The sequence below is a fragment of the Hymenobacter glaciei genome (genome assembly GCF_039539585.1).
Taxonomy (GTDB): Bacteria; Bacteroidota; Bacteroidia; order Cytophagales; family Hymenobacteraceae; genus Hymenobacter; species Hymenobacter glaciei.
Window position 1 is genome coordinate 1 of record NZ_BAABDK010000026.1, and the last position, 57671, is coordinate 57671.

At 62.0% G+C, this 57671-nt stretch carries 40 protein-coding genes and 1 pseudogene (1 of these 41 running past the window's edge); 24 read left to right on the top strand and 17 right to left on the bottom strand.

The genetic code is table 11. The features are described 5' to 3' along the window. Positions 1-60: 60 nt before the first annotated feature. Positions 61-408: a hypothetical protein gene (locus tag ABD837_RS16995; protein ID WP_345056852.1), complete on the bottom strand. Its 348-nt coding sequence runs from the start codon at positions 406-408 to the stop codon at positions 61-63. Positions 409-518: 110 nt separating this feature from the next. On the opposite strand from ABD837_RS16995, the gene ABD837_RS17000 reads away from it, so the two are divergent. After that, positions 519-1880, top strand: a complete 1362-nt coding sequence (locus ABD837_RS17000; RefSeq protein ID WP_345056854.1) for a sigma-54-dependent transcriptional regulator — start codon at positions 519-521, stop codon at positions 1878-1880. Positions 1881-1972: 92 nt separating this feature from the next. Here ABD837_RS17000 and ABD837_RS17005 read toward each other — a convergent pair whose 3' ends face one another. Next, positions 1973-5509: a PAS domain S-box protein gene (locus ABD837_RS17005; protein ID WP_345056856.1), complete on the bottom strand. Its 3537-nt coding sequence runs from the start codon at positions 5507-5509 to the stop codon at positions 1973-1975. A gap of 373 nt (positions 5510-5882) precedes the next feature. Between ABD837_RS17005 and ABD837_RS17010 the strand changes: the two genes are divergently transcribed. The 4 genes from ABD837_RS17010 (at position 5883) to ABD837_RS17025 (ending at position 13857) form a co-directional block, all read left to right on the top strand. Beyond that, positions 5883-7331: a sensor histidine kinase gene (locus ABD837_RS17010; protein ID WP_345056858.1), complete on the top strand. Its 1449-nt coding sequence runs from the start codon at positions 5883-5885 to the stop codon at positions 7329-7331. Positions 7332-7429: 98 nt separating this feature from the next. After that, positions 7430-8158 (top strand): hypothetical protein, encoded by a 729-nt coding sequence (locus ABD837_RS17015; RefSeq protein ID WP_345056860.1) that lies wholly within the window; start codon positions 7430-7432, stop codon positions 8156-8158. A gap of 175 nt (positions 8159-8333) precedes the next feature. Continuing rightward, positions 8334-11702: an AsmA family protein gene (locus ABD837_RS17020; protein ID WP_345056862.1), complete on the top strand. Its 3369-nt coding sequence runs from the start codon at positions 8334-8336 to the stop codon at positions 11700-11702. Between the two features lie 232 nt (positions 11703-11934). After that, positions 11935-13857, top strand: coding sequence for a CocE/NonD family hydrolase (locus tag ABD837_RS17025; protein WP_345056864.1), 1923 nt, complete (start codon positions 11935-11937; stop codon positions 13855-13857). Positions 13858-13997: 140 nt separating this feature from the next. On the opposite strand, the gene ABD837_RS17030 is transcribed toward ABD837_RS17025, so the two are convergent. The 3 genes from ABD837_RS17030 to ABD837_RS17040 form a co-directional block, all read right to left on the bottom strand. Then, complete coding sequence (locus ABD837_RS17030; RefSeq protein WP_345056866.1) at positions 13998-14651, bottom strand: HAD family hydrolase; 654 nt, start codon at positions 14649-14651, stop codon at positions 13998-14000. A 160-nt stretch (positions 14652-14811) separates the two neighbouring features. After that, positions 14812-17043, bottom strand: coding sequence for a PAS domain-containing protein (locus ABD837_RS17035; RefSeq protein WP_345056868.1), 2232 nt, complete (start codon positions 17041-17043; stop codon positions 14812-14814). Between the two features lie 458 nt (positions 17044-17501). Then, entirely contained in the window at positions 17502-18191 is a 690-nt protein-coding gene (locus tag ABD837_RS17040; RefSeq protein WP_345056871.1) for a hypothetical protein, read from the bottom strand. Between the two features lie 544 nt (positions 18192-18735). Here ABD837_RS17040 and ABD837_RS17045 point away from each other — a divergent pair. From ABD837_RS17045 to ABD837_RS17055, 3 genes are all read left to right on the top strand, one after another. Further along, a complete protein-coding gene (locus tag ABD837_RS17045; protein WP_345056873.1) occupies positions 18736-19191 on the top strand; it encodes a hypothetical protein in 456 nt (151 codons plus the stop codon). Positions 19192-19291: 100 nt separating this feature from the next. Then, the gene (locus ABD837_RS17050; RefSeq protein WP_345056875.1) at positions 19292-19570 is read left to right on the top strand and encodes a hypothetical protein; all 279 of its coding nucleotides are present in this window, start codon (positions 19292-19294) and stop codon (positions 19568-19570) included. A 313-nt stretch (positions 19571-19883) separates the two neighbouring features. Next, on the top strand, positions 19884-20162 hold the full coding sequence (locus ABD837_RS17055; RefSeq protein WP_345056877.1) for a DUF1294 domain-containing protein: 279 nt from the start codon (positions 19884-19886) through the stop codon (positions 20160-20162). Between the two features lie 688 nt (positions 20163-20850). Here ABD837_RS17055 and tnpA read toward each other — a convergent pair. Continuing rightward, positions 20851-21186, bottom strand: a pseudogene (gene tnpA / locus ABD837_RS17060) (IS200/IS605 family transposase); the annotation flags it as partial. Between the two features lie 212 nt (positions 21187-21398). Next, positions 21399-23288 carry a sensor histidine kinase gene (locus ABD837_RS17065; RefSeq protein WP_345056878.1) on the bottom strand — a complete coding sequence of 630 codons (1890 nt, stop codon included), beginning with the start codon at positions 23286-23288 and terminating at the stop codon, positions 21399-21401. Positions 23289-23543: 255 nt separating this feature from the next. Here ABD837_RS17065 and ABD837_RS17070 point away from each other — a divergent pair, with 255 nt between their 5' ends. Further along, the gene (locus tag ABD837_RS17070; RefSeq protein ID WP_345056879.1) at positions 23544-24176 is read left to right on the top strand and encodes an NUDIX hydrolase N-terminal domain-containing protein; all 633 of its coding nucleotides are present in this window, start codon (positions 23544-23546) and stop codon (positions 24174-24176) included. Between the two features lie 245 nt (positions 24177-24421). On the opposite strand, the gene ABD837_RS17075 is transcribed toward ABD837_RS17070, so the two are convergent. Further along, positions 24422-26563, bottom strand: coding sequence for a carboxy terminal-processing peptidase (locus ABD837_RS17075; protein ID WP_345056881.1), 2142 nt, complete (start codon positions 26561-26563; stop codon positions 24422-24424). 315 nt (positions 26564-26878) lie between these two features. On the opposite strand from ABD837_RS17075, the gene ABD837_RS17080 reads away from it, so the two are divergent. The 6 genes from ABD837_RS17080 (at position 26879) to ABD837_RS17105 (ending at position 34204) form a co-directional block, all read left to right on the top strand. After that, on the top strand, positions 26879-28297 hold the full coding sequence (locus tag ABD837_RS17080; RefSeq protein WP_345056883.1) for an alpha-amylase family glycosyl hydrolase: 1419 nt from the start codon (positions 26879-26881) through the stop codon (positions 28295-28297). 189 nt (positions 28298-28486) lie between these two features. Beyond that, positions 28487-29626 (top strand): redoxin domain-containing protein, encoded by a 1140-nt coding sequence (locus tag ABD837_RS17085; RefSeq protein WP_345056885.1) that lies wholly within the window; start codon positions 28487-28489, stop codon positions 29624-29626. Positions 29627-29791: 165 nt separating this feature from the next. Then, a complete protein-coding gene (locus ABD837_RS17090; RefSeq protein WP_345056887.1) occupies positions 29792-30271 on the top strand; it encodes a DinB family protein in 480 nt (159 codons plus the stop codon). A 288-nt stretch (positions 30272-30559) separates the two neighbouring features. Beyond that, complete coding sequence (locus ABD837_RS17095) at positions 30560-31900, top strand: alpha-amylase family glycosyl hydrolase (RefSeq protein ID WP_345056889.1); 1341 nt, start codon at positions 30560-30562, stop codon at positions 31898-31900. Between the two features lie 55 nt (positions 31901-31955). Next, the gene (locus tag ABD837_RS17100) at positions 31956-32921 is read left to right on the top strand and encodes an aldo/keto reductase (RefSeq protein WP_345056891.1); all 966 of its coding nucleotides are present in this window, start codon (positions 31956-31958) and stop codon (positions 32919-32921) included. A gap of 254 nt (positions 32922-33175) precedes the next feature. Further along, positions 33176-34204 carry an NADP-dependent oxidoreductase gene (locus ABD837_RS17105; protein WP_345056893.1) on the top strand — a complete coding sequence of 343 codons (1029 nt, stop codon included), beginning with the start codon at positions 33176-33178 and terminating at the stop codon, positions 34202-34204. Positions 34205-34323: 119 nt separating this feature from the next. Here ABD837_RS17105 and ABD837_RS17110 read toward each other — a convergent pair whose 3' ends face one another. Next, complete coding sequence (locus tag ABD837_RS17110) at positions 34324-35352, bottom strand: transglutaminase-like domain-containing protein (RefSeq protein ID WP_345056895.1); 1029 nt, start codon at positions 35350-35352, stop codon at positions 34324-34326. 310 nt (positions 35353-35662) lie between these two features. Between ABD837_RS17110 and ABD837_RS17115 the strand changes: the two genes are divergently transcribed. Continuing rightward, positions 35663-36379: a DUF421 domain-containing protein gene (locus tag ABD837_RS17115; protein ID WP_345056897.1), complete on the top strand. Its 717-nt coding sequence runs from the start codon at positions 35663-35665 to the stop codon at positions 36377-36379. Positions 36380-36401: 22 nt separating this feature from the next. On the opposite strand, the gene ABD837_RS17120 is transcribed toward ABD837_RS17115, so the two are convergent. Beyond that, the gene (locus ABD837_RS17120) at positions 36402-38486 is read right to left on the bottom strand and encodes an acylase (protein ID WP_345056899.1); all 2085 of its coding nucleotides are present in this window, start codon (positions 38484-38486) and stop codon (positions 36402-36404) included. 280 nt (positions 38487-38766) lie between these two features. On the opposite strand from ABD837_RS17120, the gene ABD837_RS17125 reads away from it, so the two are divergent. After that, positions 38767-39201 carry a DUF983 domain-containing protein gene (locus ABD837_RS17125; RefSeq protein WP_345056902.1) on the top strand — a complete coding sequence of 145 codons (435 nt, stop codon included), beginning with the start codon at positions 38767-38769 and terminating at the stop codon, positions 39199-39201. A 130-nt stretch (positions 39202-39331) separates the two neighbouring features. Beyond that, entirely contained in the window at positions 39332-40243 is a 912-nt protein-coding gene (locus ABD837_RS17130; RefSeq protein ID WP_345056904.1) for a WG repeat-containing protein, read from the top strand. Positions 40244-40297: 54 nt separating this feature from the next. On the opposite strand, the gene ABD837_RS17135 is transcribed toward ABD837_RS17130, so the two are convergent. The 3 genes from ABD837_RS17135 to ABD837_RS17145 all read right to left on the bottom strand — a co-directional run bounded on the left by ABD837_RS17135 (position 40298) and on the right by ABD837_RS17145 (position 43486). Further along, the gene (locus tag ABD837_RS17135; protein ID WP_345056906.1) at positions 40298-42292 is read right to left on the bottom strand and encodes a M1 family metallopeptidase; all 1995 of its coding nucleotides are present in this window, start codon (positions 42290-42292) and stop codon (positions 40298-40300) included. Between the two features lie 184 nt (positions 42293-42476). After that, positions 42477-42833 (bottom strand): hypothetical protein, encoded by a 357-nt coding sequence (locus ABD837_RS17140; protein WP_345056908.1) that lies wholly within the window; start codon positions 42831-42833, stop codon positions 42477-42479. Positions 42834-42847: 14 nt separating this feature from the next. Continuing rightward, positions 42848-43486, bottom strand: coding sequence for a hypothetical protein (locus ABD837_RS17145; RefSeq protein WP_345056910.1), 639 nt, complete (start codon positions 43484-43486; stop codon positions 42848-42850). Between the two features lie 58 nt (positions 43487-43544). Here ABD837_RS17145 and serA point away from each other — a divergent pair, with 58 nt between their 5' ends. Both serA and ABD837_RS17155 read left to right on the top strand, forming a co-directional pair. After that, entirely contained in the window at positions 43545-45446 is a 1902-nt protein-coding gene (serA, locus tag ABD837_RS17150; protein WP_345056912.1) for a phosphoglycerate dehydrogenase, read from the top strand. Between the two features lie 38 nt (positions 45447-45484). Continuing rightward, positions 45485-47389, top strand: a complete 1905-nt coding sequence (locus tag ABD837_RS17155) for a hypothetical protein (protein WP_345056914.1) — start codon at positions 45485-45487, stop codon at positions 47387-47389. A gap of 89 nt (positions 47390-47478) precedes the next feature. Here the strand turns inward: ABD837_RS17155 and ABD837_RS17160 are convergent, their stop codons facing one another. The 3 genes from ABD837_RS17160 to ABD837_RS17170 form a co-directional block, all read right to left on the bottom strand. After that, complete coding sequence (locus ABD837_RS17160; protein ID WP_345056917.1) at positions 47479-49323, bottom strand: T9SS type A sorting domain-containing protein; 1845 nt, start codon at positions 49321-49323, stop codon at positions 47479-47481. A 584-nt stretch (positions 49324-49907) separates the two neighbouring features. Continuing rightward, on the bottom strand, positions 49908-50594 hold the full coding sequence (locus tag ABD837_RS17165; protein ID WP_345056919.1) for a GNAT family N-acetyltransferase: 687 nt from the start codon (positions 50592-50594) through the stop codon (positions 49908-49910). Between the two features lie 248 nt (positions 50595-50842). Continuing rightward, positions 50843-52267, bottom strand: coding sequence for a D-alanyl-D-alanine carboxypeptidase/D-alanyl-D-alanine-endopeptidase (locus ABD837_RS17170; RefSeq protein WP_345056920.1), 1425 nt, complete (start codon positions 52265-52267; stop codon positions 50843-50845). 258 nt (positions 52268-52525) lie between these two features. Here ABD837_RS17170 and ABD837_RS17175 point away from each other — a divergent pair, with 258 nt between their 5' ends. Then, positions 52526-52792, top strand: coding sequence for a helix-turn-helix domain-containing protein (locus ABD837_RS17175; RefSeq protein WP_345056921.1), 267 nt, complete (start codon positions 52526-52528; stop codon positions 52790-52792). Beyond that, the gene (locus ABD837_RS17180) at positions 52731-53114 is read left to right on the top strand and encodes a hypothetical protein (RefSeq protein ID WP_345056923.1); all 384 of its coding nucleotides are present in this window, start codon (positions 52731-52733) and stop codon (positions 53112-53114) included. The genes ABD837_RS17175 and ABD837_RS17180 overlap by 62 nt, the downstream gene beginning before the upstream one ends. A gap of 61 nt (positions 53115-53175) precedes the next feature. Here ABD837_RS17180 and ABD837_RS17185 read toward each other — a convergent pair whose 3' ends face one another. Continuing rightward, on the bottom strand, positions 53176-54108 hold the full coding sequence (locus tag ABD837_RS17185) for a hypothetical protein (protein ID WP_345056926.1): 933 nt from the start codon (positions 54106-54108) through the stop codon (positions 53176-53178). Positions 54109-54696: 588 nt separating this feature from the next. On the opposite strand from ABD837_RS17185, the gene pyrG reads away from it, so the two are divergent. Both pyrG and yidC read left to right on the top strand, forming a co-directional pair. Further along, a complete protein-coding gene (pyrG, locus tag ABD837_RS17190) occupies positions 54697-56343 on the top strand; it encodes a CTP synthase (protein ID WP_345056928.1) in 1647 nt (548 codons plus the stop codon). Positions 56344-56553: 210 nt separating this feature from the next. Beyond that, positions 56554-57671: the 5' portion of a membrane protein insertase YidC gene (gene yidC, locus ABD837_RS17195; RefSeq protein WP_345056931.1), read on the top strand. It continues 688 nt past the right edge of the window; the window shows 1118 of its 1806 coding nt (coding positions 1-1118); its start codon is at positions 56554-56556; its stop codon lies beyond the right edge, outside the window.

The following is a 57671-nucleotide window of genomic DNA, read 5'->3' on the forward strand; positions in this document are numbered from 1 at the left end:
ATAAATCCAGCGTGCAGGCCATCGAAAAGCGTATTTAAATCGGAAAAATACTGCGTAACATCAGCTAATAACAATATCTGCTACAAACGAAGCAACTTGCTGTCGATTTATCTTTTGCCAGTTAGCCGATTCAGCAAAAGACACTGAAACATGAAGCGGCATTTGATACTGCTTTTCAAATTGCGTTTGTGCTTCATGCAATATTTTATCTTGGTCGCCTTCACGCCTGCTAACTGTTCCATCCATAATTAGAGCAGTTATTTCAATACCTATTTTTCTTCCGTTTACTTCCACTACTGCATCAGGCAATGGAGGCGCTGGTTGTGACACGGTGTAAGGCTGATTCTCTGCCAATACGGGCAGAAATCTTTCCAGCAAATACAGCTCTCGGCTCTGTTTATCGGGCATAAGGATTGAAATATAATGACAACCCTTCGCTGGTAAGCCGATACTTTTAGGTGCTGAAGCGCCCACAGTGGCCATTCAACCCTCAGCACTCAAAACTCAACCTTTCCCAAATGCCCACCGGTACCCTGCTCATCATCGACGACGAAGCGCGCTTGCGCCAGCTGCTGGCCCAGGTGCTGGAGCTCGAAGGCTACACCGTGCTGCAAGCCCCCGACGCCCACCGCGGCCTGGAACTGCTCCAGCAACACGCCGCCGACATCCTGCTCGTGCTCTCCGACGTGAAGCTGCCCGATGCCAACGGCGTCGACCTGCTGCCCCGCTTCAAAGCGGCAGCACCCGATGCCGAAGTGGTGCTGCTCACCGCCTTCGGCACCATCCCCGACGGCGTGAAGGCCATGAAGCTCGGCGCGTTCGACTACCTCACCAAGGGCGATTTTGAGCAGCAGCTGGTGGTGGTGGTCGACCGCGCCGCCGAAAAAGCCCGCCTCCGCCAGCGCGTCACGGAGTTGGAGCGCCGCGTGGGCCAGCAGTACCGCTTCGAGTCGATGATTGGCGACTCGCCCGAGTTGCGGCGCGTGCAGCAGCTGGCCCGCCAGGTTGCGCCCACCGACAGCACCGTGCTGCTCGAAGGCCCCACCGGCAGCGGCAAGGAGCTCTTTGCCCAGGCCATCCACCAGGCCAGCGGGCGGCAGGGCAAGGCCTTCGTGGCCGTCAATTGCAGCGCCTTCCCGAAGGATTTGCTCGAATCGGAGCTGTTTGGCTACAAAAAAGGCGCCTTCACCGGCGCGCTAGCCGACAAGAAGGGCCTGCTGGAAGAAGCCAACGGCGGCACCCTGTTTCTGGACGAAATCGGCGAGCTAGAGCTCAACGTGCAGGCCAAATTCCTGCGCGTGCTCGAAAGCCAGACCTTCACCAAGCTCGGCGACACCAAGCCCACCAAGGTCAACCTGCGCCTGGTAGCCGCCACCAACCGCAACCTCAAACTCGAAGCCGCCGAAGGCCGCTTCCGCCCCGATTTATACTACCGCCTCTCGGTCTTCACCATCCTCGTGCCGGCCCTCAAAGACCGGCCCGCCGATGTGCCGCCGCTGGCAAATTATTTCCTGCAGTACTTCGCCGCCCGCCTCAGCAAGCGCCTCCCCGGCCTCGCGCCCGAGGCCCTGGCCCTGCTGCAACGCTACCCCTGGCCCGGCAATGTCCGCGAGCTGAAAAACGTGCTGGAACGCGCGGCCATTCTCGCCCCGAATGGCGAAATGCTGGCAGCTGATTATCTGCCCGATGAATTCCACGCCCTGGGCCGGCCCGTGAAGCCCGGCGCTGATGCGGCCGATGAGAGCCTGCGGGCACTGGAAGCCCGACACATTGGCAAACTCATGGGCGAGCTGGAAGGCAACAAGCCGGAAGTAGCCAAGCGGCTGGGCATTGGGCTGACCACGCTTTATAGAAAGCTGGAGGAATACGGCTTGGGGTAGGGTGCGGGGCTTGCCCCCGCCCGGCGTTCGCGCCGGCTGGCTCGTATCTCAACGATTACCGTGCAATGACGGGCGAGGGCAAGCCCCGCACCCTACCTGTCGTTCGTCAGGTGCAGCAGGAGCTGGCAGAGGTCGGCTTCTTCGTAGGGTTTCACCAGGCAGGCATTCATGCCGGCGGCGATGTAGGCCAGGCGGTCGGTTTCGAAGGCGTTGGCGGTGAGGGCGATGATGGGAAGATTGGCGCGGCGCGCGTTGGTTAGGGCACGTACGGCGGCGGTCACTTCCATCCCGTTCAGGCCGGGCATGCGAATGTCGAGAATGGCCGCATCGAAGTCCTGCTCGCTGAGCTGAGCTAGCGCATCGGGCCCGTCGCCCACAGGGACTACTTCCACGCCCCAGTGTTCGAGCACCACGCGGGCAATCCACTGGTTCAGGTAGTTGTCTTCGGCCAGCAGCACGCGCAGGCCACGCAGGGCTTCAAAAGTGGGTGGCTCCTGCGGCGTGCTGCTAACGGCGGACTCGGCGGCCCGCGGCAGTTGCAGCTCGAACGAGAAGGTACTGCCCTGCTCCGGGGCGCTGCGCAGGGCCAGGGTGCCGCCCATCTGCTCTACCAATTGCTGGCTAATGGCCAGGCCCAGGCCCGTGCCACCAAAGCGATGACTGGTATCGGCGCTGGCTTGGGTAAATGCTTCGAAGATGTGGTTCTGCTCGGCAAGGGCAATGCCGATGCCGGTATCGGCCACCCAGAAGCGTAGGGTGAGGGCTTCGGGCGTTTCGGTCAACACTTCGGCCCCAAGCTCGATGCGGCCCTGCTCGGTGAACTTGATGGCGTTGGCCAGCAGGTTGAGCAGAATCTGGTGCAGGCGGTAGGCATCGCCCATCACTCGCAGCGGCTCGCTGGGCAAGGGCCGTACTTCCAGCACCAGGCCCTTGGCCGACGCCAGGGCCGCCACCGTCTGGCCCACGCCGCGCAGCAGCTCGGCCAGGTCGAAAGGCACGTTGTTGAGCGGCAGGTGATGGGCCGTGATTTTGGCCATGTCCAGCACGTCGTTCAGCAGGCTGAGCAGGTGCTGGCCAGCTTGCTGCATGGCGTGCAGGTATTCGGTTTGCTGGTCCGAGAGCGGGGTTTTGTGCAGCAGCGAGGCCATGCCCAGCACCCCGTTCAGCGGCGTGCGAATTTCGTGGCTCATGCGCGCCAGGAAGGTTTCCTTGGCCTGGGCGTTTTCTTCGGCCTCGCGCTTGGCCTGCTCCAGGGCGCGCTGGGCCAGCACGCCCTCCGTCACGTCGTAGCCCGACGCCACCACGTAGGGCGGGTAGCCTTCCTCCATCACCGGGTACGAGTAGCAGCGCAGGTAGCGCCGCTCGCCCGTGCGGGTGCACACGGTGAGCAGCTGGTCCTGCGAATGCTGGGCGGCCAGCGCAGCCAGCTGGGCCTCAAAAGCCGGAATGTGGTGGGGCGGCAGCACGTTGCCCAGCGAGTGCCCGACCAGCTCTGCCGCCGGCCAACCCAGCATTTGCTCCACGGCGGGGTTCACCGTCAGCACAATGCCCTGAAGGTCGTGGGTGCAAATGAGGGCCTGCGAGTAGTACACCAAGTCGTGGTACTGCTTTTCGCGGCGCTCCAACGCTTGGCGGGCGCGCTTCACCTCGGTTACATCGGTGCTGATGGTGAGCACCCCAACCTTGCCGTTGGCGCGCCGCAGCGCCTGCTTATACGTTTGATAATAAGCAATTTCTCCTGTGTAAAGCGTTAGGGGAATCTCGCGGATTTCCGGCTGACCGGTGCGCAGCACGTCCTCGCTGAAGACATGTAAGTTGGCCAGTTCCTGCAGCACAACCGCCGGTTTGGCTGCGGGCCCCGACAAATGGGCCGAGTCGGCGATGCGCTCATTAAACTCGCGGTTCGAGAAGGAGATGTTGCCTTCCGGCTCTACCAGGTACAGCACATTGGGCAAGGCATCCACAATCTGCCGAATGAAGGCCTCCTGCTCGCGCAGCATTTCCTGCACTTGGTGCTGCAGGTTTTCAGCCACGTAGCGGGCCGTAATGTCGATGCCCGAGCCCACCACCAGCCGCAATTCGCCGTCGGCCCCAAACACGGGCCGCAGGTGGCGCACCATCAGCTGCGCACGCCCCCGGTAGTCGGTGCGCGTTTCTTCCCAAGTTACGTCGGTGCGGGTACGCACGGCCAGGTCGAAATACTGCTCGCGCTGCTGGGCCAGCTCGGGGTGCTTGGACTGGCGCAGGGTAAAGTATTCAGCATTCGTCAGGCCGATAATCTGCTGGCGCGCATCTGGGTCGGATACCGCGGCCGGATTCACGAATCGGTAGCGGTGCCCGGCATCGAACACGGCCACGTCGAATGGCACCAGGTTAAGGATTGACTCGTAGAATTCCTGCTGCTGCGCCACGCGCTGCTCGGCCTTCTCGCGCTCGGTCAGGTCGATGGCCAGGCTGATGACCAAAGGCGTACCGGCCAGGCCCTGCACCGGCCGGTACCATACGGTGAAGTAGCGGTCGGTGCCGTCGGCCGCCGGAAAGGTTTCTTCCCACTGCACTTCGTGGCCGGTGCGCATTACCTCGGCAAAGGCGGCCGCGCGCTGTTGCGCAATGGCGGCGGGACGCTGGCGGCGGGCGCAGGTTTCGGCGCTGGTTTTGCCCAGCATCCAGGCCCGCAGTACCGGGTCGGGCTCGATAATGGAGTTGAGGAACAGGTAGCGGTGCTCGTCGTCGAACACGGCCACGGCAATGGGCACCTGCTCCAGTATATTCTCATAGAAGGCCCGCTGGCGCCCCAGCCACTCTTCGGCCAGCCGCCGGTCGGTGATGTTGCTGAAATACAGCGTGGCCCTGGGCTCGCCGGGCACGGGAGCCGCCGTGACGAGGTAGTACTGGCCGGCTACGGTCAGCTCCTGCGGGCCCGGCGCGGGGCCCTGCTGCACCGCCTCGGCCAGCGCCAGCAAGGGTGGTAGCACCTCGGCTTGGGCTGTGCGCAGGGCCTCCACCAATTGGGCAGCGGCGGGGTTGGCGTACAGCAGCTCGCCACTGATTGCCAGGCGCAGTATGGGATTGGGGTTCTGCTCGGGCACCGCCGCCAGCAGGCGTTGGCGTTGCTCGCGCCGGTGGGCCCGGGTTACGTCGCGGTAGCAGATGAGGCGGCCGGCGCCCGCCTCGTCGAGCACCAGGTAGTCCAGCACCACCCGGCGGCCATCGCGCAACGCAAAGGGTTCGTTCAGCACGGTTTTGCCGGCGGCGTGCAGCGCCCAGGCGCGCGTACGAAAGGCGGCAGGGTCGGCGAAGGAGGCCGAGATGGACAGCTGTGCTTCGGTGTAAGGCGGCCCATCTGCCGGCTCCAGGCCAAACAATCGCCAGAAATGCGGACTTACGTACTGAATCTGACCACTGTCATCTACCAGTACCACGCCCAGGCGCAGGTTGTGCACCACGGCGCCCAGCTGGGTGTGCAGGGCATGTAGCGGAGGGACCGGCGGCTGCTCTCGGGGCTGCTCCAGCGGAGCCAGCCGGGCCTTCAACTGGGCCAGCTCGGCTTCGGCCTGCTCGCGCCGGGCCTGCTCAGCTGCCAGCAGCTGGGCCCATTCGGCATCGGACAAGGGAGAAACAGCTGGCATGACCAAAGCGCGAGGTGAACCGAAAACGAAAACGCTATTTAAGCATCATCTGCTTGCTAAAGGGAGGCAACGGCAGGCTTTGGGGGCTGCGCAAAGTAAATAGAAGGGCCCAAAGCAAAAGCTGTAACACTGCTATTTTCATCGGTATTCCCCAGTAAAATTAATAATATCCTGTATTACAGAGTATTTTCTTTCAAAAATGAACAGGTTAGGTTACAACTGAGCCCAGCCCTGGGCCAGCAACCGCGTGTAATGCCCCCTGCGCCGGCGCGATTCAACCCGGCAGGTGCGGCCGCCTATTCGCCGCGCAATGCGGCATCGGGCGCTTACTTCGGGCCTGCAACCGGCCCAGGCCACCGGGTTTTCCTTCGCCATGTCTCTCAAACTCAATATTCGCCTGAGCGTGCTGCTGCTGTTGCTGCTGCTGCTGGGCCTGGGCGGCTACGCCTTTTTCACCATCCGCTTCCTCGAAGCCGGGGCCCACGGCATCGAGCAGGCTGATTTCGACACGGCCCGCCGCACGGTGCTGGGTTTTGTGGTGGCCGGCACCGCGCTGGGCGTGGCCCTGATGGTGCGCCTGCCGCGCATGGTGGTGCGCCCGCTGCGGCGTCTGTACGGCGACGTGGAGCGGGTGGCCGGCCCCGGCCCCGCCACCCGCGTGGCCGTGGGCCGGCGCGACGAAGTGGGCAGCATTGCCACCGCCGTGAACCGCGTGCTGAGCCAGGCCCAGGCCGAGCGCCGGGTGACGCTGGCCGAGCTCTTCACCGAACGCAACCGCATGCACAGCCTGGTAAGAAGCCTGGACGAGGGCCTGCTGCTGCTCGACGAGCAGCGCACCGTTGTGCTGGCCAACCCCGTGGCCTGCGACCTGCTGGGCATGTCCCTGGCCCAGTTACTGGGCCGGTCGGCCGATGCCGTGGCGGCTTCCAACGAGCTGCTGCGCGACCTGCTGGCCCCGCTCGAGGCGCACAACCTGGCCGGCGATGCCGTGCCCGACCCGGTGTTTACGTTTCCGCACAAGGGTGAGAACCCGCACTACCAGCTCAGCATCAGCCCGATTGCGGGCCGCGATGCTGCAGGGCGCGATGCGCCGGCGGGCCATATTTTCTGCCTGCGCAACGTGTCGGAATTCAAGAAGCTGGACGAGATGAAGTCGGCTTTCCTGGCCACGATTTCGCACGAGCTGAAAACGCCGCTGGCCAGCATCAAGCTCAGCCTGATGCTGTTGCAGCACGAGCGCACCTCCGACACCGAACGTCAGACGCTGGCCGCCGGCATCGGCGAGGAAACCCAGCGCCTGCTGAACATGGTGGGCCAGCTCATCGACGTGTCGCGCCTCGACGCCGGCGTCGGCATCAAGCTCGATGTGAAGCCCCTGCACCTGCCCGAGGTGGTGGGCTTCGCTACCCGCACGGTGCTGCCCCAGCTGCGCGACAAGCAGCTGCAGCTCGATTTACAGCTGCCCGACAACCTGCCCCTGGTGCTGGCCGACGTGGAAAAAACCACCTGGGTGCTCATCAACCTGCTTTCGAACGCAATTCGGTATTCGCCCACGGGCAGCCCGCTGGTGGTGCGGGCCGTGGCCTGGGGCGAAATGGTGCGCGTGAGCGTGGAAGACTGTGGCCCGGGCATTGCGCCGGAATTTCATAAGCGCATTTTCCAGCGGTTTGCGGGGGTGCCGGGGCAGGTAGGCAAAAGCGGCAGCTCGGGCCTGGGGCTCAGCATTGCACGCGAATTCATCGACGCGCAGGGCGGCAAGCTGTGGGTGGAAAGCCGGCCCGAATGCGGGAGCTGCTTCCTGTTTACGCTGCCGCGCGGGTAAGTTGGGGCACGGGTTTCCGGTTGTTTGGGGCCCGGGCGCGTACTGTTGAGCCCAACGGGGGCCGCCGGCCCATGCTCTTTTTCTTGTAACTGAATTTTATGACTGCCCCCACTCCCACCTTCACCGTCGAACGCCTCAGCTTTGCTACCCTCACCGAGCTGCCGCACTCCTGGCAGCCGGCCGACTACCGCGCCCTGCTCGTCCAGCTCAACTTCGACAACGCCGAAGCCCTGCCCGAAGCCGAGCTGAAGGAGATGTGCCAGATGGCCCTCACCGACCTGGAACCGCGCGAAGCGGCCGTGGCCGTCCTCACTTACCTGTTCCCGGAGGAGCTGACGGCTGGCCAGATTGAGAACCTGGCCCATCAAATACTGACCGAGCGCCTGTGGGAAGAAAACCCCGAGCTGCCGCTGCACCGCGGCTTCTACCAGGCTACCCAGCTGCTGCACGAGGCCTTCAACGGCACGTTTCCGAGCGTGAAGGCGGTGGAATTTCAGGTGAAATGCACGGCGGCCAGCCCCGCCGATTTGGAAGTTTTTGGGGCTGACGCGAACGATAGCGCCCTGGCCGCCGCGCCGCTGCTGCGCCTGCTGGCCGTGGGCCTCCCCGACAATGCGCTGCTGAACCGGCTGTATTCGGACCATTTAGCGGGCGATGCATTCGCCGAAGCCACCTCTATTCTGTGGGAGCTGCGCGCGGTGGAGAAAACGGCCGACTCCATCACCTTCGACGTGGTGAGCTCGGCCTACTGGCTGGAGGATTTTAAATACGCCGACACCTACACCGCGCCGACTCACGCCGATGCGCCCGGCGAGGAAGCCGCGTAGGGTGCAACGGGCTGTTTGGCAGGCCGGCGGCTTTCGCCGAGGCTATACCGGCCTTGGCAGGAGCTGACGCAACGCCGGTGTGCCGGCAGGCCGTTTTCTCGCGTATCGGGGCTACCTTGGGCACTGCCCCGGTTTGGCCGGGGCTCCCCGGCAATCGGCAATCCTGGCACTGCACATGAAACGATTTTCCCTGCGACGAATTCTGGCCTGGACAGCCCTGCTGCTGTTGCTGCTGGTGCTGGGGGCGGGCGTGGGGGTGTGGCTATGGGGCGAGGGCTATGCACGCCGGCTGGTAACCCGCCAGGTACGCACGGCCCTGACCAAGAATTCGGAGCTGGTGCTAGCCCCTTTCCAGGTGGAGATGTCGCCCTGGCGGGATTTTCCGTTCCTCACGGCTTCCATTCAGCATATCTCCCTTACCGACACTTCTTTCCGGCAGCGCGTGCCGGTGCTGCAGGTGGGCCGGGCCGACCTGCGCGTGGAGCTCTTCAGCCTCTGGCGCGGGCAGCTGCGAGTGAGCCGCGCCGTGATAACCGACGTGGACTTCCGCGAGCAGGTCGACTCGTTGGGGCGTGCCTGGGGGCTGCGTGGCAAGCGTGCCAAGGGCGCCGGCAAAACGCCCACGCTCAACCTGAAACTCGAGGAGCTGGAAGTAAACAACTTCCGTTTCAGCACTAAAAACGACTTCCTGCGCAGTGCCTTCGGGGTGAATGTTCGCCAGGCCCGGCTGCAGGCCCGGCTGCACGGAGGGGTACTGCGCGTGGCCGGTCAGCTGCAGGGCGAGCTCAGCTACCTGCGCACCCGCGCCGGCACGCTGTTCGAGCACGAGCCTGTGGGGGGCCGGGTGCACTACCGCTACTCGTTTGCCGACCGCCAGGGCCTGCTATACCGCACCCGCGCCACCCTCAACGGCGACAGCGTGCGCATAAGCGGCACCCACACGCTCGACCCGCAACACCCCGAGGGCACCCTGATGAACCTGCACTTCGTAGGCAACCAGCCGCTGGTAAAGGTGCTGATGGCGGCCCTGCCGCCCCGCTTCGAAACCTACCTGGCCGGCGCAACCAGCCCCAGCAAGGCCCACGTGCACTACCGCATTTCGGGCCTGAGCGGGCCGAAAGTGGTGCCCCACAACGTGCTCACCTTTGGGCTGCGCGGGGCCAGCCTGCAGTGGCCCGAGCCGGCGCGGCGCATCAACCGCTGGGATTTGGTGGGCACCTACGACAACGGCCCCGGCCACAACCCGAGCACGACCACGCTCACGCTGAAGCGCTGCCGCATTTACTCGGCCGCCGGGCAGCTCGACGTGGCCTTGTCCCTGCGCAACTTCCGCCGGCCGGTGGTTGACGGCCGCTTTCGGGGCCAGGCGACTTTGCGCGAGCTGGCTGCGCTGCTGCCCTCGCCGCAGTGGCAGGCCCGCAGCGGCAGAGCCGATGTGGACGTGCAGGTGCGCGGCCAGCTGCCCCCGCGCCGTGGCCGGCCGCTGCAGGGCCCGCCGCCCCCGCCGCTGTCGTTGCGCGGGTTGCTCACGCTGCACCAGGCCTCGCTGCTGTTGCCCGCCCGCGGGGCCGACCTGAGCGAAGTGAACGTGCGCATTGGTCTGCGCGACAGCGTGTGGCAGCTGAGCAACGCCTCGGGGGTTCTGAACCGGATGCGCTTTCGGGCGTCGGCCACTACCCGCAACCTGTTGGGCTACCTCAACGGCCAGTACCCCACGGCGCGGGTGAGCGGGCAGTTTGCGCTGGATGAGCTGCGCCTGCACGAGCTGCGCGAATTGCTGAAGCCCCGCCCGGGCCTGGCAGCCACGGCCCTTCCCTTTGCAGGAGCCAAGGCTGCCAGGCGCCGCGAAGCCCGCGAGCGCAGCCGCCTGGCCCGTGCCCCCCGCAACAAGGCGCGGCTGGCTGCTACCCTGGCCCGTGAGTTGATTCCGGCGGGCCTGTTGCTCGACGTGCGGCTGCAGTGCCAGCGCCTGCTCTTGGCCAGCGACACCCTCTCGGACCTGGCCGTTACCGTGCGCCACGACGGCCACCAGGTGCAGCTCCAAAACCTGGCCGGCCGCATGTGGGGCGGGCAGGTGCGCGGCGAGATGCAGTGGCCCACCGATTCGGCCAAGCGCGTGGCTCCCGTGCAATATCACCTGGCCGTGCACTTCCCACGCCTCGACTACGAGCAGCTGATGGCCCGCCTGAACCGCCCACTGGTACCAACTGCTCAAGCTGCTCGCCCGGCTTCCGGCCAGCGCCGCCCGGCTACCGCCAAAGCCCCGGCCCTGCGCGACCTGCTGCTCGAAGCCAACGGCTTCCTCAAGCTCAACATCGACCAAGTGAACCTGCCCGAAGGTGAAAACCTGCGCGAGGTGAGCGTGCAGCTCGAAAAGTACGGCGGGCTGGTGTACATGCCCTACCTGCGCTTTCTGACGCCCGAGGGCGGCCACGGCGAGGCTTCGGGCACAGCCCGCTTCGCCGGGCTGCAGCTGCGCCAGGCCGATACCGACCTGACCCTGCGCTACACCACCCTCGACGTGCAGCGCCTGCTGGGCCTCATCGCCAGCCTGACCACGGCTGCGCCCGACTCGGTGCCCACCGCCCGCACCCGCGCCCGCGCCGAACGCAAGGCCGAACGCAAGGCCGAGCGCGCGCAACTTCCCAACAACCCTTCGCTGCTGGCCAGCGGGGTGCTCACGGCCGTGCTGCGCGTGCAGGCCGACCAGGTGAACTATGGGGCCGTGCAGGGCAGCCGATTTCGGCTGGTGTCGCACCTGCGCAATGGCGAGGCCCGGCTCGATAACTGCTCTGTGGATGCCCTGCAGGGCCACCTGAGCCTGAGCGGCTACATGCGCAGCCCCGCCAACCGCGCCCACCACCCCACGCAGCTGCAGGTGCGCCTGCAGGATATTCAGCTGCCGGCCCTGTTTGGTACCATGGCCGACATGGGACTGGGCGTGCTGGGGGCCGAAAACGTACTGGGCTCGCTGCAGGGCGTAGCTGACCTGCGCACCGACCTGGGCCGCAGCTTGCTGCCCAGCCTGAGCAACACGGCGGGTTACCTAAAAACCAACGTGCGCGACCTCGAGCTGGTGAACGTGGAAGCCCTGGTACAAGCCCTGAAAATCCTGAAGAGCGAGCGCACCAGCCACCTCTACTTCGAGCCGGTGCAGGGCGAGTTTGTGCTGGCTCAGGGCCAGGTGCTCATTCCCGGCCTGCACCTGAACAGCAACCTGAGCAACCTCGAAGTAAGCGGCCACTACGGCCTGAACGGGGCCACCAACCTGTACATCGGCCTGCAACCGATGAAGGCCCTGTTCGGCAACAACGACAAGCGCATCGAGCGCATCCAGAACGGCGAGCCCATGACCAAGGCTGACGCCAAAGGCAAAGACAAGCTCACCTACGTGAGCCTGCGCCGCACGGCCCCCGGCGAAAAATTCCAGGTTCGCCTGTTCCAGAGCAACGAGCGGCGCGACGCCCAGACCCGCCTGCTGGAGCAATACCGCACCTACCTGCTCACGCAGCGCCTCGATACCACCGTGCGGATGGTGAAGTGAGTAGTGAGTAGTGAGTAGTGAGTAGTGAGTAGTGAGTAGTGAGTAGTGAGTAGAAGGAACGTCATGCTGAGCGAAGTCGAAGCATCTCGCGTGCTATAGTTAACCAATCGTAAGAAAAGAATTAGTGGTGGCACGCGAGATGCCTCGGCTGCGCTCGGCATGACGTTCCTTTGCCGCTCTCAACCTACCAATCTACCTCTGCCACCAACCCACCATTCCACAACCTCCTTTTATGACCCGCTCCCTCGTTCTCGCCGCTGCGCTGGCCCTGACGCTGCCTGCTGCCGCTCAGGCCCAGCCGCGCGCCCAGGATACGGCCGCCGTGCGCCAGAACTACGTCAAGCTCGACCGCCGCATTCGGATGCGCGACGGCGTGCAGCTGTACACCGTTATCTACGTGCCGCGCGATGCTTCTGCAGCTGCCCCCTACCCTATTGTGATGACGCGCACGCCTTACTCGGCCGGGCCGTACGGCGAAAACCACTACCGCGGCAACGGCCCGGGGCCCAGTAAAGAGCTGTCGGCTGAGAAGTACATTTTCGTGTACCAGGACGTGCGCGGGCGGTACTTAAGCGAGGGCCAGTTTGAGGAAATGACGCCGGCCCTGCCTTCGGGTGCGAAGGCTACAGGCAAAAACGCTACCGCCCACGACGAAAGCACTGACACGTTCGATACGATTGAGTGGCTGCTGAAAAACGTGCCGAACAACAACGGCCGCGTGGGCATGATGGGCATCAGCTACCCGGGCTTCTATGCTTCGGCGGCGCTGCCCAACGCCCACCCGGCCCTGAAAGCCGTGTCGCCCCAGGCCCCGGTAACGGATGAATTTATGGGCGACGATGCCCGGCACAAGGGCGCTTTTTTCTTGCTCGACAACTTCGATTTCACCAATGACTTCGACGTACCCCGGCCCCAGCCGGTAACGAAATACGAGCCGCTGTTCAACTTTTCGACCAAGGACGCCTACACGTTTTTCCTGGAGCTTGGCCCCCTCAAAAACGCCAACAGCTCCAAGTATTTCAACAACCGGGCGCGCATCTGGAACGAGTACATGCAGCACGAGAACTACGACGCCTACTGGCAAAGCCGCAACATCCGCACCGCCCTCACGGGCGTGAAGCCGGCCGTGCTGGTAGTCGGCGGCTGGTTTGATGCCGAAGATTTGTACGGCGCGCTGAACACCTACCAGGCCATCGAAAAGCAGAACCCTGGCGCTACTAACCGCCTCGTGATGGGCCCCTGGACCCACGGCGCCTGGGCCCGGGCCGACTGGAGCAAGTTTGGCCCGCTGAACTTCGGCTCGAACACGTCCGAATACTACCGCCAGGCGCTGGAAACGCCGTTTTTCAACTTCTACCTGAAAGACAAAGGCACCTTCGACCCGGCCGAAGCCACCGTTTTCAACACCGGCACCAACGAGTGGAAAACCTACCCGGCCTGGCCCCCGGTTCCTGCGGAAGCACGTACGCTGTATTTACAGGATGCCGGAAAGCTGGCCGTTACAGGTTCCGCAGAATCTGACTTTGCAAAGACGCTTAAAAATTCTGTTCCTAGCCTTGATATTACACCTGCGAAAGTCAAGTCCCAGGCACCGTTCACCCAATACACCTCCGACCTGGCCAACCCGGTGCCTTACACCGACGGCATTCGCGGGAGCCGCAACAACGAGTACGTGATGGAGGACCAGCGCTTCGCCAGCAAGCGTCCCGACGTGCTCACCTTCCGCGGCGAACTGCTGGCCCAGGCCCTCACCGTGGCTGGCCCGCTCACGGCTGACTTGTGGGTGAGCACCTCCGGCACCGATGCCGACTTCATCGTGAAAGTCATCGACGAGCAGCCCGACGGCACGCAGCGCCTCGTGCGCGCCGAGGTGATGCGCGGTCGCTTCCGCAACAGCTTTTCCAAGCCCGAGGCCTTCAAGCCCAACCAGCCCACCGAGGTCAAATACGAGCTACCCGACGTGCTCCACACCTTTGCCGTCGGCCACCGGCTGATGGTGCAGGTGCAAAGCACCTGGTTCCCACTAGTGGACCGCAACCCGCAAACCTTCGTGCCCATCGCCACGGCCGATGCCAAGGATTTTCAGAAAGCCACCATCAAAGTGTACCACGACGCCGGGCATGCGTCGGCCGTGCGGGTATCGGTGCTGCCGTAACGGGGAGTCTAGCGGGCAAAAAGGCCGTCATGCAGAGCGCAGCGAAGCATCTCGCGTGTTACCACTAATCTTTTCAACAATTGGATTACTACCACACGCGAGATGCTTCGCTGCGCTCTGCATGACGGCCTTTTCTCTTCCTACGCCACCAGCCCTTGCATGAACGCATCCGTAAAATCGGGCGTGAAATGCCGCACGTTGAATAAATAGTCGAATTCCGCGACTTCGTGGGTGGTGGTGAGGACCACGGCGTCCATACCAGCATTGTAGGCGGCCTCGGCGCCTTTGGGCACGTCTTCGAACACGAGGCACTCGGCGGGCGGCACGCCCAATAGCTCGGCGCAACGCAGGAACACTTCGGGGTTGGGCTTGCTTACGGTCACATCGTCGGCGCTCACGATGGCCTGGAAGTAGTGGCGGATATCCAGGTTATCGAGCACGAAGTCGATGTTGAACGGGATGGCCGCTGAACCGACGGCCATGCGAATACCCCGCTGCTGGGCCCGTTCCAGAAACTCGGGCAGGCCCGGCAGCAGCGCCAGCTGCGGCCGGAACTCCTCCTGGTAGCGCCGTTCTTTTTCCATCCCCAGCCGGTCCATTTCTTCGCCGCTGAACCGGTCGGGGCCAAAGAGGCGCACCAGCACCTCGCGGTTTTTGCCGTACATCTGCGGCTTCACCTCGTCCCAAGTGAAGCTACCGCCCAGCTCTTCGTTGAACAGCCGCTGCCAGGCGCGGGTGTGGTATTCCATGTCGTGCACCATTGTGCCGTTGAGGTCGAAAATAAAGGCTTGCATTAAGGCGATTGGGGGATGGCAAAGGAATGTAAAGAACGTCATGCAGAGCGCAGCGAAGCATCTCGCGTGCTCAAGTAATCCAATCGATTGGTTCACTATTGCACGCGAGATGCTTCGCTGCGCTCTGCATGACGTTCATTTCTGAGCGTTGAGCCCGTACTCACAAATACACCCGAAACGTGGTGCCCTGGCCGATTTCGCTTTCCACTTCCACCCGTCCGCCGTTGCCTTGCACAATGCGGTTCACCAAGTACAGCCCCACGCCCGTGCCTTCGGTGTGGTTGTGGAAGCGGCGGAACAGCTGAAACAGCTCTTGCTGGTGGCGCTGCACATCGAACCCCAAGCCGTTGTCTTCGATGAGCAGCAAGGGGGCGCCGGCTTCTTTCCAGAGCGACAGGTGAATGCGGGCCGTGCGGGCCGGGTCGGCGTATTTCAGCGAGTTGCCAATCAGGTTCAGCAGGACGGTGCGCAGGTTGGCGCGCGAGTAGCGGATGGTGGGCGCGGCCGCAAAATCGGTGGTGATGCGGGCGCGGGCGGCCAGCACCTGGGGCTGCAGGGCCTGCAGCACCTCCTGGGTCAGTTCGGCCAGGTCTACGGTTTCGAGGGACGTGGCATCCGCCTTCTGTACCTGGCCCACGGCGGCCAGGTCGTCGACGGTGGTGCCGAGCTGGCGCAGGGCTTCGTCGACCATGGGCAGCAGCAGCTCGCCCTCGGCGGGGTCGGCAAAGGCCACGGTGCGGCGCAGCTCATCGAGCAGGCCCAGCAGGTTGTTGATGGGCTGCTTGAGGTCGTGGCTGGCCGCGTACACGAAGTTGTCGAGGTCGGCATTGGTGCGGGTGAGGTGGCGGTTGCTGAGGTCGAGGGCGGCGTTGGCGGTGAGCAGGTGCTCGTTGGCCTCGGCCACCTGCTGGCGGCTGAGCACCTGGTCGGTGGCATCGACCACGAAGGCCAGCAGGCTGCGCCGCTGGTCGGGCGCGGCAGGCAGCAGCTGGTAGGTGAAGTCGAGGTAGCGCCGCTCGGTCTGGCCCGTGGCGGGGTTGTACAGCTCGGTGGGGGTTTCGAGCCTTACCAACGGCTCGCCGGAGGCAAACACCTCACCGAGCAGCTTGATGAAGCCCTGCGACATCGCCTCGGGCAGCACCTCGGCGGCGGCCATTCCCACGCGCGCCCGCCCGCCGGCCAGGGCCTGGTAGCGGGCATTGAAAAACGCAAGCCGATGGGTGGGGCCTTCGAGGGTGGCCACGGCGGCGGGCACCTGCTCCAGAATCTGTTGCAGGGCCTGCTGCTGGTGGCGCAGGTGCTCGCGCTGCTGCTGGGTTTCGGCCAGCGCATTGCTGAGCTCGACGGTGCGCTGCGACACGCGCAGCTCCAGTTGGGTGTTCAGCTCGCGCACGGCCAGCTGGGCATGCACGAGCTGGTCGTTATTGGCCCGCGCATCCTCGTTGGCCGCGAGCAGCTCCTCGTTGGCAACGGCCAGCTCTTCGTTGAGGGCATTGGTTTGGCGCTCCTTCCCTTCTACCTGCTGGCGGGCCAGCACCTGCTCGGTTACCTCGGTGGCCACGTCAATCACGCCGCTCACCCGCCCCTGCCCGTCGAAGAGCGGCTGGTACACAAAGTTGTAGTACGTGGTTTGGACGGCACCATTGCGCCACATCGTGGCGGGCACTTCGGTGCCTACGTGCGCCACGCCCGAAGCCATCACCCCCAACATCAGCTCATCGAACCCCTGCCCCTGCAACTCGGGCAAGGCATCCAGGAGTGGGCAGTTCAGCACCTCGGCCGGTGGCCGGCCCCAGAAGGCCGCCATGCGCTCGTTCACCAGCGTGATGCGCAGTTCGGGCCCCTCGAACACGCCAATGGCCACGGGGGCCTGGTCGAGCAGGTTGCGCAGGGCGGCACGCTCGCGCTCGGCAGTGGCGCGGGCGGCCTGGTCGCGGGCCTGGCTTTCGCGCAGGGCCACTTCCATGGGGCTGCGCTGCTCCTGGTTCGAATCGGTGAAACAGACCAGCAAGCCATTGCCCACGCGGCGGGCGGCCATGCGGTAGTAGCCATCGAAGCCGTCGAGTTGGTAGCCAAACTCGCGCTGGCCCGGCTCGTTGCGCTCGTACACGGTGCAGTAAAATTCGAGAATGCCAATGCTTTCGGTGCCGGGGGCTACTTCCAGGTGGGTGCAGCCGGGCCGGGCCGGCAGCCGAAGCATGCGCTGCGCCGCTTCGCTAAGCAGCTCGAACCGGAAGTCGGCAATGCGGCCCCTGGCCCCGGGAACGGGCGTAAATAGCACCAGGGCGCTAAGCGACGTGGCAAAAACCCCGGCCAGCAGGTCTTCGGCCGGAAAGTTCGCCAACAGCTCGGCAGGGAAAACAGTAGCGGAAGCAGCAGAGTCGAGCATCATGGAAGCATAGCGGACCCTAACCTACGGCCAGGATAAGCGAGGGTTAGCCTGGCTGCCGCCCCACGCCGACAACCGCGCCCCCACCGCACAAAAAAGCCCTATCAATTCGACTTGTCCTTACCCAAAACGGCGGTTGTTGCTCCGGTCCGACCGCCCTAGGCGGTCCGACCGGTTGTTGGCGGAGCGAAACCGGGGGTTCTTCAACCGGTCGGACCGCCTAGGGCGGTCGGACCGGACCAGCCAAGTGCCGCCAGCAGGCAGGCAAAGCGTTTTGGGTAAGGACAAGTCAATTCGATAGGGCTTTTGGAGTCCGGCCTCGTGGCCCGCAGCGCAGTTTCCAGGTCAGGGCACCGTAGCGCGAACTTTCCAGTTTGCGTCTCCGTGCCGCTACAGCCAGCCAAGCGGCGCGGGGACGCGAACCGGAAAGTTCGCGCTACGGGTACCCCCACGAAACCGCGCTAGTAGGCATCCTTGAGGTAGCCGAAGCGGCGCCACTCGGCGGCGTAGGCATCAGGGAAGTTGGTTTTGACGTGCTGACGGAGCGCCCGCAGCATTTTGCGCAGGGGCTCTTCGAGCTGGTTTTTGGTGCCGGCGGTGGTCGAGGTGTCGCTGCGGGCGGCGCTGGACGTCGCGACCAGGGGCTTGTACTCGTCGAGAATGTTTTTCCAGTAGGCAGTGCCGTACTTGCCTTGGTCGTAGCCCGACGTTTTGAGGGCGGCCACCAGCTTGGCCAGGTCCTCGGCGCGGGCGGGGCGGGCGGGGCGCAGCTGCCCATCGGGGTCCAGGCCAAAGGTGCTGTAGTAGGCTTTGGCTTTTTTCTTCGTTTCGTAGGTTTCCAGGAGGAAGTTGCGCACGAATTTCAGGCTGCGCTCCACCTGCCCGTCCAGCTCGGCCAGGCGCTGGGCGGCGGGGCTCAGGTCGTCGCCGGCCGTGTCGGCGGTTTTCACGCTGGCCTTGAAGCTGGTGGCCGCCGTGCGCAATTGCGCCTTGCTGCACCAGAGCAGCGGCAGCAGCGGCGAGGCATCCCAGGCATCGGCAGCGGCCAGGGCCAGCGTGGCCAGCTCCAGCTCGCCGGCGGGAATCACGTCCTTGGTTTTCGCCTGTTTAGGCGTTGGAATGGTGTCGGGTCCGGTGGCAGATGGGGACATATAAAAAGTTGGGGGAAAGGGTTGAGAAAAGGTTGAATAGGAGCCTCAAGGTATTCATTTTTCTCAATACGCTTAAGGCCTTTTGCCTCGCGCCGTCGCCGGGCTCCCTGCCGGGCGGGTTTAGTTTCCCGGAGGCCAGCAGGGGGCCCTGCCGGGGTGGTTTGATTTTCCGGCAGGCGGCAGGGGTCCCTGCTGGGGTAGTTGGGTTTTCCGGAAGCTAACAGGGGTTCCTGCCGGGGTGGTTTGAGTTGGCGGAGGGTGGCAGGGATTCCTGCTGCACGAAGCCCCAGCGGGGCGCCCCCCGTTTAACGGATGTCGCCCCGCTGGGGCTCGCAACAGTTCGTGGTTACGCCTACTACCAATGTGCCGCCCCGCCAGGGAGTTTACGAAACGCATTGCCTCGGCGAGTTTCGTTAACGTTGGTTCGTAGACGGGTTTCGTAAACTCCCCCGGTCCTGCAGTAGCTCGCGGGCCATCTGGTAGCAGGCTGCTGCGGGTGTTTAGGGAAAGGAGGATTAGTTAGCCGACTGCGTAGATTTCGGCCATGGCTATTGGCATCCGTTTCTACGAAGTATGCTTTTTCGACGCGCCTACGCCGGCTCAAATCCTTGCTGCTTTACCAGCACTAACAGGCCTTTCGATGGGGGTAGCGGCACAGGAAGAAGGGTACATTGAGTTATTTCATCCGGTGAGGCCCAGTTGGACCATTGAACTCGATTGCTCCACTGACCGATTGGCAAATCTGAAACGCATGATGGAAGCGGTACCGGGGCTGCCCATCCCGCCGTTTCCCAGTTATCCGCACAGCATCCGTTTGTCGCTGAACCCACGTCCGGCTCCCCGCTGCTATCAGTATTTAGAAACCGCTCTTCTGGTCGTTTTACAGCGTTTCGGCGGGCAATTAGAGCGCATACACCCGCTTCCTGACTGGGCGGGCACGAAGTGGGCTGACATGCCGCCCATGGGCTTCTGGGAAAGTGTTAAAGACCGCTGGAAATAAGGCCCTTTTCGTTCACGATAACGGGTCCAAAGGCAAACGCATTCCGTTCCTCAAACGGAGCGCACCCTTGCGCTTCTTTTCGCCCTGCTACCTTGGTTGTATGAAGCGAATCGCCGCCTGTCTGCTCCTGGGGCCTGGCCTAACCAACTGCGCGGAGTCGGTCCCCGTCCCAACGCCGTCGCTGGTGGGCAAGTGGGAGCAGTTAACGGTGCACCAGGTCTTTCATGACCGAAGAATCGGGCTACCCGGCACTGACGAATGGGTCAAGAATGACCCCGGCAGCCTCTGGCTGGAGTTTACCGCCAACGGCTCCCTCACCCTTGTGCACAACGGCGTGGCGACGCCCACCGCAACCACTTATGCTTATCAGGCGGGATAAATAACCTTTCGCGGATTTCCCCTCGGCGAAACCGTCCACCCGGTCGTGGAGCTGAGCGCCCACCGCTTGCTCTACCACACCCATAGCGAAGGGAGCACCGGAACAGAAGATGTCACATTTAGTTACCAGCGGTAGCGGCGAGCGGCCCTAGCCCGCTCACAAAAAAGGCCCAAATAGAGCACGGAGAGCACAGCGGCCTCCCCGCTGCTACCCGCAGGCCTTGTTGAACCCGCCCAACTGGGACAGACCAGGGCCGCGACCACCCGGGCTGGAACCTTGAATAGACGAATCAGAAAGACCTGCCTCTCGCGCAATGAAAAGCCTCCTAAGTTGCCTGTTATTTTTCAATGTCCTGTGTTTCCTGCTGTTCGCGTTGGATAAGCGGAAAGCCCAACGCAACCAGCGGCGCATTGCCGAAAAAACGCTGCACCTGGCCACGCTGCCGGGCGCGGCGCCGGGCGCGTGGGCGGCGATGTTGCTGCTGCACCATAAAAACCGCAAAGCCGCTTTCTGGGGCATTACCCTGGGGCTAACGCTGCTGCAAGGGGCCGTGCTCTATTTTGCGTGGCCCTATTTGCGGGCGCAGCTGTAGCCGCGTAAAACGGCGGCCGGCGCGCAGCTTCGGCCCCTCGGTGCGCCCGCCGGCTGGCCACGCCCAAGCCTTTCGCGCCGACGCCAATAAGAACAATGTGTCGGTCCGTTCAAAATGAGGAGCGTTATTGCTCCCCTTACTGAAAGCCCCAGCCGTGGTTTCAGTAGATTGCGCTAAGCAGGACCAAGCCGAAGCCACGCGCATAGTACGCCAACACCACGACCACAGGGGGGATGCGATTGACCCACTCATTATCTTCGTAGCGGTCGATAATCCGCGGGGAATAGCGGCGGCAATACCAGCCGGTGCCGCTGTAGAGGCCCCCGGCGCTCGCGAAAAATACGACCGGGTGCTTATCCAGTGCCCACCCGGTTAGGAGCAGGCGTTCCAGTACCATGCCCAGCGCAAGCGCATTTAACAAGAGGCACCCGGCAACCGGGCCGTACGCGCCCAAGGCAGCCACGCCCCAGTACCGGCCCGTCTTCGCGCCGTGGGTATGGCATTTGTAGTAAATGAGTATGGGCTAAAAGTCCATAGGTTTAAAGGCGAATGAAATTCGGCTATTCCGGCTAAAGTCGGTGAGGGCGGCAGGCTACTCGGGGATGAAGTTCTCGTTGCCGTTGGGTTGCTCGTTGTGGTGGTTCAACTACGCTTCTAACACCTCTTCCGTAATGCTGCCCATCCTTCACGCCCCGTAGCCAATGCCCCAGCAGTGCCCGCCCCAGTAGCGGCGCTTCAATTCGGGGAATTCCTGCAACAGCCGCTGGGCACTGCGCCCTTTTAAGCGCCGCACCAAGTCGCTCTTGCTGAGCGCTGGCAGATACGATACGTGCAAATGAATGTGGTCCTTGCGGACAACGCCTTTGAGGACCTGCACGTCTTGCGCGTTGCGCGTTTGCCGCAACAAGTCGCGGCAGCGGAGCTGCACCTCGCCCGTCAGCACCTGGTAGCGGTGCTTCGTGCTCCACACCAGATGGACTTGTAACTGCTGAACCGAATGACTGCCGGAGCGCGGGGGCTTTATGCCACAAAGCTACCCCACGCCTGAAATTGAGTAGCAACTAAAGTCTTGCCCTAAAGGGCATCGCTTTAATTAGCGCACCTGAAAAGTAAAGAGGGCAAGAAAGTACACCTAACAGTGGCACAGCAATAACCTGCGCTCACGAAAACGGTGATAAGGGGAACAAAATCTGTTTGATATAAGGAACAGTAATTCAGTTCTCTAAAACTGACAACTTAAAACCGGACGCTGAATGCGGCCCCCTCGCCCGGCACGCTCGCCACCGAAATTTTTCCGCCCAAGGTTTCAATCTGGTTTTTGGTCATGAACAAGCCGACGCCCCGGCTGTCGAACCCGGCGTGAAACACCTTGTGGAGCTTGAACACCTGCCCGCCGTACTTGGCCAGGTCGATGCCCAGGCCGTTGTCCTGCACCGTTAAGACCAGTTGCCCGTCGTCGAGGTGCGTGCTGACTTTGATGACGGGCCGACGCGTCGGGTGCGTGTATTTCAGGGCGTTGCTGACCAGGTTGTACAGAATGCTGTCCAGGTAAATCTTCGGGTAGTGGATAACGGGCACCCGCAAGTCCTGCTCGATGACGGCCTTTTTTTCGGCCATCTGCACCCCCAGGGCAACGGTGATGGTGGCCAGCAGGCGGGCCACTTCGCAGTCCTCGAAGGGGATTTCCTTGTTGAGCCGGACTTGCAGCACCTGCATCAGCTCCCCCAGGGTTGCCTGCAGGTTGCTGCTGGCCTGGTTCAGCATTTGGTACACCTTGTTGTCGCCGATGTCCGGCACCGATTTGGGCAGCAGGCCCAGCAAGGCCTGCAGGTTGCCGGCCGGGCCGCGCAGGTTGTGGGCCACGATGTTGTTGAACTCTTCCAGCTGCCCCAGCTTGCTTTCCAGCTCCACCGCCCCAATGTGCAGGGCTTCGTTGTTTCGCTCCAGCGCCCCTATCAGGTGCTTGGTCTGGGTGATGTCCACTATCTGGGAAATAAAAAACTGGGGCACGTCGTCCGTTCCCCACACCAGCGACACCGTCAATAGCGCCCACACGAACTGGCCGTTTTTGTGGATGTATCGTTTCTCCAGCTTATAAGTGTTGATTTCCTTGGCCAGCATTTGGCGCACGTAGCCCAGGTCCACTTCCAAATCGTCGGGGTGCGTGATGTCCTGAAAAGTGAGTTTCAGGAACTCGGCTCGGGAGTAGCCCAGCAGCTGGCACAAGGCCGGGTTGACGTCGGCCCAGCCCCCGGTGGGGGTCACGAAGGCGATGCCGATGCCGGAAAAATGAAACGCGCTGGAAAAGGTGCTTTCGCTGAGCCGGAGCATCTCCTGGAACACCTTCTGCGCATGAATATCTTCATGCGTGCCCACCAGGCGCAGGGCCGCGCCGGTGGCCGACCGCTGGGTGACCATGCCGGCAGTTCCTATCCATTTGTAGTTGCCGTCTTTACACCGCATGCGATACTCCGTCCGATAGGGTGGGGTTTCGCCGGCCATGTGCCGCTCAACCTCCCGCAACATCGGGTCTTTGTCGTCGGGGTGGACCCGCTTGTGCCACTCTGCGAAGTCCGATTCGATTTCCGAGTCGGCGTACCCCAGCATCTCCTTCCATCTTTTGGAGAAGAAAACTTTGTTGCCCGCCACATCCCAGTCCCAAACGCCCAGCTGGCCGCTGGCCAGGGCAAACTGCTGGCGCTCCTCGCTCTGCTGCAGCTCGGCGGTCAGCGTCTCGAAGCGCTGCTGCAGGAGGGCTTCGACCTGCGCGGGCGTTTGGAGCGCCAGCAGTTTGGGCAGTACCCGGAACAAGGCAATGACGGTGGCCCAGGAGACCACGGCTGTCACGAGCAGGAGCAGCGCGCTCACACGGTAAGCCGGCAGCCAAAACATCACGCTGTCGGCCAGGTGCGTGAGGCCGCAGGCAAAGATGAAGGCGATAAACAGCCAGAACAGGCCAGTGAAAGGCAACTCCCTCTTCCGCTTGTGCAAAAAGTAGTAGAGTATGCCCGGAATGGCAAAGTAGGCCAGCCAGATAGCCAGGCTTGATAGGATATACAGCCAGCCGTGGAAAGGCGTCCACTGGCCGCAGACCCAACGGGCCGGAAAGCCAGTGGGACTGAACAAGTCCCTCAGAAAATCAGCAAAAGAACTTATTAGAGCTATTTCCGAATTTGTGTACATTTCCTAAAAATCGTTAAAAGCTGAGCCGTGGAAGGTACAACCTAATGTATGTCAATTTGAAAAAAACGCTCTGAGAATAGGCGATGGCAATAAAAATCCCGTCAAAGCTGACCACGCGAACCCCGCCTTGCCGGTCACCTGTAGTAGGGTAATATTGCCATTTCGTTCGCTCCATTTCATCTCTTCTATTATAGGACGATGGCAAATCAAACGGATTGGATGGGCATTGCCCAACGCCTACTGGCCCTGGCGCAAGCGGGCCTGGCTTATACCCCTAATGCCTGCGATGCGGAACGCTACGAAGAGGTGCGGGCCCTGGGCCTGATGGCCGGCCTCAGCGGCGAACCGGTGGCGCAGCTCCACGCCCTGTTTGCGGGCGAAACCGGGTACCCCACCCCCAAAGTAGACATCCGCGCCGTGCTGTTTCGCGGCACCGACGAAGTGCTCCTCGTGCAGGAGAAAATGGACGGCAACCGCTGGTCGTTGCCCGGGGGCTGGGCCGACGTGGGCTACACACCCTTTGAAGTCGCGGTCAAAGAAGTCGGCGAGGAAACCGGCTTGGCCACGGAAGCTGTCCGGTTGCTGGCCCTGCTGGACAAAAGACAGCACGCGCACCCGCCGCAGCCGTGGTACGTGTACAAAGCCTTTGTGCTCTGCCGCGTGGTCGGCGGCGAACTGCAAGCCGACACGACGGAAACGGCGGGCGTACGCTGGGTGCACCGCACGGAATTGCCCGCGCTGGCCCTCTCCACGGACCGGGTAACGCGGGCGCAATTGGAGCGCCTTTTCGCCTTTGCACACGAACCGGACCTGCCCACTTGGTGCGATTAACGCCCGCCTGCTACCCCAACAGGAGTATATTGAAGGTTACGCTAACGGTGTTCAAATGAGGTGTAAGCCCAGTTACATACGGCAAATATTCACCTACGCTTTCTGGATTTGTGGTAGCAACAGCCGCTTCGTGAGCCTTAACGCACGGTGTTTCCCGTCTTCGAAGAGGACTCACAATAAACCAAAACGCCCCCGCCGCTACTGGAGCGACGGGGGCGTTTTGGTTTCTCAAGCGCCTGCAGCGGCTATTGCTTCAGCTCGTCGCCAATCACGGCTACAGCTTCGGCCAGGGCAGCATCCTTGCGCAGGGGCTTCAGGAAGCGGGCGGTGCGGCGGGCAGCCGAAGAGTCGGCGGCGGGGCGGATGTCAGCGGGCACGGCGCTCACGTCCAGGCCCGGCAGGGCGTTCTGGGCGGCGGTGCGCTGCTTGTTCTGGTCGCGGAATGTCTGCTGCTGGGTGCGGTAGGCCGCCAGGTTCAGCGAGAGGTTGGTGAGCTTGCGCTGGGCGGTGGCGCGCTGGGCGGCATCGGTGATGAGGCGGAAGCCAGGGCTGGCGGCTACACGGGCAGCGCTGGCGGCGCGCAGGGCGTCGAGGCTCGTGGGCAGCGTGTTGGTGGGCTGGTACTTGGCCGGCGCAATCTCATCCCAGGGCAGCGGGTACTCCGATTCCTGCTCGCCCTTGGCGTAGGAGCTTAGGGCATCGGGCAGGGTAATGTCGGGCACCACGCCTTTAAACTGGGTCGAGCCCCCGTTCACGCGGTAGAATTTCTGGATGGTGAGCTTAAGCGAACCCAGCGGCTTGATGGCCGCCACCTCGGGCGAGCTCACGGCGTTGTCGAGGTCGAGTACCTGCTGCACGGTGCCCTTGCCGTAGGTGGTGCTGCCGACGATGATGGCGCGGCGGTAGTCCTGCAGCGCAGCGGCCAGAATCTCGGAAGCCGAAGCACTGTATTTGTCCACCATCACCACCAGCGGGCCGCCGTACTGCACGGCGGGGTCGAGGTCGGCCAGCGGTTTGGCGGCGTTGCGGGCTTCTCTTACCTGCACGATGGGGCCGGTCGGGATAAACAGACCGCCCATTTTCACGGCATCGCCAAGCGAGCCGCCACCGTTCTGGCGCAAGTCGAGCACCACGCCGGCTACATTTTCCTTGGCGAACTTGGCCAATTCCTTCTGCACGTCGTCGGCCGAGCTGCGGCCGCCCTTGCCGCTGAAGTCGGCGTAGAAGCTGGGCAGGCGCAGGTAGCCGTAGGTGCGGCCGGCCTGCTTCACGAGGGCCGACTGGGCGTAGGTTTCTTCAATTACCACTACATCGCGGATGATGGGAATGACCTGCGTGGCGCCATCGGGCTTGCGCACCGTGAGGCGCACTTCCGTGCCCTTGGGGCCCCGAATGAGCTTCACGGCCTTGTCGAAGCGCATGCCTTCCACGCTCACGGGCTCGGCCGCGCCCTGGGCCACGCGCAGAATCACGTCGCCCACTTTCAGCTCACCCTGCCGGAACGAGGCCGAGCCGGGCACAATGTCAGTCACCTTGAGGTGGCCTTCGTCTTCAATCAACTGGGCACCGGTGCCTTCGAGGCGGCCGCTCATCGTGATGTCGAAGTTTTCGCGAACAATGGGCGCGAAGTAATCGGTGTGCGGGTCGTAGGTGTTGGCAATGACGTTGGCAAAGGCCGCGAGGCGGTCGTTGGCATCGTTTTGCAGCATGTCGGCGAAAGCTTCGTTGTAGTATTTCAGCACGCGCTTGCGGGCCTCGGCTTCGAGCTGGGCGGGGGTGCGCGCGGCTGTGGAGGTGGTAGTGGCCGAAGCGCCGACTTTGGCGGCGGCCAGCGGCTTGTCCTTCTTCTTGGCCTCCTCGTCCATCAGCTCCGAGAGGCGGGCCATGGTCTGGTACTTCAGCATTTTGCGCCACTGCTCGCGCTGCTCGGCGGCGTTGGCGGCGTAAGTAGCCTTGGTGGGGTCGGTTTCCCAGGTTTCAGCCACGGTGAAGTCGAAGGGCTTGGCCAGCACCTCGCGGTACAGGGCCTGCAGCTCCAGGGTGCGCTTGCTGATGAGTTGGCTGGTGGCGTCCAGAAACTCGTGGGTGCCGCCGCGCAGCTCGTCGTCAATCTGGGTTTTGAACGGGCCGAGCTGGGCCACTTCCGGGGCCAGCAGAAACTGCTTGTTGCCGTCCACGCGCTTCAGATACAAGTCGAATACGCGCTGCGAGAACTGGTCGTCAAGCTTCTCGGGCTGGTAGTGCAGCTGGTTGAGGCCGCTGAGCATGATGCCCAGCACCACCTGGTCGCGCGTGGGCGTGCCCTGGTATACAGAATAAGACGCCAGCCCCAGCAGGGCCAGCACGGAAGTGGAATACAATCCGAGCTTAAATCGGGAAAAAGCCATATGCAACGAGTATTGAGAGGAGAAGCAAGGTAGCACCGGCACTGTCGGCCAAGGGCATCTGGTGTCAGCTACCTAACCAGAATCGCACCAGTAATTGCTCCCATAGTCGAAAAATAAAGGCCAAAGGTTGCGAGAATGGCCTGTCAGGTCGAGCATAAGCGTCATGCCGAGCGCAGCCAAGGCATCTGGTGTGCAGCGGTAATCCAATCCATTGAGTTATGACCACACGCGAGATGCTTCGGCTGCGCTCGGCCTGAGCGTCGACCGCCTCCCCATAATCACCCCACGTAATCACCCCGCCCCTTACCTTGCGCTATGCCCTACCCTGCCCCTTTCCGCCCACTGTGGGCGCTGCTGTTGCCCCTGCTGTGGCTGGGGGCCTGCCAGCCCGGTACCAAATCGAAACCCGATTCAGCCGCATTCATTGTTCGGCACCCAAAGTGGGCCCGGCACGCCTCCATCTACCAGGTGAATGTGCGGCAGTACACCCCGCAGGGCACCTTGCGGGCCGCCGAGGTCGACCTACCGCGCCTCCAAGCAATGGGCGTGGGCATCCTCTGGCTGATGCCCATTAACCCCATCGGCCGCAGCCACCGCAAGGGCACGCTGGGTAGCGCTTACTCGGTGCGCGACTACCGCGCCGTGAACCCCGAGTTGGGCACGCTGGCCGATTTGCAGCACTATGTGGCCACCGCCCACCAACTGGGAATGCACGTTATTCTGGACTGGGTCGCCAACCACACGGCCTGGGACAGTAACCTTACCACCGAGCACCCCGACTGGTTTACCCGCGACGCGAAAGGCAACTTCCGCCCGCCCGTAGCCGACTGGCAGGACGTCATCGACCTCGACTATACCAAGCCCGCCCTGCGCCGCTACATGACCGAAAGCATGGCCTACTGGGTACGCACCGCGGGCCTCGACGGCTTCCGCTGCGACGTGGCCGGGCTGGTGCCCACCGATTTCTGGAACACCACACGGGCCGAGTTGGAAAAAATAAAACCGGTGTTCATGCTGGCCGAATGGGACGAGCTATTCCCGCCAACCTTCATCTCGAAGCAGGAATTTGACCCCCACACCCGCCTGCTCGAAAAGGCCTTTGATGCCGCCTACGCCCTGCGCCTGCACGGCCTGCTCGACAGCCTGGGCCGCCAGCAGAAGCCCACCGCCGAGCTCGCCCACTACCGGGCCGCCGAGCGCAAGCTGTACCCTGCCGGCACCAACCTGATGACCTTTACCAGCACCCACGACATCAACGCCTGGGACGGCAGCGAATACGAGCGCCTCGGCCAAAATGCCCTGCCCGAAGCCGTGCTCACCACCCTTTGGCCCGGCATTCCGATGCTCTACAACGGCCAGGAAGCGGCCATGCAGCGCCGCCTGCGCTTCTTCGACAAGGACACTATTCCCTGGAACGGCTACCCGCTGCAAGACTTCTACACCAAGCTGTTGCAGCTGAAGAAGCAGCACCCGGCGCTGGCAAATTTTGACGCAGAGGCAGCATTTCGGCTGCTGCCCAGCCCGCCGCAAACGGTTGCTTTCGAACGACGCAAAGGCTCCGCCGCCGTGGTCGTGATGGTGAATTTGAGCGACAAGCCGCAGCAACTTCCGCCGCTGGAAAACGCGGCCGCGTATCGGGCCCTATTCTCCACTTCCGACGGCCCCCGGGCTGCCACCACAGTTACCTTAGCGCCGCACGGCTTCCAAGTCTGGGAACAGTCCGGCAGGCAGTGAGCAACTACGTAGGCAGCCCGGACGAAGCGTTGCCACCGGCCCACGCAGTAAGCAGCCGGGCCCTTATTGCCCACTGCTATTCAGGGTTTGGGGCACTCGACCGTACCGCCGGGCTGAATGGGGTGGCAGCACCCGAGGCAACCATTTCCGCCCGCCCAGTATCATTTCCCCATTCACAACTTTCCTTCCATGAAACGTTTCCTCTGCAGTACCCTACTCCTACTGCCCGTACTGGCCCAGGCGCAAACCGAAAATTTTATAGTGAAAGGCACTGTGGGTGCCCCGGCCGGCGTCACGAAAGCGTACTTGGGCCATGCGGCCAATCAAAAATGGGTGACAGACTCAGTAGCTGTAACCAACGGCCATTTCGAATTCCGGGGTACCCTCCTCGAGCCGGTGCGGGCTTCTATCGCATTCAGCCACAACGGCCAATCCGAACGGAAATCGCAGGATTTGAGAAGGGAGGTGTTTTACCTGGAAAACGGCACCGTGGAGGTGGTAACGCCCGATTCGGCCACCAAAGCCACTGTCCGCGGCACGCCCCTCAACGATGATTATGCCCGGTTGCGCGGTTTGCATAATCAGCTGGGCGACCGGGCCAACGGCCTGAAAAAGCAGTCGCTGGCCCAGCCCGAGGCGACCCGGAACTCTCCCGCTTACCAGAAGCAGCTGGCAGATAGGCTCACCGCCCTTGCGGCCGAACAGGAGAAAGTAGATACCGATTACGTGAAGGCGCATCCCGATTCACACCTCAGCTTGTTCATCTTGTTTGATATGCTGTCGGAGAACCCCGATGCCAGGCTTTCTGCTACCCTCTACCAAGGCCTGAGCGCCAAGGCCCGCAGTACGCCACGGGGGCAGCGCGTCGCGGCACGAATCAAGGACCTGCAGCAAGTAGCCGTGGGCACCATGGGTCCCGATTTCACGCAGAACAACCCCAAAAACGTGCCCGTGACGCTGAGCAGCCTGCGCGGCCAGTACGTGCTCATTGATTTCTGGGCCAGCTGGTGCGGTCCCTGCCGTGCCGAAAATCCCAACGTAGTGAAGGCCTACAATACCTTTAAGAACAAAGGCTTTACTATCCTCGGCGTGTCGCTCGACAGTAAAAGCAGCCGCGCAGCCTGGCTTCGCGCCATCGAGAAAGACGGCCTGACCTGGACGCAGGTATCGGACCTGAACTCCTTCGACAACGCGGCCGCCAAGGCCTACCACGTGCAGGGTGTGCCGCAGAACTACCTGCTCGACCCGCAGGGCAAGATTGTGGCCGTTAACCTGCGCGGAGATGAGCTGCAAAGCACGCTCAGCAAGCTGCTAAACAGGGCCAACTAACCCTTTCCGGCAATTAGCTACGCCGCAAATCGGAGTCCTTCCACTTGGGAAGCGGCATTGGTTTGCGGCGTTTTTTGTACAGTTAAGTGAAGCGCGCATGTTAGGCCAAGCACCGCGAATTATGGCCGTTTACTTTTGCCTGACGACTTACCAGCTCAACTTCTTATGGCCGACGTTTTCGCCCAACAATATGCCCTTGTAGCCAGCGCCCGCAGTGTCCTACTGGATTATTGCGCCACTTTGGCTCCGGAGCACTTCGCCGCGCCCGTGGCCGCAATGAACAACGGCAGCATCCGCGACCTGCTGGTGCACGGGGCCGGCTGCTACTGCCACTGGTTGGGGCAGGTTGGGCTGGGCCAAACGGCTACGCTGCCGCAGCCAGAAATGGTATCGGATGTGGCTACCCTGCGCGCCGTTTTCGCGGGCGTGGATGCATTGGTGGCCGACTTTCGCCAGCACTATGCCGCCGAGTGGCTAACGCCGAGACTGTTCGTTCTGCCGCGCCAGCCGCAGCCGCACGAGCTCACGCCGCTGCAGCTGTACACGCACACCGTCACGCACGAATTTCACCACAAAGGGCAGGTACTGAGCATGAGCCGCCTGCTGGGCTACGTGCCAGTCGATACCGACATCATCCGCACCTAGAGTCTGCCTGGCGCCCCGAACAACCGCCCGAAACTCCGGGTAGTGGCTGCTCAACATCACGCTTAGAGCAGTTTCGTGGTCAGTGTACAGGTTGAACGATGTAGGGGCGGGGTCTTACCCAATAGGGCCTGCCCCCGCCCATCGTTGAACGATTCAAGATTGGGCCGTTCAACGATGGACGGGGTCTGCCCTACCGGGTACGACCCCGCCCCTACATCGTTCTGGCGTTGCCCCGGCGGCAACGGCCACCCGGGCCAGCGCGTAGCGGGATACTCTACCTCGCCTCATATGTCCGACCACCCGCTTGCCAACCGCTTTACCGTGGCCCACCCCGAGTGGGCGGCCCACGCCATCATTTACGAAGTCAACGTTCGCAACTTCACACCCGAAGGCACTTTCCGGGCTTTTGAGGCGCATTTGCCGCGCCTGGCCGCAATGGGTATCGGCATTGTGTGGCTAATGCCAGTGCACCCCATTGGTGAGCTCGGGCGCAAGGGTTCGCTGGGCTCGCCCTATGCGGTGCGCGACTACTTCGCCGTGAACCCGGAATTCGGCACGCTCGCCGACCTGCGCCAGCTCGTGCAGGCGGCCCATGCGCTGGGCCTGCGGGTGCTGCTCGATTGGGTGGCCAACCACACCAGCCGCGACAATGCCCTTATCTCTGAGCACCCCGACTGGTACCAGCACGATGCCGCCGGCCAGCTGGTGCCGCCCGTGGCTGACTGGACCGACGTGGTGGCGTTAGATTACGACAACCGCGAAATGCGCCAGTACATGACCGAAGCTCTGGCCTGGTGGCTGCGGGAAACCGACATCGACGGCTACCGCTGCGACGTGGCCGGCCTCGTGCCCACCGATTTCTGGAACGAAGTACGGCCCGCGCTCGACGCCATTAAGCCGGTATTTATGCTGGCTGAGTGGGACGAGCTTTACCCGTCGGGCGGGCTGAGCTGGGAGGAGTTCGACTCCGACACGCGGCTGCTCGAACGGGCCTTCAACATGAGCTTTGGCCTGCGCCTGCATTACCTGCTCGACCGCATCGGCGAGGGCCGCGCTACGCTGGCCGAAATCGACGATTACCTGGCCGCCGAGCGCGACAAATACCCCCCCAGCGTGTACCTGATGCACTTTACCAGCAACCACGACGTGAACAGCTGGGACGGCACCGAGTACGAACGCCTGGGCCCGTTGGCGCTGCCCTTCGCCGTACTCACGGCCCTGCTGCCGGGCATGCCGATGCTTTATTCAGGCCAGGAAGCGGGCCTCAAACGCCGGCTGGAATTCTTCGACCGCGATACCATCGACTGGCGCGGCTACCCCTTGCAGGACTTTTACACCCGCCTTTTTCAGCTGAAGAAAAGCCACCCGGCCCTGCGCAACGGCGACCCCAACAGCGAGTTCGAGCGTCTGTCCGCTCCGGCCGAGGTCTACGCCTTCACCCGGGCCAAAGATGGCATGACTGTGCTGTGCGCCGTGAACGTAACCGGCGAAGCCCGAAAGCTGCCGGCCAGGGCCGGCCAGTGGCGCGATGTGTTCAGCAACGAAACACTAACACTGGGTACCAGCCAGCAACTCGAAGTGCCCGCTCACGGCTGGCGGGTGCTGGTAGCCGAGCCCGCTGCTGGCTAACCTTCGGAGACGATTTTCGGTTAGTGAAACTCATTTCTTGAATCTTCAACTTGCTATGCAAACCCGTGAACTCGGCCGCTCCGGCCTGCAAATCTCGCCCCTTATGCTGGGCGGTAACGTCTTCGGCTGGACGATTGACGAAGCCACTTCCTTCGCCGTGCTCGACGCCTTCGTGGCCAACGGCGGCAATGCCATCGATACCGCCGACGGCTACTCGGTGTGGGTGCCCGGCCACGTCGGCGGCGAGTCCGAAACCATTATTGGCAAGTGGCTGCAGCGGCGCGGCCGGCGCGATGATGTCATCATCGCCACCAAAGTGGGCTGGGAAGTGAACGCCGACAACAAGGGCCTGAAAAAGGACTACATCCTGCGCGCCGTGGAAGGCTCACTCAAGCGCCTTAGCACCGATTACATCGACCTGTACCAGTCGCACAAAGACGACCCGACCACTGCCGTGGAGGAAACCCTTGAGGCCTATGCCCAGCTGGTGCAGGAGGGCAAGGTGCGCGCCATCGGAGCCTCCAACTTCACGGCGGCGCGCCTGCAGGAGTCGCTGGATGCCAGCGCCAGGCACGGTTTTCCGCGCTACGAGACGCTACAAAACCTCTACAATCTGTACGACCGCGCAGACTTCGAGCAGAGCCTCGCCCCACTCCTGCTGCGGGAAAACATCAGCGCGATTCCGTACTACGGCCTTGCCGCCGGCTTCCTCACCGGCAAATACCGTTCGGAAGCCGACCTGCAAAAAAGCCCACGCGGGGCCGGTGTTGGCCAGAAATATCTCAATAAAAAGGGCCTCAACCTGCTCACCGCCATCGATGCCGTGGCCGACCGCCAGCAGGCCATACCCGCCCAGGTTGCCCTGGCCTGGCTGATGCAGGCCCCCGCCGTGACTGCGCCCATTGCCAGCGCCACCAGCGTGGGCCAGGTAACGGAACTGCTCGAAGCCACCGAGCTGCGCCTGACGGCGGAAGACATGGAAACGCTGGCGCAAGCCCAGCCGGTGAAGGCGACTGAGTAGAACAGTAATCTACGAAGTAGAACGTCATCATTGACCGGCATGCCGAGCGTAGCCGAGGCATCTTGCCCGCCACCAGTAATCCCTGTCGATTGGATTGCTTACTGCGAGCAAGATGCTTCGCTACGCTCTGCATGACGGTCTACTTTCACTGAAAACACCATCATGATAACGGCCCAGTCGGCAATTTCCTAACCTAGGTTAAGCTCCGCTCGCCCCAACTTGCGCCTTGCTTCTCCACTCTCAACCCTTACAGAATGCCCCTTTCCAACACCCGCGTCAAACTCGCCTCGCGCCCCGTGGGGCTGCCGCAGCCGGCCAACTTTGAAATTGACACCCTGGCGGTGCCTGCGCTAGCCGACGGCCAGATGCTGGTGAAAATCAGCTTTATTTCCCTCGACCCCGCCATGCGCGGCTGGATGAACGAGGGCCGCAGCTACATCAAGCCCATTGCCATTGGCGACGTGTTTCGGGCCGGAGTGGCCGGGCAAGTGGCGGAGTCGAAAAACCCCGCTTTCGCCGTGGGCGACTACGTGACGGGCAACCTTGGTGTGCAGCAATACGCCGTGGTAGGCGCCGGTGCCACCGACCCGCGCAGCCCCGACTACCTCGTAAAAGTGGACCCGCGCATAGTCCCGCTCGAAGCTTACCTGGCCACCCTGGGCATGCCGGGCATGACGGCCTACTTCGGCCTGCTCGACACCGGCCAGCCCAAACCGGGCGAAACCGTGGTGGTATCCGGCGCGGCGGGGGCTGTGGGCAGCGTGGTGGGCCAGATTGCCAAGCTGAAAGGCTGCCGCGTGGTAGGCATCGCCGGTGATAAGGAGAAGTGCGACTACTGCGTGCAGACGCTGGGCTTCGACGCCTGCATCAACTACAAAACCGACAACGTGCGCCAGGCCCTGCGTGACGCCTGCCCCCAGGGCATCGACGTGTATTTCGACAACGTGGGCGGCGAAATTCTGGACCTCGTGCTGGAACAAATCCGCATGAAAGCGCGCATTGTTATCTGCGGCGCTATTTCGCAATACAACAACACAACGCCGGTGAAGGGCCCCAGCAATTACCTCTCGCTGCTGATGAACCGCGCCCGCATGGAAGGCATCGTGGTATTCGACAACGCCGCCAACTACGGCACCGCCGCCCGCGAAATGGCTGGCTGGATTCAGGAGGGCAAACTGCACTCGCCCAAAATTCAGGTCGAGCACGGTGTCGAAAACTTCCTCCCGGCCCTACTGAAGCTGTTTTCGGGCGAGAACTTCGGCAAGCTGGTGCTGGCCCCGTAGAACGGCTCTCCTGTCATCCTGAGCGCAGCGAAGGCCCTTATCACGTTTATGCCGATAGCGAGTTGTGCTAATCGTTCAAACGTGATAAGGTCCTTCGCTGCGCTCAGGATGACAGAACCCTACTGCGCGATGATGTCCGAATACTCGTATTTGCGGGCCACATCCAGCGGCTTGCCGTCGGCCTCGGCATAAGGGTACACGAAGTAGTTGAGCGGCGGGCCGGCTTGCTTGGGCGCCAGTTCCACGTCGCGGCCGCGGGTGAACTCGACGCGGTTCTCGTCGTGGGCGCCAAAGAAGTAGGCGCGCTTATCGGGGTTCTTGGCGGCTTCGGAAGCATCGACAGGCACCCAACCGGTTTCAGGCGTGAAGAATTCGGCCCAGCAGTGGTAGCCCTTGATTTCGCCGTGGCCGCGCTCGGCTGGCAGCGGCAGCCCGATGCTGAAACGCGCCGGAATGCCCAGGCTGCGGCAGTAGCCAATGACGATGGCGTGGAAGTCGGTGCAGTTGCCGCGGCGGGCGTCGCAGGCGTAGTAAATGTCGCCGCGGCCCCAGCCCTGGCCGGTTTTATCGTAGGTCACGGTGCTCACCACATGCTCGTAAATGGCGCGGGCTTTTTGGAGCGGGGTTTTGGCGTTGGCCTTGGCGACCACTTCTTCGGCCTGCTGCTTGATTTTAGCATCGAGCGGCACGAGGCGGTCGGGGGCCAGCCAGCGGGCCAGGTTGGGGTCGGTTTTTTCTTTGGCGGGCTTGGCCGTGGGCGTGTTGGCGCGCAGGTTGAGGTGTTCGCGGCGCGTGATTTGCCCTTTTATTGTTATCACCAAGGGCGCGGTGGGTACGGTTGTAAGGCGCAGGTGGAACATTTGGTTGCCATAAGCACCACGCTCAATTTTAGTTGGGGTCCTGCCACCGGCCGGTTCAACAAAATCAATCGTCAACTTACTAACGTCCTGCGAGGCATCGGCGTGCGGCACAGGCAGCCACAAATCCAGGGTTTTGGTGCCGGCCGGTGGCACGGGCACGGTAGCCGTGCTGGTAAGCACGAACGTGCGGCTGCGGGGCACAACGGCCTTCTGGGCCTGGGCACTGAGGCCGGACAGCAGCCCAGCCGCGCCCAGCAGCCCCACCCGAATGGCGGAGGAAATCAACAACGAAACATTCACGGCAACGAGACAACAAGTCGCTGCTAGCGGGCGTCGGCGAAGCTGGATTACAAGGCTTTTAGTTGTTGGTTGCTCGTTGTCAGTTGTCCGTTTCAGAAACGAGCAACCAACAACTATAAGCCCTTGCAACTCGGCGGCCACCGCTGCGTGCGATGCCCGCCGACGCAGCGCCGCCGTGCGACGCCCGCCAGTCAGGGCCAACCAGACCCCAGCAGTGCGACAAAGGTACGCCCGCACGGCGCGGCCAACAGTTAAGCTAGCGGATGCGTACCAGCAGGCTCAACTGTTGCTCCCACTTATGCTGCTCCTCGCTGAAACCGTCACCCCTTTCGACTGGCAGCGCCTGCTTTGGACGGCCGATGCGCCGCCCACCTTCCTCTTCGAAGTCTTGTTTCGGTGCGTGGTAACCTACCTCATGCTGCTGGCGACGCTGCGCGTAACGGGCCGGCGCGGGGTGCGCCAACTTTCCATTTTTGAGCTGAGCATTATTCTGGCGCTGGGCTCGGCGGCGGGCGACACCATGTTTTACCACGACACGCCGCTGCTGCCCGTGGCTATTGTGTTTGCGGCGGTGAGTGCGATGTACTGGCTGTTCAACCGCCTCACCGAGTGGTTTCCGCGCTTCAGCGACTGGCTCGAAGGCACGCCCGTGCTCCTCGTGGAGGAAGGCCGCATCAATATAAAAAACCTCGACAACCTCAACCTGACGCAGAAGGAGCTTTTCGGCGAGCTGCGCCAGCAGCAGGTGGAACACCTCGGCCAGGTGCGCCGTGCCTACATGGAAGCCACCGGCAACCTCAGCGCCTACTTCTACGCCCCCGATTCGGCCTTGCCCGGCTTGCCCATCTGGCCCGAGTTCCTGGAAAAATCGCAGCACCGCGTAGAAGCGGCCGGCGCGCACGCCTGCTGCAAATGCGGCGAAGTACAGGAGTTGACGCGCGGCCAGGCAGCAACCTGCCCGGTGTGCGAGGCCCCCGATTGGGTGCCGGTGTGTAAGGCAAAACGGGAAGCTTAAAAGGAACCGTGTATGCGCTCGCTTACTTGATTGCGCCGGGCACGGACAGCTGCTCCTTTTCTTCCAGGCTTTTCAGCACGGCCTCGCGGGTGAGCAGCGCGGGGCGCAGCTTTTTCTGCGACAGCAGCGCGACCTGGTCGCCGATGTGCTTGCTGCCCGGCTGGGTGGCGTTGCCGTAGCTGAGCGACACCTGCGCGTGCACCTTGGGCCCAAACTCGGTTACGGCCACGTAGCTGTCGCCGAAGAAAGCATAGTCCTTATTATCGGCCGGGCTGTGCTGGTAATACATGGTGCGGAAGATGCCATATTTGGCGGAACCGCCGTTGGCTGGCTCGTTGTAGGCGCCCACTTTGAAGCGGTGCGTGTCGCCCCAGGCCACGTCGAGGCGGCCGTACTGTTTCTCGGTTTCGGCGGCGGCGGTGGCTAGCTGGGCCACGGCCACTTGCGGGTCTTTCAGGCCGTCGGGCGTGGTCACGGGCTGCGCAGGGTTGAAGGCTACGGCCGCCATGCTGGGTTTTTGCAGGTCGAACCACTTGGCAAACAGCACCGCGCCCCGGCTGTCGGCGTTGGTGGTTTTGTCCCAGGCTTTGAGCACGGCGGCCGCTTTCTCAGCATTGGCATCGGGGTACTTTTGCACGGCGGCCAGCAAATCGTCCAGAAACCGGTCGGCGGCCTCCATGCCGGTGTTCAGCTTGTAGCCCACCAGCTCGTCGAAGGTGATGGACGCGTCGTCCTTTACCAGGTTCACGGCGCGCTGGGGCCGCAGGGCCATCACCTCGCGGGGCGCCATGTACGTCGGAAAGTTTTCGGGCTTGAGCACCGGCGGGTAGGTGCAGGTCCAGGGGGCATCGTTGGCGTTCTGCACGAAGCCGCTGCTGGGGTTGAACACCTTGGGCAGGTCGGCGTAGGGATGGTAGGAGTTCCAGATGTACTTAGATGCAGTGCCATCGACGGTGCCGTTCCAGAATTTCCAGTCACCCGAGGGCCGCTTGGGCACGTTGCCGTTGAACAGGTACAGAATGTTGCCGGCCTGGTCGGCATACACCACGTTGAACATCGGGTTTTGCTGCATTTTCAGGGCCGTCTCGAAGGCTTTCCAGGTCTGGGCTTTCGCCATCTGGTGGTACTGACTGGCGAAAAAGGCATTTTCGAGGCCAGCCACCCGCACGGCGTAGACCTTGCCGTTTTTCTCGCCCAGCACCGGGCCGTGTTTGGAGTAGGCCAGGTCGAGCGTTTGGGTGCGCAGGCTGCCGTCGGGCTGCCGCACTTTCAGGTCCACGCGCTTCTTCTCGAACGCCTGCGTCTGGCCGTCCAGTAGGTAGCCCGTGCCTTGCAGCGTCAGCGCGTACCGGTCCGACGCGTCGATGGTGTTCACCGTGTGCGTCCAACCCAAGTGCTCGTTGAAAGCAATGGACAGCGCCGGCGTGCCCACCAGGCCCACGCCGTAGGCATTGAAGCCCGGAGCCGTGAGCTGGGCTTCAAAAAACAGGTAGAAATCGCCCCAGGGCAAATGCGGGTTGGCCACCAGCAAAGCGTTTTTAGAAGCCGATTTGGCCGGCGCAATGGCGTAGGAATTGGAGCCCGGCGCGAGGGCGCGGGCCACGCCCTGAATGTCGTCGGCCGCCAGAAACTCCAGGCACAGCACGCGCGTGGTATGGGTCAGCACGTCGGGCACGGTGATGGGCAGCACCTGCTTCATGGCCGGGTCGATGGCTTCGGGGTGGGCCTGTGCGTAGGCGTTCACGCCCCGCACAAACGCATCGAGCCGGGCCTTGTCGGCGCCCTGGTTTTTGGCGTAGTTGCGCCTGGCGGTTTCCGGCAGGTCGAACAGTCGGATTTGCTTGTCGGAGGCGAGGTATTTCTCGCCCCAGTACTCGGCGGCCCGGCCGCGCGCCTGGCCGTATAGCTTGAGCAGCAGGTTGGCGTGGTTGTGCATCTGGGCCCAGCCAAACGCGTAGTACATGTCGTTTTCATTGGCGGCGTACACGTGCGGCACACCGTAGCTGTCCCACAGAATATCGGTGGCTTTTTGGGCCTGGGCGGGCGCACAGCTCAGTAGCAGGCCAGCGGCCAGAGTTCCCAGTTTTTGGGGCAATGAAAACGTCATCAGGTGTTGGGTTGATTGGGGAGGACCGCCGCGCAACATGCGAACGGGCAGCCAGCGAGTAAGTCCTGGGCAATATTTCGAGCAACTTACAGCAAAGCAAGCACTACCAAGCCCTTATCACCTTTGCACCCAACAAACCGGCCGCAAAGGCCCATTCCCATCTACATACTTTTGAAAAAATCAAGGCGGCAAACGCGGCACCGGCCGTTTGCGCATGGGCGCGGGGCGCATTTCCCCGTATAGCTTTCGTTGACTTATGCCTGCTTCCCCCGCCCCCGTTATGGACGAAACTACCGACACCTACGAACTCGTCGACTCGACGGCCCTGGCCCTGGCCAAGCTGCGCTGCCCGCGCTGCCACCAGGGCAAGCTGTTCTCGTACTCGGCGCTGAACGTGACCAAGTTTGCCCGCATGCCCGCGCAGTGCCCCGTGTGCAGCCAAACGTTCGAGCCCGAGCCGGGCTTCTATTTCGGCTCGATGTACATCACCTTTGCCTTCAACGTGGCCACCTTCCTGGTGATGGGCGTGCTCATCTACTTCCTCCTGAGCGACCCCGATACGTGGGTGTATGTGAGCGTTATCACCGGAATTACGATACTGCTCACGCCCGTTATTCTGCGCTACTCCCGGGCCCTGATGCTGTACTTGTTTGGCGGCGTGCAGTACAACCACAACCTGGCGCGGCGCGGCACTGTGGATACGGAAGAAGCTTAAGGAGCTTTTCCCATTGGTCGATATCAAAAAAAAGCCCCGACTGCTTCGCAAGCAGTCGGGGCTTTTGGTTTCGGGCGCTTTTCTATTGCGTTAAATTCGCCAGGTAAAAGCAGCCCCATCTTGTTGTCTTATGCGATTTCTCTGCGGCACACTGCTCCTTTTGGTGTTTTCCACTCTCGGCTATGCGCAACGCATTGATTCCGCTGTTGCCCACATCGAGCAAAAAGGCTTTTTCGTTCCTAACGCATTCGGAACTGCAACCGCGCCATTCCTGGCTTATAAAAAGGACCCGAATGGCGGGCTGACTATATCCGGCACTATGCCAGTGTATTATTTTGACTTTCGTGGCAATGTGCTGCCGGGTTGTCCTTATGAATACACCTCGTTGCCATTTGAAAAGAAAAACCGGGCAGTAGTAACCCGGAATGGGTTGGTTGGAATGATTGACCAGCAAGGCCGGGTGGTGGTGCCGCTACGATTCCAACGGCTGGAATTGACAAATCATCCCAATGGCTGGCTGCGGGTTCGCCTGAACGGCCACTGGGGGCTGATAGATTCGACGGGGCAGGTGCAGCTCGAACCCAGCTACGACGAAATAGAACCGTTTTCGGATGGCATGGCCGCCGTAAAGCAAACCGGGAAATGGGGATTTATTGACCTTGCCGGCCGTGAGGTAATTGCTCCAATGTATAGTCATGTATGGCGGAGTTTTCACGAAGGATTTGCGGCCGTGGACACTACCACGCAGCCAAATAAAAATGCGGTTGGCTTCATCAACAAGCAAAACCAAGCCATCACCGCGTTCAAGTACGCTTACCCGTTTTGCGTCAATCGCCGCAACACCCACTCTCGAGATTATACTTCCTACTACCAATTCCGCTGCGGTTACGCATTGGTTCGCAACAACAACTGCGAAACTGGAGTCATCGACACGCTTGGCCGCGAAGTGTTGCCAGTCCGGTTTTATCGCATCGAAATAACCGATTCTACGCTGGTTGGCCATCGCAACAAACAGCAAATGACCTATAAAACACCGCGCTAACCCGACGGTTGGCTCAGCATTTTACAGGTCATTCCTGTTGCAATCAACCCGGTGCTACTTCAGCACCTGCGCGCGCCACACGTTGTTGCCGGGGTTGGCATCGGGCAGCAGCTTGGTGGGGTTCAGGCGCACCAGCGTGAGCGGCGTGGTCGAGTTATAGCGGAAGGTCCAGGTGCCGCTGCGCTGCCACACTTCCACGGGCAGGCGCACGCGGGTGGTTTTGCCGCTGGTTTCGGTCACGTCGGCGATGATGGGCATGGCGGCCTGGCCCTTGTTCTCCACGGTGATGAGGGCGCCCTGGGCGGGGTCCTGGTTCACGTAGGCCACGGTGGTTACCGCCTGGTCGAGTACCCAGTTGTTGTACACCCACTCGCGCCAGAACCAGGTCAAATCCTCGCCGCTGGCCTCGTTCATCGTCCGGAAAAAGTCCTTGGGCTGCGGGTGCTTGAAGGCCCAGCGCTTGATGTAGGTGCGGAAAGCGTAGTCGAACCGGTCGGGCCCGAGAACTTCCGAGCGCAGCAGGAACAGGCCGTAGCCCATTTTGCTGTAGGCCGCATAGCCCAGCATGTTCGAGGGCGTCACGTCGGGCACGGTGTAGGGCGGCACCGTAGTCGGGTCCATCGTATAGCGGATGTTGCCCCTCACGAGGCTCATCGTGTCGTTCAGCTGCTTAGCGTACTCGCCGTTGTTGAAGTCAGCGCTCGACAGGATGTTGATGAAGGTGTTGAAACCTTCGTCCATCCACGGATATTTGCGCTCGTTCGAGCCCACAATCATCGGGAACCAGTTGTGGCCGAACTCGTGGTCCGTCACGCTGTACAGGCTGGCTTTACGGGCCTTCACACCGCAGAATACGATGCCCGGATACTCCATGCCGCCTACCACGCCGGCCACGTTAGTAGCCACCGGGTAGGTGTATTCGTACCACTGCTTCGAGTTGTATTCGATGCTTTTTTTCACGTATTCCGTCGAGCGGTTCCAGGCCGTGTCCTGGGCGGCTTCGGCCGGATACAGCGACTGCGCCAGCGACTTGCGGCCGCTGGGCAGATTCATCTTGGCGGCGTCCCACACGAAGGCCGACGACGCGGCCCAGGCCACGTCGCGCGCCCGCTGGCAGCGGAAATGCCAGGTCAGGCGCCCGTTTTTGCCACTGGGGCGCGAACCGGCCTGCGTCACCTCATCCACCGAACGCACGATGACGGTTTTGTCCGAAGCAGCAGCTTTAGCCAGGCGGCTTTGCTGGGCGCTGGTCAGCACTTCGGTGGGGTTCACCAGCTCGCCCGAGCCGCCCACGAGGTAGTTGGCGGGCACGTTCACGGTGTAGTCGAAGTCGCCGTATTCGAGGTAAAACTCAGCCGTAAGGTAGGGCAGCGTGTTCCAGCCTTCCACGTCGTCGTACACGGCCATGCGCGGGTACCATTGCGCCACTTCGAAAATTTCGCCGTTTTTGGTTTGCAGGCGCCCCAGCCGGTCGGAGCCGTACTCGGGAATGCTGAAGCCGTAGGCAATGTTGATTTTCAGCTTGTCGCCGTTGGGTTTCAGCGCCTCGGGCAGCATGATTTGCATGCGCGTATCGGTCACGCGGTAGGTGGCCTTCAGCTTCTTGCCATGCAGCTCGATGCTCACGGTTTGCAGCGTGTCGCCGCCCCGGAAACCGCGCGAGTTGTTGCCGAAGCGCCCGCCGCCCACCGGCGTAATGGCCGCCCCGCGCGAGTCTTCGCGGTACAGGTTCTGATCGACCTGCAGCCACACGAAGGGCAGCGCGTCGGGCGAGTTGTTGGTATAGGTAATGGCCACGGTAGCCGTCACGCGGGCCGTCTTCTCATCAAGGCGGGCGTCGATTTTATAGTCGGCCGCGTTCTGCCAATACTCGGCTCCGGGCTGGCCGCCAGCCGTGCGCGTGGGCGTGCTCAGCTGCTCGATGAAGGAAGGGTTGAACAGCGTGCGCGAGTCGTAGGCCGGGCCGGTGTTTACGTTTTGAGCCAGGGCCGGGCCGGCCGCCAGCAGGGCCACACCCAGCAGCGCGCCGGGCAATACAGGAAGTTTCATGCGAATGATGAAGGGGTAAAGCGAAGAATAAGTGCTACAAAAGAACGTCATGCCGAGCGCAGCCGAGGCATCTCGCGTGGGGCAGCAATCAATTTCGCCGAATGATTGAGTTAGTGGTGGCACGCGAGATGCCTCGGTTACGCTCGGCATGACGTTCTTTTTCATTCGACTGACCTCCGCTGCCTTACAGCCGCTGCTGCACCAGTTCCATCAGCCCGTTCAGGTCGGCCGCGTCCAGCTCCGGCGCCTCAATAAAGGGCGTGAGCTCCCCCGTCTGATTCAGAGAAAAAGCAGCCGGCAGCGGGTGGGTGCGCCACTGCGGGTAATCCCGAATAAATTCGTCACGGTGCAGAAATTCCACCGGCACGGGCAGCGACTTAATAAACGCGCGCCACTCCGGCTGCATCGAAGTTGCGCCGTAGGTGACGGCGCACAGCGAGCACGAGTAGGTGCCAGGCGAAAGGATTTTGTGGAACATATCCTTCAGGCCAGCCAAGGGGCCGCTGTTGGCATTGTACACGAAAATCAGGCGCTGGGGCATGAGAATTTTTCGAACTATTGAATCGTCATTTTGGAATATGTGAAGGTGTTGCCAGGGTTCTTGCCGGTCCACATCTTCTTTTTCAACAGCAGCGTTGAGTTGGAAAGCCACTGAACTCCATCCGGCTCCCAAGTCATCGGCTCCACCGAGGGCTCTATTTTCCAGACCTGCTGCCAGCGCCCGTTTACAAAGCCAAACAAGCGTACTTCATTGGGGTAAGTCCCATTCTCAATTCCGGCTGCACTGACCACAAAATGCTTCAAGTCGGGCGAATACAGCGGTTCACCGTACAGCGCCAGCGGTGCGCCGCCGGGCCCCAGCAATAACCAATTGGTGCGCTCCCAGAAGTGCCCTATTATAACGTGGTACCCAAACTGTGGCAGGTAACCCGCATACTCGTACTGCGCCTGCTCCACCTCATCGGTACCCACGCCTTTATCCTGAAACACCTTCGGCCCTTTGCTGGTCGGAATCACAATGCGCCCCCGCACCTTCTTCAGCGGAAACGTCATGACTGGCTTGGTTGAAACCGCCGCTTTCTTCGCCCCCAGGTACGCCGCCTTCGTCAGCGGGCTGAACGTGACGCGCACCGCCGGCGGCTTCGCAGCCGAAGTACTGAGCAGCAACGCGAGCAGCAGGCCCACCCCTTTCATAAAAATACTTGATTAAATAATGCCGCGCCAAGGTACTACCGGGCGCATCTTTGCGCTCATGCCCATTGCCGCCGCGTCCCTGCCCTACCTCGTTTTCGATTTCGACAGCACCTTTACCCAGGTCGAAGGGCTGGACGAATTGGCCGACATTGCCCTGCAAGGCCACCCCGACCAGGCCAAGGTAGTCGGCCAGATAAAGGCCCTCACCGACCAGGGCATGGCCGGCGAAATCGGCTTCCAGGAGTCGCTGGCCAAGCGGCTGGCGCTGCTAGGGGCCAACCAACGGCACCTTGCCCCGCTCATCGCCCGCCTCAAAACCAAGGTGAGCGAGAGCATCCAGCGCAACAGCAATTTCTTCCGGCAATTTGCCGACCGCATTTACGTGGTGAGCAGCGGCTTCCGCGAATTTATCGAGCCGGTGGTGGCCGAGTTCGGCATCACGCCCGACCACGTGCTGGCCAATACCTTCACCTTCGACGAGGCTGGGAATATCACCGGTTGCGACCCCGACAACGTGCTGAGCCGCGACGGCGGCAAAATTCGCCAGCTGGTATTGCTCGATTTGGACGGACCGGTTTATGTGCTCGGCGATGGGTATACCGACTACCAAATCCGCGAAGCTGGCCTGGCCCACCGCTTCTACGCTTACACCGAGAACGTTAGCCGCCCCACGGTGGTGGCCCACGCTGACGAAGTGCTGCCGACTTTCGACGAGTTTTTGTACCAACTAAGACTTCCCATGACTTTATCATACCCCAAGAACCGTATCAAAGTCCTGCTGCTGGAAAGCCCGGATGCCCGCGCCGCCGAGCTATTCCGCCAGGAAGGCTACCAGGTGGAGGAAGTACGCGGTGCCCTCGACGAGGCCGAGCTCATCCAGCGTATTGAGGGCGTGAGCCTGCTGGGCATCCGCTCGAAAACCCAGGTAACGCAAGCGGTGCTCGACGCCGCCAACCGGCTCATCGGCATCGGCGCGTTCTGCATCGGCACCAACCAGATTGACCTCACGGCCGCCATGAAAAAGGGCGTAGCGGTGTTCAACGCGCCGTTTTCGAACACGCGCTCGGTGGTCGAGCTCACCCTGGCCGAGCTGATTGTGCTGGCCCGCCGCATCCCGGAAAAGAACCCCAGAATGCACGCCGGCGAATGGGACAAGTCGGCCAGCGGCTCGTTTGAGATTCGGGGCAAAACCCTCGGCATTGTGGGCTACGGCAACATCGGCTCGCAGCTGTCGGTGGTGGCCGAGGCCGTGGGCATGAAGGTGATGTACTACGACATGGCAGAAAAGCTGCAGCTCGGCAACGCCGTGAAGGCCCGCGCGCTCAATGAGCTGCTGGAGCAGGCCGATGTGGTGACGCTGCACATCGATGGCCGCCCCGAGAACGAGAACTTCTTCGGCGAAAAGGAATTTGCCCGGATGAAAAAGGGCGCGCTGTTCATCAACAACGCCCGTGGCCATGTGGTGGACGTGCCCGCGCTGGCGGCCTCCCTGCGCTCGGGCCACCTCGGCGGCGCGGCGGTAGATGTATTCCCGTACGAGCCCAAAACCAACAACGAGAGCTTCGAAAACGAGCTGCGCGGCCTGCCCAACGTGCTCCTCACGCCCCACATTGGCGGCAGCACGGCCGAGGCCCAGCGCAACATCGCCGAGTTTGTGCCCGAGCGCATTATGCAGTACATCAACACCGGCAACACGCAGCAGTCGGTCAATTTCCCCAACATTCAGCTGCCCACGCAGCAGGCCCACCGGCTCATCCACATCCACGCCAACGTGCCCGGCGTGCTGGCCAAAATCAACAACGTGCTGGCGCAGCACCACGTCAACATCCTGGGCCAGTACCTGAAAACCAACGAGCACATCGGCTACGTGATTACGGACATCAACCGCGAGTACGACCAGGAGGTGATTCAGGCGCTGCGCGAGGTAGAGCATACCATCAAGTTCCGGGTGCTGTACTAGGGTAAAAATCGGTGTCATCAGTTGCGGCAAGGCTACCCATGAAAGCATTCGTAATCGTTGGGCTGGCCTTGCTTCTGGCACTGGCCATTCGGTTCTGTAATCGGCACGACATGAAGGCGCAAATCAATTTTGCTGACCGGCTGTACCAAGCGAGTATGCTCACGGCCGCGGGCCGCGACGAGTTGCTGCGCCGCATGCAACAGAACGAACTGAAGCTTACTCGTACGGACCCGTTTACCGGCATGCGGCAGGAAATTTTCGGTACCAACCGGGCTTCCATCCTGAATTTCTGCGCCGAGGCCTTTCAGACGGAAATGATGTACCGCATGCCCACGCTGGAAAGCAGTGACTTGTTTATTGCCGGCGAAGCGGCCGACTCCAAACAGCAACAGGCCGTGCAGCAAAAGTTTACCGACGAGCTGCAGCAGTATGCTGGCGATACGGCCGCCATGCTGCGCCACCGATACGAACAGCTGCCCGCCCGCTGCAGAATTGAGGATGCCATTCCGGCCGAAGATTCGCTGCCCACAGGTGGCTGGACCATTTATCCACCCCTTGGCGGACCATTGACGAGCACAGGGCTGCACCACTGGATTAGTGAGCGGCGTAGCGTGTGGGGCAAGACCCGCACGCGCACCGCCCACGACCTGCTGGCCGTTGGCCTGCTGGACCAAGCCACATACGATGAGCTGCAAAAACAATTACACACCAGCCCGAACTTGACCGAGTTCATGGTTTGCGCAGCGGCCGCTACTGTTATGCAACGCCGCGAAACCAGCGCGCAAGACCAGGCCCAGCAGCAGCAGTGGCTTCGGAAACTGGAGCAAACCCACCAGTTGAGCGCCACCCAACGGCAGCGGCTTGCTCGCGAAACCCCGCTTAGCCAAGTAACAAGCCTTTTCGAGGCGGTTGGCTACTGCGAGCGGGGCTGCATAATCGGACTGCATCAGTTGCCGCGTCAGCCGCAGGCGCTTTATCCGGTGCTGTTTCAGCGGGTACAGATGCTCCTGCCAGATTTTCGGTATTCCGGCCTGAGCGTCACAACCCACGAGCAAGTCGAGCGCCCCACCCTTACCCGGCAGGATGTCACCATCCGGTTCGAGGCCAACGGCCGGACCTATAGGAACACATTCTGGCAAGCATATTTCCGCGACGGTGCTGCCCTCGACACCACCGAAGGGGCGCAAGTGGCTTCGGAATTTCATCGGAGCATCAACCAGTGGCTGGCCGACCAGCAGTCGCCCCTGCGCCTCTACCAAGCTCATACGCCCGATGCGCGCTCGGTATATGGCAGCGAGCGACTGGGGCTGCTGGCCCTAACCGAAGGCCAGCGCCAGCTGTGGGGCACCAACGGCTCCTTACTGTCGCAGGAATCGCACGATAATCGGTTCAGCTCGTCCGGCATTGAGCACCTACTCGCCACTTATCAGCAGTTGGGCCTGTTCGCACACCTGTCGGCAGCCGAAATCGCCGCAGGCCGGCGCAAAGCCCTGGCCGGTCAGAAAACCAGTCTTGCTGAAATACTGACGGCCTTTCCGCGCATGCTATATGTCTCCGACGGGGAAACGGCCATTCCGCCCACGCCTTATGCCGCGCTTACGCGAGAGCTGGCGGCCCTGTCGCGCGGCGGCTTTGTCCCCACGCAGGTGCTTGATGAATTCGGCCTCACTTACCCCTCTACGCCCACGGTCCTTTTTGGCTTCACCCTCGGCAGGAAAGCTTACCGGGCCCGACTACAAGTGAAAAGCGACTGGATGGATTCGGAAGCCACTGACCTGATAAACCGCGCCCTGCGCGAGCAGCACGGTCCGGGCGAGTTTTACGCCTGCCTTGACGGCGAAGGGCTCATTTTTCTCACTCCCCGGCAGTATACCATGCTACACCAGGCTCAGCCCGACTTGTTCGAAACCCCTCACGATGGCGCCGAAGAGTTAGCCTTCTAGCAATACATCCTGCCCCCCGAAAATTGCAGCGGCCCCGGCTTCCACTAAGCGTGGAAACCGGGGCCGCTGCAATTTATAAGCGGTGCCGACTACTGGCGCACCACTTTCTGGCTGGTGCTGCCGGTGGCCGTTGCTACGCGCAGGATGTAGACGCCGGCGGGCAGCTCGGGCAGGGCCGTCAGAGCCTGGGGCGCGGCGCTCAGGCTGAGCGTGGTGCTGAATACCGGGCGGCCGGCCAGGTTCAGCAGGGTTACCGTAGTGGCCTGGGGCTCGGCTTGGCCGGGCAGGGCCACGGCGAGGCGGTCGGCGAAGGGGTTGGGGTAAGCCTCCGTCTTGCTGGCGGTGCTGGCAGCAGCAGCCCGGCTCACGCTCACCACGGGCGAGTAGTTCACCTTGCCGTCGAGGTCCTCCTGACGCAGGCGGTAGTAGCGGCGGCTGGCGGACAGGGCTGTTTCGGAAGCATCGACAAAGCCGTAGGTACTGAGCGAAGTGGTGTTGCCGGCGGCGGCCAGCGTGGCAATTGCAGCGAAGGTTTCGCCGGTAGCCGAGGCTTCCACCACGAAGCGGGCGCTGTTGACCTCCTGGGCCGTGGCCCAGCTCAGGCGGTTGCCGGTTGCCGTTGCCTGAGCGGTGAAGGACGTGAGCACCACCGGCAGCGGCGCGGTAACGACGGGCGAGGTAGCGGAAACAGCCTGCTCGTAGCGGTACACGGTGCCGGTGCCGTTGCCCAGGAAAAGGTCCAGCAAGCCGTCGCCGTCGTAGTCGGTCACGGCCGGGGCGGCATAGCCACCGCTGCTGCTTGGGTTGGTACCCGTGTTGCCCATGTTGATGACCGAGGCATCGGTACCGCCCGTGCTCAGGTTCTGAACAAAGCTAAAGGTGAGGGCGTTGACGGCCGTCTGCGTATAGAGCAGCACGTTGCCCGCCAAGTTGCCCACGAGCATGTCGAGCTTGCCATCGCCGTCGTAGTCGGTAATGAGCGGCTTGCTCACGGCGCCGGCATCCAGGTTCGTGCCATCGGCCATTTTGACGGTAGTAGGGATGCTGAAGCCGGCCGCAGTGGCGTTGCCTGCGGCGAGTTGCTCGTAGCGAATCAGCAGGCCGTTGTTGCTGCCCACCAGAATGTCAATCAGGCCGTCGCTGTCGAGGTCGCCCACCGTTGGCTTGGCGTAGGAACCGCCGTTGGGCGCGGCCGACGTGGGAACACCATATGGGTTAGCAAACAGGGTGGTGGCCGCGCCCACTTTGAAGGCACTGCCCCCCGTGCTGGTGGCCTGCTCGTACACCAGCACCTTGCCGAGTTCTTCGCCTACGATGATTTCCTGCAAGCCGTCGCCGTCGAGGTCGCTCACCATCGGCTTGGCAAAGTTGCCCACATCGACAGTGGCCCCACCCGTCGCGAAGGTAATCAGCGTGCCCGTGGGGCTGAAAGCGCCGTTGGCACTCGCCTGCTCATAGCATATCATGGTGCCGTCGCCCTGGCCCACCAGCATTTCAAGCCGGCCGTCTTTGTCGAGGTCTGACGCTACCGGCGTCGAATAGCCACCAGTGGCTGTGGCGCCGGTGGCGTTGTTGCTCACCAGGCCGTAATTTTTGCTTGAGGAAGCGCGGGTTACGCCCAACTTGAACCCGCTCAGGGCCGTGCCGGCAGGGGTTGTCAGCCGCACCCGGCCCGTACCAGACGCCGCGGGCACGATGAAAGTAGCCGTAGTAGCCGGCGTAGCCCCCGCCGTGGCGCGCACTTCCTGGCCGTTGAGCATCACCGCGGTAAAGCCGGTCAGGTTGGTGCCGGTAATGGTAACCGTGGCTCCGGGCGCAGCGGTGGATGGCGTTAAGTTGCTGATGGTGGGCGCCTGCGCCAGCGCGGCAACGGGCAACAGCCCTAACAAGGTCAAGCGAAACGAGCGAGCGGCTAAAGAAACGAGGGTTAACATGTACCTTAAAACAGAAAGAATAGTATCGGTGGTGGCCAACCCCATGCTGGCCCATTTAATGATACAAAGCTCGCCCGAGGTGCTTGCAATTCTTTCTTTTTTTCGTTCAATCCAGCTATGCTCTCGTTCGGCCAGGTCAATTCCACGTTGAATATTTTTTCAATTCGAAGTCATAATAAGACTTTCTTAAATGCCTTTTGAAGCGTATCTATTAGACTTTCAACGGAAAGCTTATCATTCACCGGTCTAAATTGGTGTTTTGTCGGATGAGCTTCCCCTGTGGCCAGCGCTATAGTTCTGACGCCACTTTTCAGCTCTCGGCGCGGCGGGTGCCTGACCAAGAAGATACAGGATTTTTCGTTCGCTTGTTGCTACCGCCAACGCAAATAAGCCACGCTGAAGCAGCTACTATAGCAGTTAGAATTCCGCAGGATTCCGCATCAACCTCCAACAAAGCTGGCTCCGCTCCTTCTATTCCAGCCATTCCGGACAGCAGCACATGATGTAGGCAGTCGGGCCGTACCTAGGGCTACCGGGCGAGGGGCAGCAACCTCCGCCCGCCGCCAGCCGGGAGCCGGGCCACGCTATTCCGGGCGCGGTTGCATGATGCAAATGCTCATTTCTCTCAGAATCGTAAAGCCCTGCGCCTGATAAACTTTTACGGCCGTGGCGTTATCGGTTCGCACGTGGAGGAATGGAATTCCGCCCCCCGCCCAAATGCGCTGCGCCTGATACCGCATCAGGTGGCTGGCGTAGCCGCGCCCAAAATAGTCGGGGTGGGTGCATACGGCGCTTATCTCGGCAAACGGTTCGGCGTGCAGGCGCTGGCCGGCCATCGCCACCAGCTCGTCGCCATCGAAAATCCCCTGGTAATGTCCAAAGGCAATGGTATTGCTGAAAAATGGGCCGGGGTTCATCCGTTTGGTGAGGGCCAGCATCGCAGGCACATGCTCCGGCCCCAGCGGAACCAGCACCAGTTCTCTCAACGGGCCTCCGTCGGGTTGCTCCTGCACCATTTGGTACACCTGCAGGTGTTGTAGCACCTGCCACTGGGGCGGAATTTCCAGCGCCCCGGGGCTCATCACGCCCAGTCGGCGTTCGGCCGGCACCAAGGCATGCAGCGCTTCAAAAGCCGGGCGGCCGGGCGTTTCGAAGCCTACAAAGGGCGACACGTCCGCGGCAAATAGTTTCACCTGCTCCGTGCCGTGGGCCAAGTGCCGGTTGCCCGAAATCAGCGCGTTCCAAGCCGGGTTATCCAGTAGGTGAGCCATTGCGATGGGAGATTAGAGTCTATCCGAAAAATAAATTGAACGTCATGCTGAGCTTGTCGAAGCATCTCTACCGCTTCGTCAGCGCCGTTCAACGAAGCGGTAGAGATGCTTCGACAAGCTCAGCATGACGGCCTTTTTGCGGGCTGGGCATTTTTCGGATAGGCTCTAAAGCGGAGAACCAAAACGATGCAGCAGCCCATGCAAAAGCCCAAAGTTCGCTTCGGACTACGCATTCTGGGCCGGCGTGCCTACAGCCGGGCCCGCACCTGGGCCAGCACCCGCTCCACTTCGTTGCGCATGGTACCGCTTTCGGCCACGTGGTTGTTGTTCATGAAGGTGAAGGCCACCAAGCGCCCGCTTTTGGTGCGCAGGTAGCCGCACACGTTCAGGTTGTTGCTGAGGGTGCCGGTTTTGCCCCACACCCAGGGGCCAGCAACGTCGTGGTAGCGCTTGCGCAGGGTGCCCTGGCCCCCACCGGCCGCCAGTAGGCTCAGCAAGCGGCGCTCGGGCAGTTCCTGGTGCAGCTTGAGTAGCAGGCCTGTGAGAGTACGCGGGGTAACGAGGTTGAGGCGCGACAGGCCCGAGCCGTCGGCCCACAACACCGGGTCGGGCAGGGTACCGAGCAGGTTTTTGCGGGCGTAGCGAATCACGCGGCCGGTACTGAGCGAGTCGCGGTAGCCGATTTTGGTGCTGCACATCAGCAGCAGCTGCTCGGCCAGAAAGTTGTCGCTCACGCGCAGCATGCGGCGGTAAAGCGAATCAACCCGCAGCCCGTACAGCGTCCGAACGGAGTCTCCCAGCGCGGGCCGGGGCCGCCACGCGGCGCTGCTCGTGGCCCGGCGCAGGGTGTCGCCCAGCAGCCGCAGCATCAGCCCGCGGCTGGTCATAAACGGCGTTTCATCGACCCACTTTTTACCGGTGGGCAGCACGTAAAAGCGGTTTTCGTGCAGAGCCCGGATAATGTGCGTGTCGGGGTCGAGGCCAGGCGTACGCAGGTCGGCCGGGGCCGGCCCTACCAGCGGCGCAAAGAAGCGTGGCAGCACCCGAATGCGTGATTGCGGCGCCACCACTGGCCGGGTGCCGGCCCGCACCGGCGCGGGTGGCGCGGCATAAAAGCGCACGGTGTTGCCAAAAATGGGGAAAGCACTGCGCTCGGGCTGGAAGTAGTAGCCGTAGTCATCCCAGGTCCAGCCCGGGCCAAAGGGCGCAACGGAAGCAATGTCGCAGTAGGCCAATGCCTTTTCGGGCCGGTTCAGCAGGAAGCTGTAGGCCCGGCGGCTGGGCACGTCGCCGTGCAGCAGCGTGGGGTCGCCGGTGCCCTGAAAAAACAGCGTATCGCGGCGGCTGAAGTAGCGCAGGCTGGGCAGCGAATCGCCCAGCAGGTGCAAGCCGGCGTAGAGGCTGAACAGCTTCATGTTGCTGGCCGGCGTGAAATATTTGGTTTCCTGGTAGCCGTAGAAGGGTTGGGCGCTGTCGGCGTAGGCCAGGCTCATGCCCACCTGGTGCTGGCGCAGAATGGGCGAAGCCGTAAGCAGCGAGTCGAGCCAGGGTAGGGTTTGACCGGGCCGCACGGCCACGGGCACGGTTGCCGGCTTGTCGGTGGCCGACTGGGCGCAGGCCGATAACTGGGTAATGCCCAAAGCGAGCAGCAGGAAATAGAACGGGCGTAGCATCGGGCGCAACTTACGCAGCAAACGGAACTGGGGTGGCCGAAGAAACGAGAAAAGCCGCCGCAATGCGCCGCCAGGACCTGTTGGAAAAGATGCGGGAGACGCTCAAGCCGTTGGGCATCCAATGCGAAGTAGCAGATTTGGATAACCAGCCAGCCCGGTGCGGCTGGGCCGTTACCGAGCCCTAATCAGAGACCTTACCAGTTGAAACATATTTGACAAAACAACGCAAATATGTTTCACGCTTAGCCGTTCTCCTTCGTGGCTCGTCCTTCTAACTTCCCCGACTCGCGCCTGGCTATTCTGCGGCGGTACCTGGGCTTGCAGCAGCAGGAGCTGGCCGGCTTTCTGGGCATCAGCCGCAGCCTGCTGGCCAACCTCGAGGCCAACCGGCGCTCGATGAGCCGGGCCGTGCACGAGCGCGGCTCCTTTGCTGGCTTTATTGCCCGAATCGGCGCGGCTTACCGTGCTCGCGCTGCCCACGCCACCACCGGCCCTGCCCGCCGCACCCGCCGCCGGCCCGCTTGATGCCCGCCGCGACTACTGCGTGTGGCGCGCCTCCAACCTGCGCTACGAGCTGCACGCCCTCAACCAGCGGGCCACCGTGGCCTACCGCTGGCAGCAGGCCCTGCCCGCGCTGCTGGCCACCCTACCGCCCGCCGTCTCCGACCCCGCCCTGCCCAGCGACGCGGCCAGTGACTGGGCTCGCTTTAGCTACCCACGCCTGCTCGCGCAGCAGTGCGCCGATGCCTTTACCCCCGACGACGCGGCCCAGCACCATCTGCTGCGCCTGCAGGCCGAAGCGCTGGAAACCGAAGCGGCAGCCCTGGCCACGCTCCTCGCGAAGTAGAGTCGCCCGGGGCAAAACGCTCAGCGGGTTTGCAGGACAGACCAGCGGCAGTCCAAACTCATTATTCTACGGTCGCGGTCTCGCGCGGCGCGGTGGCACTGGGAGCTGGGGCGGTGCCGAAGCGCTGCTTCAGGTCGTCGTAAGTGCCGGCCGAAATAATCAGGTGCTCCACCACTGAGTCCGTCGATTCCGAGGCTTTGCCTTTGTCGTCGACTTTGGGGGTCACGTTCTCGAGGGTCAGGAATTGGCAGCCGGGGTCGTTGGCCACGCGGTGCAGCTTAAGGCGGGCGAAGGGCGCCACCCCAGACTCCGCCACATGAGGCGCAAGGGCCTGAAACTGGCCGGATTCGAGGGCGGTACGGGTTTGGCCAATGTCGTGGGCATAGGTAACGGGATGCGCCAGCGTCTCCTCATCGGCCCACTCGTTGGTGAGTTCCGAGAAAGGCTCATCGGCCTGCGCCCGGGCCAGCAGGTAAGCCCCGCCGAGGATGATAAGCAGCTCAACAACCCAAACAAACCACAGAAATCCCCCCGAAGCGGTTGCTCCCTTCAGCGACCAGGTGCCGGTTTCGTTGATTTTGCCAATGGCCTCCCACATCGCGGCCGGGTGGGTGAAAACATCAACAAACATGCTCTTGCTGAACGAGGTGCTGGTATCGGCACTGCGCCCGGTGCCGGTGGTTTCGGAATTGAGCAGAAGGGTGAGGTAGACACTCCACTCGAGGTACACGGCGGCCAGGCCCACCAGCAAGCCCAGCAGGCCCGCACCCGCCGGGCTGCGCAGCTTGCCCGCGCGCGCCAGCATCAACAGGATGCCCCCCAATACCAACCCAAAACCCAGGCAGATAAAGACGTTGATGTAGACGAAAGGAATGTACCAGATGGCGTAGATGTAGATGAATGCGAGTACGGCGGAAGCCAACACGCCACCCAGTAAAAAAAGCAGTATGCCCCCAAGCGGCATTTTATTGGAAGGCTGATAGTAAAGACTCATGTGAAGCGAAAAATGTGGAAACCAGGAAAAATCAACCGCAATAAACGAATAATGCCGCATTTATATTCCTAAATCCAGGTCAAGCCTATCCGCACAACCCTGACTGCTCTCCTCGGTCCGGCTCACAAATCAGCCGGCCACCGGCATTGCACGAGGCAGGATTTCGTCTCGGTGCTAACTGACCAGCACTGCGCTGTACCCGCTTGTAAAACAATACGTCCCCTGTCGCGGCACCAGGTCCCGCGCTGCTCCAGAACCCGCCGCTTGGGCGCAACCGCTTACCGACGCCACAGCTGCTAGCTCACTGTTGGGCGCTGGGGCCAGCCGAACAGCACCAGATAAAGCACCCCGAGGAAGGGCATGAGTAACAGGGCCGTAAGCAGGCGCGATTGCTAGTAGTGCTTCGGGCGCAGGCCCGGGCGGGAACGAGGTGGTTGCCGAAATGGGCCATTGATACATGTACGCTTTCTCAATAGTTTTTACACGTATTTACTTGTTCAGCGCCACTGCTTTCGCCGCGTTGAATGGCCCGCACTGTTCAGATTTTCCGGCATGCCAAATTCGGGTACCATACTTTTGACTCCCGTCATGCCCGAACGCTCAAACCCCTCCCCCAGCGCGTCGGCAGCGAAATACATTTTCGTTACCGGCGGCGTCACTTCTTCACTCGGCAAAGGAATTATTTCCGCCTCGCTGGCCAAGCTTTTGCAGGCCCGCGGGTTCCGAGTCACCATCCAGAAGTTCGACCCCTACATCAACATCGACCCCGGTACGCTGAACCCGTACGAGCACGGCGAGTGCTACGTGACCGACGACGGGGCCGAAACCGACCTCGACCTCGGCCACTACGAGCGGTTCCTGAACACGCCGACTTCGCAGGCCAACAACGTCACCACCGGCCGTATCTACGACCACGTCATCCGGCGCGAGCGCGAAGGTGCCTTCCTCGGCAAAACGGTGCAGGTGGTCCCCCACATCACCGACGAAATCAAGCGGCGCATGCTGCTGCTGGGCCAGAACGGCCAGTTCGACGTGGTCATCACCGAAATCGGCGGCTGCATCGGCGACATCGAGAGCCTGCCCTTCGTGGAGGCCGTGCGCCAGCTCCGCTGGGAACTGCCCGATGCCGACTCGCTGGTCATTCACCTCACGCTGGTGCCCTATCTGAAGGCCGCCGGCGAGCTCAAGACCAAGCCCACCCAACACTCGGTGCGCGACCTGCGCGAAGCCGGCCTGCAGCCCGACATCCTGGTATGCCGCACCGAGCACCCCATGCCGGCCGAGATGCGCCGCAAAATCGCGCTGTTCTGCAACGTAAAAATCAACTCGGTTATCGAAAGCCTCGATGCCGACAGCATCTACTCGGTGCCGTTGCTGATGCGCAAAGAGGGCCTCGATGAGCGGGTAATCAAGCGCCTGCGACTAACCGGCGGCACGCTGCAGCCCGATTTGGAGGCCTGGAAAGACTTTCTCGGCAAGCTGAAAAACCCGACCGAGGAAGTGACCATTGCCCTTGTGGGCAAATACGTGGAGCTGCCCGATGCTTACAAATCCATCAACGAAGCCTTCGTGCACGCCGGTGCCCAGAACGAGTGCAAGGTGACGGTGCGCAGCATTCAGTCCGACAACATCACGCCCGACAACATTGCCGGCCTGCTCCACGGCTGCGACGGCGTGCTGGTGGCCCCAGGCTTCGGCGAGCGCGGCTTTGAGGGCAAAATTGTGGCCGTGCGCTACGTCCGGGAGCACAACATCCCGTTCTTCGGCATTTGCCTGGGCATGCAGGTGGCCGTGGTGGAATATGCCCGCAACGTGCTGGGCCTGCTCGATGCCAACTCCACCGAGATGGATGCCCTCACGCCCAACCCCGTGGTGGCCATGATGGAAGAGCAGAAAAACGTGACGCTGAAAGGAGGCACCATGCGCCTCGGGGCCTACGCCTGCGACCTGCGCCGCGGCTCGAAAGCCGCCAAAGCCTACGCCCGGAACCACATCAGCGAGCGCCACCGCCACCGCTACGAATTCAACAACCAGTACCTGAAACAGTTCGAGGATTCCGGCCTGCAAGCCACCGGCACGAACCCGGAGACTGGTCTGGTCGAAGTGATTGAGTTGCCCACGCACCCCTGGTTTGTAGCCGGCCAGTTCCACCCCGAGCTGAAAAGCACCGTGGAGCAGCCCCACCCGCTGTTTGTGCGGTTTGTGCGGGCCGCCATCCAGCACCGCAAGGGGTAGTCGGCGGCAGCTTAATGCAGTCGCCTGTCATCCTGAGCCCAGCGAAGGACCTTACCACCGAAGAACAGTTTGCTGTAATGGGAAACCATGCCAACGCGATAAGGTCCCTCGCTGGGCTCAGGATGACAGGCGACTGCATTCTTAATTCCTCATTCTTCATTAAGCGCAGCGTCCCTCTGTACCTTTGCCCCTTCGCAACCTTTTTTACTAATGGATAGAAATTCAGCAACCGGCCTGTTCCTTATTTCGGCCTTGCTCCTCGTGTACCTGTTCTTCTTCAGCCCGAAGAAGCCAGATGAAAAAGCCGCCGGCAAAACTCCGCCCGCAACCACAGCTGTTGCCAATGCCCCGGCTGGCGCAACGCCTGCCGCTCTCACGGCCCTGGCCCCGGAAACCGCCCTCGACACCACAGCCGGCCCGGCCAAGGACCTAACCCTCGCCAACGAAAACATCACCGTCACCTTCTCGACCCGCGGCGGCCGCGTCACGGCCGTGCGGATGAACAAATACAAGACGTTCTTCGGCCAGCCGCTCGATATATTCGACGCCAAAAGCGCCCGCATGGACACCAAATTCCGGACTGTGGATGGTAAAACCATCAAGTTTTCGGACTTGAACTTTCAGGCCGTGCCGTCGCAGTCCGCCGGTGGGTCAGTGCTCACGTTCAGTGCTCCGGTGGCCGGGGGCAGCATTGTGCAAACCTACTCGCTGCCCGCCAACAGCTTCGAGCTGAAGTACGACCTGCGCCTGCTGGGCCTGGAACGCACCGTGGCGCAGGAGCCGCTCACCTTCACGTTTGTGGACCAGGTGCGCCAGACCGAGCAGGACCTCAAGCAGAACCGCAACCACACCACCATCAACTACTACCCGGCCGCCGGCGACCAGGGCTCGCTGTCCGAAGCTAGCGAAACACCCGAAGAATACAAAGCCATCGGTCCGGTGAAATGGGCCGCCCATAAGCACGACTTCTTCGTGGCCGGCCTCATCGCCGACCAGCAGCCCTTCGCGGGCGGCGCCTTCAACGCCAACGTAAACCTGGGTGATTCGACTACTATCAAGACCCTGAGTTCGACGCTGACCATTCCGGTGGCAGAGGTGGAACAGGGCCGCGGCCAGTACCGTTTCTACTTTGGCCCGAACGCCTTCAACGTGCTCAAGGCCGTGGCGCCCGAGTTCGACCGCAACGTGTTCTTGGGCTATGGCCCACTCCGGTGGATAAACCGCTTTATCGTGCTGCCGGTGTTCCACTTCCTGGAGCAGTTCATCTCGTCCTACGGCGTTATCATCGCGCTGCTGGTGCTGCTTATCAAGCTGGTAACCTGGCCGCT

Coding starts and splice junctions, on each gene's coding strand:
- ABD837_RS16995 (WP_345056852.1), bottom strand. CDS start 408: ATGCCCGATAAACAGAGCCGAGAGCTGTATTTGCTGGAAAGATTTCTG.
- ABD837_RS17000 (WP_345056854.1), top strand. CDS start 519: ATGCCCACCGGTACCCTGCTCATCATCGACGACGAAGCGCGCTTGCGC.
- ABD837_RS17005 (WP_345056856.1), bottom strand. CDS start 5,509: ATGCCAGCTGTTTCTCCCTTGTCCGATGCCGAATGGGCCCAGCTGCTG.
- ABD837_RS17010 (WP_345056858.1), top strand. CDS start 5,883: ATGTCTCTCAAACTCAATATTCGCCTGAGCGTGCTGCTGCTGTTGCTG.
- ABD837_RS17015 (WP_345056860.1), top strand. CDS start 7,430: ATGACTGCCCCCACTCCCACCTTCACCGTCGAACGCCTCAGCTTTGCT.
- ABD837_RS17020 (WP_345056862.1), top strand. CDS start 8,334: ATGAAACGATTTTCCCTGCGACGAATTCTGGCCTGGACAGCCCTGCTG.
- ABD837_RS17025 (WP_345056864.1), top strand. CDS start 11,935: ATGACCCGCTCCCTCGTTCTCGCCGCTGCGCTGGCCCTGACGCTGCCT.
- ABD837_RS17030 (WP_345056866.1), bottom strand. CDS start 14,651: ATGCAAGCCTTTATTTTCGACCTCAACGGCACAATGGTGCACGACATG.
- ABD837_RS17035 (WP_345056868.1), bottom strand. CDS start 17,043: ATGATGCTCGACTCTGCTGCTTCCGCTACTGTTTTCCCTGCCGAGCTG.
- ABD837_RS17040 (WP_345056871.1), bottom strand. CDS start 18,191: ATGTCCCCATCTGCCACCGGACCCGACACCATTCCAACGCCTAAACAG.
- ABD837_RS17045 (WP_345056873.1), top strand. CDS start 18,736: ATGGCTATTGGCATCCGTTTCTACGAAGTATGCTTTTTCGACGCGCCT.
- ABD837_RS17050 (WP_345056875.1), top strand. CDS start 19,292: ATGAAGCGAATCGCCGCCTGTCTGCTCCTGGGGCCTGGCCTAACCAAC.
- ABD837_RS17055 (WP_345056877.1), top strand. CDS start 19,884: ATGAAAAGCCTCCTAAGTTGCCTGTTATTTTTCAATGTCCTGTGTTTC.
- ABD837_RS17070 (WP_345056879.1), top strand. CDS start 23,544: ATGGCAAATCAAACGGATTGGATGGGCATTGCCCAACGCCTACTGGCC.
- ABD837_RS17075 (WP_345056881.1), bottom strand. CDS start 26,563: ATGGCTTTTTCCCGATTTAAGCTCGGATTGTATTCCACTTCCGTGCTG.
- ABD837_RS17080 (WP_345056883.1), top strand. CDS start 26,879: ATGCCCTACCCTGCCCCTTTCCGCCCACTGTGGGCGCTGCTGTTGCCC.
- ABD837_RS17085 (WP_345056885.1), top strand. CDS start 28,487: ATGAAACGTTTCCTCTGCAGTACCCTACTCCTACTGCCCGTACTGGCC.
- ABD837_RS17090 (WP_345056887.1), top strand. CDS start 29,792: ATGGCCGACGTTTTCGCCCAACAATATGCCCTTGTAGCCAGCGCCCGC.
- ABD837_RS17095 (WP_345056889.1), top strand. CDS start 30,560: ATGTCCGACCACCCGCTTGCCAACCGCTTTACCGTGGCCCACCCCGAG.
- ABD837_RS17100 (WP_345056891.1), top strand. CDS start 31,956: ATGCAAACCCGTGAACTCGGCCGCTCCGGCCTGCAAATCTCGCCCCTT.
- ABD837_RS17105 (WP_345056893.1), top strand. CDS start 33,176: ATGCCCCTTTCCAACACCCGCGTCAAACTCGCCTCGCGCCCCGTGGGG.
- ABD837_RS17115 (WP_345056897.1), top strand. CDS start 35,663: ATGCTGCTCCTCGCTGAAACCGTCACCCCTTTCGACTGGCAGCGCCTG.
- ABD837_RS17120 (WP_345056899.1), bottom strand. CDS start 38,486: ATGACGTTTTCATTGCCCCAAAAACTGGGAACTCTGGCCGCTGGCCTG.
- ABD837_RS17125 (WP_345056902.1), top strand. CDS start 38,767: ATGGACGAAACTACCGACACCTACGAACTCGTCGACTCGACGGCCCTG.
- ABD837_RS17130 (WP_345056904.1), top strand. CDS start 39,332: ATGCGATTTCTCTGCGGCACACTGCTCCTTTTGGTGTTTTCCACTCTC.
- ABD837_RS17135 (WP_345056906.1), bottom strand. CDS start 42,292: ATGAAACTTCCTGTATTGCCCGGCGCGCTGCTGGGTGTGGCCCTGCTG.
- ABD837_RS17140 (WP_345056908.1), bottom strand. CDS start 42,833: ATGCCCCAGCGCCTGATTTTCGTGTACAATGCCAACAGCGGCCCCTTG.
- ABD837_RS17145 (WP_345056910.1), bottom strand. CDS start 43,486: ATGAAAGGGGTGGGCCTGCTGCTCGCGTTGCTGCTCAGTACTTCGGCT.
- serA (WP_345056912.1), top strand. CDS start 43,545: ATGCCCATTGCCGCCGCGTCCCTGCCCTACCTCGTTTTCGATTTCGAC.
- ABD837_RS17155 (WP_345056914.1), top strand. CDS start 45,485: ATGAAAGCATTCGTAATCGTTGGGCTGGCCTTGCTTCTGGCACTGGCC.
- ABD837_RS17160 (WP_345056917.1), bottom strand. CDS start 49,323: ATGTTAACCCTCGTTTCTTTAGCCGCTCGCTCGTTTCGCTTGACCTTG.
- ABD837_RS17165 (WP_345056919.1), bottom strand. CDS start 50,594: ATGGCTCACCTACTGGATAACCCGGCTTGGAACGCGCTGATTTCGGGC.
- ABD837_RS17170 (WP_345056920.1), bottom strand. CDS start 52,267: ATGCTACGCCCGTTCTATTTCCTGCTGCTCGCTTTGGGCATTACCCAG.
- ABD837_RS17185 (WP_345056926.1), bottom strand. CDS start 54,108: ATGAGTCTTTACTATCAGCCTTCCAATAAAATGCCGCTTGGGGGCATA.
- pyrG (WP_345056928.1), top strand. CDS start 54,697: ATGCCCGAACGCTCAAACCCCTCCCCCAGCGCGTCGGCAGCGAAATAC.